Source organism: Pseudomonas sp. W22_MBD1_FP4, assembly GCF_052113765.1.
GTDB lineage: Bacteria > Pseudomonadota > Gammaproteobacteria > Pseudomonadales > Pseudomonadaceae > Aquipseudomonas > Aquipseudomonas sivasensis.
Genome location: NZ_JBGQOI010000006.1, coordinates 113,867 through 170,925, shown reverse-complemented (window position 1 = coordinate 170,925; position 57,059 = coordinate 113,867). Strand labels below are relative to the sequence as shown.

Annotated in this window: 52 protein-coding genes, 1 tRNA gene and 2 pseudogenes (2 of these 55 running past the window's edge); 32 read left to right on the top strand and 23 right to left on the bottom strand. The window is 56.1% G+C overall.

The window, feature by feature from the left end; all coding sequences use genetic code 11:
• Both ACEN2T_RS10580 and ACEN2T_RS10575 read right to left on the bottom strand, forming a co-directional pair.
• Positions 1–324, bottom strand: the 5' portion of a protein-coding gene (locus tag ACEN2T_RS10580; RefSeq protein WP_105162213.1) for a DMT family transporter. 150 nt of this gene lie to the left of the window's left edge; 324 of the gene's 474 nt are visible here — the first part of the coding sequence; its start codon is at positions 322–324; its stop codon lies beyond the left edge, outside the window.
• An 11-nt stretch (positions 325–335) separates the two neighbouring features.
• Positions 336–1,733 (bottom strand): amidohydrolase family protein, encoded by a 1,398-nt coding sequence (locus ACEN2T_RS10575; RefSeq protein ID WP_183702257.1) that lies wholly within the window; start codon positions 1,731–1,733, stop codon positions 336–338.
• Positions 1,734–1,878: 145 nt separating this feature from the next.
• Here ACEN2T_RS10575 and ACEN2T_RS10570 point away from each other — a divergent pair, with 145 nt between their 5' ends.
• On the top strand, positions 1,879–2,790 hold the full coding sequence (locus ACEN2T_RS10570) for a LysR family transcriptional regulator (RefSeq protein ID WP_183702259.1): 912 nt from the start codon (positions 1,879–1,881) through the stop codon (positions 2,788–2,790).
• On the opposite strand, the gene ACEN2T_RS10565 is transcribed toward ACEN2T_RS10570, so the two are convergent.
• Positions 2,703–3,950, bottom strand: coding sequence for an MFS transporter (locus ACEN2T_RS10565; protein WP_442116686.1), 1,248 nt, complete (start codon positions 3,948–3,950; stop codon positions 2,703–2,705). The two genes, ACEN2T_RS10570 and ACEN2T_RS10565, sit on opposite strands and share 88 nt — an antisense overlap.
• Positions 3,951–4,038: 88 nt before the next feature.
• On the opposite strand from ACEN2T_RS10565, the gene ACEN2T_RS10560 reads away from it, so the two are divergent.
• Complete coding sequence (locus ACEN2T_RS10560; protein WP_442116685.1) at positions 4,039–4,833, top strand: AraC family transcriptional regulator; 795 nt, start codon at positions 4,039–4,041, stop codon at positions 4,831–4,833.
• Positions 4,834–5,588: 755 nt separating this feature from the next.
• Here the strand turns inward: ACEN2T_RS10560 and ACEN2T_RS10555 are convergent.
• Complete coding sequence (locus tag ACEN2T_RS10555) at positions 5,589–6,518, bottom strand: LysR family transcriptional regulator (protein ID WP_183702265.1); 930 nt, start codon at positions 6,516–6,518, stop codon at positions 5,589–5,591.
• A 228-nt stretch (positions 6,519–6,746) separates the two neighbouring features.
• On the opposite strand from ACEN2T_RS10555, the gene ACEN2T_RS10550 reads away from it, so the two are divergent.
• From ACEN2T_RS10550 to ACEN2T_RS10525, 6 genes and pseudogenes are all read left to right on the top strand, one after another.
• Positions 6,747–8,033 carry a dicarboxylate/amino acid:cation symporter gene (locus ACEN2T_RS10550; protein ID WP_183702340.1) on the top strand — a complete coding sequence of 429 codons (1,287 nt, stop codon included), beginning with the start codon at positions 6,747–6,749 and terminating at the stop codon, positions 8,031–8,033.
• A gap of 10 nt (positions 8,034–8,043) precedes the next feature.
• On the top strand, positions 8,044–9,546 hold the full coding sequence (locus tag ACEN2T_RS10545; RefSeq protein WP_442116684.1) for an amino acid racemase: 1,503 nt from the start codon (positions 8,044–8,046) through the stop codon (positions 9,544–9,546).
• A gap of 434 nt (positions 9,547–9,980) precedes the next feature.
• Positions 9,981–10,177, top strand: a pseudogene (locus ACEN2T_RS10540) (helix-turn-helix domain-containing protein); the annotation flags it as partial.
• A 767-nt stretch (positions 10,178–10,944) separates the two neighbouring features.
• Positions 10,945–12,342 (top strand): amidohydrolase family protein, encoded by a 1,398-nt coding sequence (locus tag ACEN2T_RS10535; RefSeq protein ID WP_442116683.1) that lies wholly within the window; start codon positions 10,945–10,947, stop codon positions 12,340–12,342.
• A 545-nt stretch (positions 12,343–12,887) separates the two neighbouring features.
• Entirely contained in the window at positions 12,888–13,538 is a 651-nt protein-coding gene (locus ACEN2T_RS10530) for a helix-turn-helix transcriptional regulator (RefSeq protein WP_442116682.1), read from the top strand.
• Between the two features lie 289 nt (positions 13,539–13,827).
• Positions 13,828–15,087, top strand: a complete 1,260-nt coding sequence (locus ACEN2T_RS10525) for an MFS transporter (protein WP_442116681.1) — start codon at positions 13,828–13,830, stop codon at positions 15,085–15,087.
• 657 nt (positions 15,088–15,744) lie between these two features.
• Here the strand turns inward: ACEN2T_RS10525 and ACEN2T_RS10520 are convergent.
• On the bottom strand, positions 15,745–16,677 hold the full coding sequence (locus ACEN2T_RS10520) for an MBL fold metallo-hydrolase (protein ID WP_442116680.1): 933 nt from the start codon (positions 16,675–16,677) through the stop codon (positions 15,745–15,747).
• A 424-nt stretch (positions 16,678–17,101) separates the two neighbouring features.
• Between ACEN2T_RS10520 and ACEN2T_RS10515 the strand changes: the two are divergent.
• The 9 genes and pseudogenes from ACEN2T_RS10515 (at position 17,102) to ACEN2T_RS10475 (ending at position 24,562) form a co-directional block, all read left to right on the top strand.
• Positions 17,102–17,436, top strand: a pseudogene (locus ACEN2T_RS10515) (integrative conjugative element protein, RAQPRD family).
• Positions 17,433–17,672: a TIGR03758 family integrating conjugative element protein gene (locus ACEN2T_RS10510; RefSeq protein WP_442116679.1), complete on the top strand. Its 240-nt coding sequence runs from the start codon at positions 17,433–17,435 to the stop codon at positions 17,670–17,672. The pseudogene ACEN2T_RS10515 and the gene ACEN2T_RS10510 overlap by 4 nt, the downstream one beginning before the upstream one ends.
• 17 nt (positions 17,673–17,689) lie before the next feature.
• Complete coding sequence (locus ACEN2T_RS10505; RefSeq protein ID WP_046035960.1) at positions 17,690–18,061, top strand: TIGR03745 family integrating conjugative element membrane protein; 372 nt, start codon at positions 17,690–17,692, stop codon at positions 18,059–18,061.
• 7 nt (positions 18,062–18,068) lie between these two features.
• Positions 18,069–18,482 (top strand): TIGR03750 family conjugal transfer protein, encoded by a 414-nt coding sequence (locus tag ACEN2T_RS10500; protein ID WP_183702289.1) that lies wholly within the window; start codon positions 18,069–18,071, stop codon positions 18,480–18,482.
• Complete coding sequence (locus tag ACEN2T_RS10495; protein WP_442116678.1) at positions 18,479–19,120, top strand: PFL_4703 family integrating conjugative element protein; 642 nt, start codon at positions 18,479–18,481, stop codon at positions 19,118–19,120. The genes ACEN2T_RS10500 and ACEN2T_RS10495 overlap by 4 nt, the downstream gene beginning before the upstream one ends.
• Entirely contained in the window at positions 19,117–19,929 is an 813-nt protein-coding gene (locus ACEN2T_RS10490) for a TIGR03749 family integrating conjugative element protein (protein ID WP_442116677.1), read from the top strand. The genes ACEN2T_RS10495 and ACEN2T_RS10490 overlap by 4 nt, the downstream gene beginning before the upstream one ends.
• Complete coding sequence (locus ACEN2T_RS10485; RefSeq protein WP_442116676.1) at positions 19,919–21,436, top strand: TIGR03752 family integrating conjugative element protein; 1,518 nt, start codon at positions 19,919–19,921, stop codon at positions 21,434–21,436. Before ACEN2T_RS10490 ends, ACEN2T_RS10485 begins: the two co-directional genes overlap by 11 nt.
• On the top strand, positions 21,399–21,815 hold the full coding sequence (locus tag ACEN2T_RS10480; protein WP_093122976.1) for a TIGR03751 family conjugal transfer lipoprotein: 417 nt from the start codon (positions 21,399–21,401) through the stop codon (positions 21,813–21,815). The genes ACEN2T_RS10485 and ACEN2T_RS10480 overlap by 38 nt, the downstream gene beginning before the upstream one ends.
• Positions 21,815–24,562 carry a conjugative transfer ATPase gene (locus ACEN2T_RS10475; protein WP_442116675.1) on the top strand — a complete coding sequence of 916 codons (2,748 nt, stop codon included), beginning with the start codon at positions 21,815–21,817 and terminating at the stop codon, positions 24,560–24,562. The genes ACEN2T_RS10480 and ACEN2T_RS10475 overlap by 1 nt, the downstream gene beginning before the upstream one ends.
• Before the next feature lie 24 nt (positions 24,563–24,586).
• Here ACEN2T_RS10475 and ACEN2T_RS10470 read toward each other — a convergent pair whose 3' ends face one another.
• From ACEN2T_RS10470 to ACEN2T_RS10460, 3 genes are all read right to left on the bottom strand, one after another.
• On the bottom strand, positions 24,587–25,333 hold the full coding sequence (locus ACEN2T_RS10470) for a zeta toxin family protein (protein ID WP_442116674.1): 747 nt from the start codon (positions 25,331–25,333) through the stop codon (positions 24,587–24,589).
• Entirely contained in the window at positions 25,330–25,578 is a 249-nt protein-coding gene (locus ACEN2T_RS10465; RefSeq protein ID WP_058545077.1) for a hypothetical protein, read from the bottom strand. The genes ACEN2T_RS10470 and ACEN2T_RS10465 overlap by 4 nt, the downstream gene beginning before the upstream one ends.
• Before the next feature lie 187 nt (positions 25,579–25,765).
• Positions 25,766–26,023 (bottom strand): LasR-specific antiactivator QslA, encoded by a 258-nt coding sequence (locus ACEN2T_RS10460; RefSeq protein WP_183703973.1) that lies wholly within the window; start codon positions 26,021–26,023, stop codon positions 25,766–25,768.
• Between the two features lie 159 nt (positions 26,024–26,182).
• On the opposite strand from ACEN2T_RS10460, the gene ACEN2T_RS10455 reads away from it, so the two are divergent.
• The 5 genes from ACEN2T_RS10455 to ACEN2T_RS10435 all read left to right on the top strand — a co-directional run bounded on the left by ACEN2T_RS10455 (position 26,183) and on the right by ACEN2T_RS10435 (position 30,752).
• Positions 26,183–26,437: a helix-turn-helix domain-containing protein gene (locus ACEN2T_RS10455; RefSeq protein WP_025214492.1), complete on the top strand. Its 255-nt coding sequence runs from the start codon at positions 26,183–26,185 to the stop codon at positions 26,435–26,437.
• A 115-nt stretch (positions 26,438–26,552) separates the two neighbouring features.
• Positions 26,553–27,509, top strand: a complete 957-nt coding sequence (locus tag ACEN2T_RS10450; RefSeq protein ID WP_442116673.1) for a TIGR03756 family integrating conjugative element protein — start codon at positions 26,553–26,555, stop codon at positions 27,507–27,509.
• Positions 27,506–28,888 (top strand): integrating conjugative element protein, encoded by a 1,383-nt coding sequence (locus ACEN2T_RS10445; protein WP_442116672.1) that lies wholly within the window; start codon positions 27,506–27,508, stop codon positions 28,886–28,888. The genes ACEN2T_RS10450 and ACEN2T_RS10445 overlap by 4 nt, the downstream gene beginning before the upstream one ends.
• 3 nt (positions 28,889–28,891) lie before the next feature.
• A complete protein-coding gene (locus ACEN2T_RS10440) occupies positions 28,892–29,200 on the top strand; it encodes a hypothetical protein (RefSeq protein ID WP_442116671.1) in 309 nt (102 codons plus the stop codon).
• A gap of 10 nt (positions 29,201–29,210) precedes the next feature.
• Entirely contained in the window at positions 29,211–30,752 is a 1,542-nt protein-coding gene (locus tag ACEN2T_RS10435; RefSeq protein ID WP_442116670.1) for a conjugal transfer protein TraG N-terminal domain-containing protein, read from the top strand.
• On the opposite strand, the gene ACEN2T_RS10430 is transcribed toward ACEN2T_RS10435, so the two are convergent.
• Entirely contained in the window at positions 30,741–31,139 is a 399-nt protein-coding gene (locus ACEN2T_RS10430) for a DUF3742 family protein (protein ID WP_442116669.1), read from the bottom strand. The genes ACEN2T_RS10435 and ACEN2T_RS10430 overlap by 12 nt on opposite strands.
• Positions 31,140–31,591: 452 nt before the next feature.
• On the opposite strand from ACEN2T_RS10430, the gene ACEN2T_RS10425 reads away from it, so the two are divergent.
• Together ACEN2T_RS10425 and ACEN2T_RS10420 are read left to right on the top strand one after the other, a co-directional pair.
• On the top strand, positions 31,592–31,921 hold the full coding sequence (locus tag ACEN2T_RS10425; protein ID WP_442116668.1) for a hypothetical protein: 330 nt from the start codon (positions 31,592–31,594) through the stop codon (positions 31,919–31,921).
• 130 nt (positions 31,922–32,051) lie between these two features.
• Positions 32,052–33,014 (top strand): ArdC family protein, encoded by a 963-nt coding sequence (locus ACEN2T_RS10420; protein ID WP_442116667.1) that lies wholly within the window; start codon positions 32,052–32,054, stop codon positions 33,012–33,014.
• A gap of 134 nt (positions 33,015–33,148) precedes the next feature.
• Here ACEN2T_RS10420 and ACEN2T_RS10415 read toward each other — a convergent pair whose 3' ends face one another.
• On the bottom strand, positions 33,149–33,343 hold the full coding sequence (locus ACEN2T_RS10415) for a DUF7740 domain-containing protein (RefSeq protein ID WP_025214500.1): 195 nt from the start codon (positions 33,341–33,343) through the stop codon (positions 33,149–33,151).
• 231 nt (positions 33,344–33,574) lie between these two features.
• On the opposite strand from ACEN2T_RS10415, the gene mobH reads away from it, so the two are divergent.
• From mobH to ACEN2T_RS10395, 4 genes are all read left to right on the top strand, one after another.
• Entirely contained in the window at positions 33,575–35,299 is a 1,725-nt protein-coding gene (gene mobH, locus ACEN2T_RS10410; RefSeq protein ID WP_442116737.1) for a MobH family relaxase, read from the top strand.
• Positions 35,300–35,501: 202 nt separating this feature from the next.
• Positions 35,502–36,464, top strand: a complete 963-nt coding sequence (locus ACEN2T_RS10405) for a patatin-like phospholipase family protein (RefSeq protein ID WP_340053156.1) — start codon at positions 35,502–35,504, stop codon at positions 36,462–36,464.
• Between the two features lie 13 nt (positions 36,465–36,477).
• Positions 36,478–37,371, top strand: a complete 894-nt coding sequence (locus ACEN2T_RS10400) for a nucleotidyltransferase domain-containing protein (protein ID WP_442116666.1) — start codon at positions 36,478–36,480, stop codon at positions 37,369–37,371.
• A gap of 62 nt (positions 37,372–37,433) precedes the next feature.
• The gene (locus tag ACEN2T_RS10395; RefSeq protein WP_442116665.1) at positions 37,434–39,179 is read left to right on the top strand and encodes a hypothetical protein; all 1,746 of its coding nucleotides are present in this window, start codon (positions 37,434–37,436) and stop codon (positions 39,177–39,179) included.
• Positions 39,180–39,246: 67 nt separating this feature from the next.
• Here ACEN2T_RS10395 and ACEN2T_RS10390 read toward each other — a convergent pair whose 3' ends face one another.
• From ACEN2T_RS10390 to ACEN2T_RS10365, 6 genes are all read right to left on the bottom strand, one after another.
• On the bottom strand, positions 39,247–41,088 hold the full coding sequence (locus ACEN2T_RS10390) for a tyrosine-type recombinase/integrase (protein WP_442116664.1): 1,842 nt from the start codon (positions 41,086–41,088) through the stop codon (positions 39,247–39,249).
• Positions 41,089–41,323: 235 nt separating this feature from the next.
• Positions 41,324–41,399: transfer RNA gene (locus ACEN2T_RS10385), tRNA-Gly, on the bottom strand.
• Positions 41,400–41,459: 60 nt separating this feature from the next.
• Positions 41,460–42,020, bottom strand: a complete 561-nt coding sequence (pgsA, locus tag ACEN2T_RS10380) for a CDP-diacylglycerol--glycerol-3-phosphate 3-phosphatidyltransferase (protein ID WP_442116663.1) — start codon at positions 42,018–42,020, stop codon at positions 41,460–41,462.
• A 32-nt stretch (positions 42,021–42,052) separates the two neighbouring features.
• The gene (gene uvrC / locus ACEN2T_RS10375) at positions 42,053–43,876 is read right to left on the bottom strand and encodes an excinuclease ABC subunit UvrC (RefSeq protein WP_442116662.1); all 1,824 of its coding nucleotides are present in this window, start codon (positions 43,874–43,876) and stop codon (positions 42,053–42,055) included.
• A gap of 1 nt (position 43,877) precedes the next feature.
• Positions 43,878–44,519 carry a response regulator transcription factor GacA gene (gacA, locus tag ACEN2T_RS10370; protein ID WP_442116661.1) on the bottom strand — a complete coding sequence of 214 codons (642 nt, stop codon included), beginning with the start codon at positions 44,517–44,519 and terminating at the stop codon, positions 43,878–43,880.
• A gap of 151 nt (positions 44,520–44,670) precedes the next feature.
• Positions 44,671–45,036, bottom strand: coding sequence for a helix-turn-helix domain-containing protein (locus ACEN2T_RS10365; protein ID WP_032886614.1), 366 nt, complete (start codon positions 45,034–45,036; stop codon positions 44,671–44,673).
• An 82-nt stretch (positions 45,037–45,118) separates the two neighbouring features.
• Here ACEN2T_RS10365 and ACEN2T_RS10360 point away from each other — a divergent pair, with 82 nt between their 5' ends.
• Positions 45,119–45,358 carry a DNA-binding protein gene (locus ACEN2T_RS10360; protein WP_032886615.1) on the top strand — a complete coding sequence of 80 codons (240 nt, stop codon included), beginning with the start codon at positions 45,119–45,121 and terminating at the stop codon, positions 45,356–45,358.
• A 35-nt stretch (positions 45,359–45,393) separates the two neighbouring features.
• Here the strand turns inward: ACEN2T_RS10360 and ACEN2T_RS10355 are convergent, their stop codons facing one another.
• Together ACEN2T_RS10355 and ACEN2T_RS10350 are read right to left on the bottom strand one after the other, a co-directional pair.
• Positions 45,394–45,819 carry a GNAT family N-acetyltransferase gene (locus ACEN2T_RS10355; protein ID WP_095186524.1) on the bottom strand — a complete coding sequence of 142 codons (426 nt, stop codon included), beginning with the start codon at positions 45,817–45,819 and terminating at the stop codon, positions 45,394–45,396.
• Positions 45,820–46,569, bottom strand: a complete 750-nt coding sequence (locus ACEN2T_RS10350; protein WP_442116660.1) for a carbon-nitrogen hydrolase family protein — start codon at positions 46,567–46,569, stop codon at positions 45,820–45,822.
• A gap of 146 nt (positions 46,570–46,715) precedes the next feature.
• On the opposite strand from ACEN2T_RS10350, the gene ACEN2T_RS10345 reads away from it, so the two are divergent.
• The 3 genes from ACEN2T_RS10345 (at position 46,716) to dkgB (ending at position 49,246) form a co-directional block, all read left to right on the top strand.
• The gene (locus tag ACEN2T_RS10345; protein ID WP_256585361.1) at positions 46,716–46,850 is read left to right on the top strand and encodes a hypothetical protein; all 135 of its coding nucleotides are present in this window, start codon (positions 46,716–46,718) and stop codon (positions 46,848–46,850) included.
• Positions 46,851–47,191: 341 nt separating this feature from the next.
• The gene (locus ACEN2T_RS10340; protein ID WP_442116659.1) at positions 47,192–48,256 is read left to right on the top strand and encodes a 3-deoxy-7-phosphoheptulonate synthase; all 1,065 of its coding nucleotides are present in this window, start codon (positions 47,192–47,194) and stop codon (positions 48,254–48,256) included.
• Between the two features lie 171 nt (positions 48,257–48,427).
• Positions 48,428–49,246, top strand: coding sequence for a 2,5-didehydrogluconate reductase DkgB (gene dkgB / locus ACEN2T_RS10335; RefSeq protein ID WP_122753692.1), 819 nt, complete (start codon positions 48,428–48,430; stop codon positions 49,244–49,246).
• On the opposite strand, the gene ACEN2T_RS10330 is transcribed toward dkgB, so the two are convergent.
• From ACEN2T_RS10330 to mgtA, 5 genes are all read right to left on the bottom strand, one after another.
• Positions 49,243–49,665, bottom strand: a complete 423-nt coding sequence (locus ACEN2T_RS10330; protein ID WP_032886621.1) for a hypothetical protein — start codon at positions 49,663–49,665, stop codon at positions 49,243–49,245. The two genes, dkgB and ACEN2T_RS10330, sit on opposite strands and share 4 nt — an antisense overlap.
• 134 nt (positions 49,666–49,799) lie before the next feature.
• Positions 49,800–53,417: a transporter substrate-binding domain-containing protein gene (locus tag ACEN2T_RS10325; RefSeq protein WP_442116658.1), complete on the bottom strand. Its 3,618-nt coding sequence runs from the start codon at positions 53,415–53,417 to the stop codon at positions 49,800–49,802.
• A gap of 1 nt (position 53,418) precedes the next feature.
• Positions 53,419–54,048, bottom strand: coding sequence for a response regulator (locus tag ACEN2T_RS10320; protein ID WP_442116657.1), 630 nt, complete (start codon positions 54,046–54,048; stop codon positions 53,419–53,421).
• A 281-nt stretch (positions 54,049–54,329) separates the two neighbouring features.
• Positions 54,330–55,046 (bottom strand): MgtC/SapB family protein, encoded by a 717-nt coding sequence (locus ACEN2T_RS10315; RefSeq protein WP_032886625.1) that lies wholly within the window; start codon positions 55,044–55,046, stop codon positions 54,330–54,332.
• Positions 55,047–55,062: 16 nt separating this feature from the next.
• Positions 55,063–57,059, bottom strand: partial view of a magnesium-translocating P-type ATPase gene (gene mgtA, locus ACEN2T_RS10310; protein ID WP_442116656.1) — the 3' portion only. It continues 709 nt past the right edge of the window; only the last 1,997 of its 2,706 coding nucleotides appear in the window; its start codon lies beyond the right edge, outside the window; it ends in the stop codon at positions 55,063–55,065.

Genomic DNA, 57,059 nt, shown 5'->3' with positions numbered 1-57,059 from the left:
AATCTGCCCTGCGATAGCGAGGCCCAGCAGGGCTGACAGACCGATTTTTGGCGCAAGCACCACATAACTAAGCAAGGCACCGGCACCCAGCAGACCGCCCAACAGGCTCCACCAGGGCTGGGCAGGTATAGCCGCCAGTGAAGCCACTATCCCGCCGCGCATCAATGAAAAGAAGCCCAGGCATACCGCACCGGCAGTAAATGAGAACAGCGCCGCCGCTACGGAATCTCCACCCACACCTTTAGCGAGTTGACCATTCAGCGTGGTCTGCAGGGTTATGCCAAGCCCTGCGGAGATAGCCAGCAGGTAGTAGGCTGCGTTCATCTCGCGTCTCCTTACTTGGCTGACTCAAGCGGCATGAATGTCTCGGCAAAAATGTCCGACTGGTAGCCTGCGGCAGCAAACAGATGCTCACGGGATTCGTCGATTGCTGCGCGCAGCCTTTCGCTGTCCACGCCCAGCACCTTGCCGCCGCGCTTGACGATGCGACCGCCAATGATGACCGTGTCGACATTGCTGCGTTCGGCTGCATGTACAACGGTGCCGAATGCGTTACCCGACGGGTAAAGGTTGATGTCCTGCGCATTGATAAGGATTAGGTCGGCCTGTTTGCCGGGGGCCAGGCTGCCGACTTTGTCCTGCAATCCGGCACAGGTAGCGCCGTCGAGAGTGGCGGCTTTGAGCAGGCCATGAGCAGGCAGGGTCACCGGATGATGTTCTGCGCCGCAGCAGCGCTGCTGGTGCATGCCCATGACGCGCTGCAGGTAGAACGCCACCCGCATCTCCATGAACATGTCACCGCTGTAGGAGGTTTCGTTATCGACACTCAGTCCCGGACTGATACCGTGACGCAGGGCCGACTGCATGGCGAACATTCCATCTTCAATGCCGTAGTGGGCATCTGAACGCGGGCATACGTTGACCCGCACGCTAGCCTCGCGAAGGATTTTCCAGCCGGCGTCCGGCAGCGCTGTGCAGTGGTTGAAGATGTTATCGGGGCGCAGCAGACCCTCGCGATGCAAACCCTCCAACTCAGCTGCCATGTCCCCGCCGAAAAATTCGGTAATGATCGGCAGCCCCAAGCGCCGGGCTTCAGCCCAGAGCTCAGGCTCCAGCTGCGCCATCACCGCCAGCGAGAGCAGTGGGTTGTCGCCGTTCTTGACGTATTTTTCCTGCAGACGCTCCAGGTTGCCGGGCCAGTGGGCTTTGTCCCATTCACCGGAAACTGGCGCACCGGAGGCGTGAACGGAGCGGATACCCGCATCGAGCAATGCCTCGACCGCAGCATCGGAGTGCGCGCCGGTGCGGCTGTTGTGCGAGTTATCGACCACGGTGGTGATGCCGGCATCGATGCAGCCCAATGCAGTCAGCAGATTGCCGATATACATGTCAGCCGGGCGATAGTATTTGGCGAACGAGAAGTGCGTTGCGTTGCAGTAGTCTTCCAGGGTTTCGGCATTCGGATTTATTCGACGCAGTTGGCCCTCCCAGGAGTGACGATGCGTATCGACCATCCCGGGCATGGCAATCATGCCGGATGCCTCGATAACCATAGCTTCGCCGGCCTCAAGGTTTTCACCTATGGCCGTGATGGTGCTGCCTTCGATAAGGATATCGCCGCGCGCCAGATTGCCGATATCGCCATCCATGCTCAGCACAGTGGCGCCGCGGATAAGTGTGCGGGCGGCCGGAGCGGCCGGAGCCTGCACGATGCTGCGGTTATATTCAGCCATTTTCTGTACACCTCCTCAAATTTCGTTGGAGGCAATGTACGCAATGCGGTACTGCGGGAAAAAGATGGTTAAACTGTTTTTATTATTCAATATTTACGAATAATAACGACTTCCCCCGATCACTGCTTTGAGGCTGCTAACAGTCATGGACCGTATTCAAGCGATGCAGGTTTTCGTACGTGTGGCTGAAGCAGGAAGCTTTATCCAGGCGGCGCAGACGCTCTCTCTGCCGGCCTCGACAGTTACCAGCAGCGTTAAAAATCTTGAGAAGTACTTGCAGGTGCGCCTGCTGAACAGAACCACGCGGCGAGTCAGCCTGACGCCTGAGGGCGCTCAATATCTGACGCAGTGCAGGGAAATATTGGAGCTGATCGAACACACAGAGACCAGCCTGACGGATTCCGTAAAACGGCCACAGGGGCGTTTGCGTGTCGATATGCCGGGTGGCATTGCACACTTCATCGTCATGCCAAACCTGCAAGACTTCTACAGGCGCTACCCGGATATCTACCTGATGATAGGCGTCAACGATCGGCAGGTTGATCTGGTTCAAGAGGGTGTCGATTGCGTTATTCGTACAGGCGAGCTCGATGACTCAACGCTCGTTGCGCGCCCACTCGGCCGGTTTCGCTGGGTGACCTGTGCTTCTGTCGCCTATCTCGAAGAAAACGGTACTCCGCAAACTCCGCAAGATTTGTCTCACCACCGGGCCATCCATTACTTCTCGGGCCGCGCAAGGCAAGCAGGCGAAATGCGCTTCGCCCGTGGCACCGAGAAAATCTCAGTCCCGGTGAACGGCACTGCGGCAGTCAACGAGACCGGGCTTTACATCAAAATGTGCCTGGAAGGCTTCGGGCTGGTGCAGCTCGCTGAAAACGTGGTCAGCGAGCATCTGCGAGAAGGGCGGCTGGTCGAAGTGCTTGCTGACTGGCAGCCCGCATCGGTTCCTGTACACCTGCTATACCCGCATCAGCGCTTTCTATCGCCAGCTGTGAGCGCATTCGCTGACTGGATTGCTGGGCTTGTTCGCGACGATGATTCAGCAGGTTCAAGTTGAACGTTGCGCCCGGCCAGCATTCCGGTGAATGCACCGGCTACGGAGATTGCGGCTGTGATCAGCAGCGGTGCTGTCCAGCCACCGGTCCAGTCGTGCAGTTGGCCTAGCAGCAAGGGGCCTGCGGCTGCCATCAGGTAGCCGACGCACTGCGCCATTCCTGAAAGTGCCGCCGTGTCACCGGCATTTTTTGTGCGCAAGCCGATGAAGGTCAGGCCGAGCATCATGCTGGCACCAGAGCCGAAGCCCAGGAACGCGGCCCACAACATGGCGTAGTCTGGCGCGTAAATGAGCCCGATCAGGGATGAGGCGGTTAACAGGCTGACGGTAGCGGCTGCCAGTTTCTGGTCTTTGAGACGGCGAAGCGTGGCCGCCAGAATCAAGCCGGGAATGGCCGTTGTCAGTTGAAGCGTGCCGTGTACCGTGCCTGCTTGCTCCGGGGATATGCCATGGTCCATCAGAATGGTCGGCAGCCAGCCGACGGCGACATAAAAAGGCATCGCGTTCAGCCCCATGAACAGTGTGACCTGCCATGCCAGCGGCGAACGCCAGACGGCCACGGTTGGCGCTTGTTTCGGACCGGACAGATTTACGTGTTCGTGTTTTTTCAACTGCGGCAGCCACACCACCAGCGCCAACAACGGGGCTGCGACCAACAAACTCAGGGCAATCGGCCATCCCCATGATTGGGTCAGCGGAATTATTACGGCTGAACCGACAGCGCCCGCTGCACCCATCGTGATGGAATAAGCGCCGGTCATGGACGCCATTTTTGTCGAGAAGTCGCGTTTGATCAGGCCGGGCAGCATCACGTTGCCCAGGGCGATCCCAGTGCCTATCAATATCGTACCGGCGTACAACGCCCACGCGCTGCCTGCGGAGCGGAGCAGGATGCCCGCTGAAATAACCAACAGTGCACCGAAAAGCGTGCGCTCGATGCCGAACCTGCGGGCGACCGATGCGCTGAGCGGGGAGAAGGCTGCAAAGGCAAGTAATGGCAGTGAAGTAAGCAGGCCTAGAGCTGAGGCGCTCAAACCAAAATCATTCTGGATCAGCGGCAAAACGGGCGCGATGCTGGTAAAGGGAACGCGCAGGTTCACGGCGATAAGCAGAATGCCTGCGACGAGCGCGATGGCATGCCACTTGTTTTTTGTATCTGACATATTCTTTATCTGTCCTCTTAATAGAAGACAACTGTAGAGAACTTCAGAACTGTATAATATAGATATCAAGACATCTGATACCTAAATTATGCCAAGCCCAAAAAATGTCGTTTCCTCGCCGGAAGATTTCGATTCAGACCTTTTCGCCCAAGCAGCGATTGCCCTCAAGGTTGCGCCTGACCTCAGTGATTCGGGTGCCCGCCCGCATGACCATCGCAAAGGCCAGCTGATCCTGTCTTTGCATGGCGCAGTGAGCTGTGAGGTGCAAAATGCACTCTGGCTTGTCCCTCCCCAGCACGCTGTATGGATCCCGGGCGGTACGACGCACAGTTGCCGAGTGACCGAAAACGCCCGGACCTGCTTTTTGTTCGTTGAGCCCGGTGCGGCAGCCATGTCTGAAGAATGCTGCACGGTTGCCATTACGCCCCTTGTTCGGGAGATGATCCTGCATCTCGCTGAACAGGAACCTGCTTACCATTCCGAGGGCAAGACAGCGCGGCTGGTTGCAGTGCTGCTTGAGCAGCTTTCCGATGCTCCGCTGAAAGAGCTGCATTTGCCGATATCAGCCCACCCCAAGATCAAACAAATCGCGGATACGCTCTTTGCAGACCCTGGAGACAGAACCACGTTGCGCGAGTGGGCCACTCGGCTTGCAACCAGTGAACGAACGCTGGCCAGGCTTGTAGAAAGCACGACCGGGCTGAGCTTCGGACGCTGGCGTCAACAATTGCATTTGATGATCGCGCTGAGCCATTTGGCAGAGGGGGTATCCGTGCAGCGTGTGGCGGGCATTCTAGGATATGACTCTGTTAATGCCTTCATCACGATGTTCAAGAAAGCCCTGGGTAAACCGCCTACTCAGTATTTTTCCTCTCTGCGTTGATGCTCTGTTGGTTTATACAAAGCACCGACGCTGTAGAACGTTCAGCGGCTATCTGCTATTGGCCGATTCCGTTGTAGAAGTCGTCTTTTGTCTAAATGGCAGAAAAGTTCGCGCTCGATATTGAAATCTGTGTTTTGGGCGGAGGACTCACGACTCGGATTTCACGTAGCAGCACGCAAAACAGGTGTTTACCTATCAGTACCCGAGCGTTTTGGACAAACCGACTGTTTCAACAGACGCGGCCGGAATCTGCCCCTCAGGAGCGACCCCCTTCAACGCAGAGCATGTAATAACGCCAAGGGGTTTCACTTTTAGGTTCTTCATCTGTCGGAAATCTATAAGCCTCGTGTCCCCGCACTCATACCGTCTTGACGTTAATAGCTGCGCCGATAGTGCCTCCGGAAACAGATACGATGTAGCCGGCCGCTCTTGGCGGTTAGCTTTTTCCGGACATCGAGCAGAAACATGGTTCTGCTGAATTGACAGGCTACAGACCTTGGTGAGTGCATGCTGTGAAGAACGGCCGAGGAACGGCTTGCCAAACCCTGCAGACATTTGGCAGATAATATACTTCTTGACCTGTTGGGTAACCCACTCGGATTTCAAGCTGTCGAAGACTCTCTCGAACGGGTCGAACTGGGGATCTATCAATAACGTATTGGTTTGATCTAGATGCCTGAGCGCTACCAAAGAGGTCGCAAACTATTGAGCGTCCTCCGTCTCCTGAAGGAGGATTTCGAGCTTTGGAACTTCGATCATTTGGCTGTTTTACCATGAATATCTCGGGACGCTCCTTCGAGCGTACTCCACAAGCTGCGCATCGTAGGATTCTCATTAGTTATCGAGCAGTATGAGCGTATCTCTAGCCGCGTACTCCATTCATCACCACCAGCTTTCACCAACTGACCTAGTTTGAGTTCGTCGATGACAGCGCTGTGGGGCAACCATGCCACCCCGTAACCCTCTATAGCCATTCGCATCAAAAGCATCGCCATGTCCGCTTCATAGCAGCGCTCCAGTACGCTCACACATGGGCCATTTCTGATGACGATGTTCGCAACACGCCCCAAAAAAGTGGTAGCCGTATAAGCGAGGTGTGGAACGGGTTTACTGGAAGTGCCAGGTAAGCGATAAAGCGGCTGCCCCTTTTTGTCAGGTGCGCACAATGGAATGAAGGCATCATGTCCCAACGTCAGACTGCCGAACTTTGCCGGGTCTAGAAGTATGGGCGCCAAAGGATGGTGATAGACGATCATCAGATCGCACCCCCCCTCCTCCAAGGCGATGACCGCGTCATGTATGTTCGCGGCGACGACTCGAGCATTGAACTGTTCATTATGCTGCTGAAACTGAGTTAGCCACTTTGGTAAAAATGTCATCGACAAGCTATGGCCAGCGGTCACCTGAATGGAACGGCCTGGCATCCGCTCTACCTCCCGCAGGCTAGAGCGCAACTTCATTAGTCCCGCCAATGCTTCGCGGCTTTCCTCACAAAATGTGCGACCAGCCGGCGTCAGTTGGACAGGATAGGTTCCACGATCCACCAACTCTGCGCCTACCCATTCTTCAAGCGACTTGATACGCCTCGACAAAGCCGACTGGGTCACACAGCGAAGCTCCGCAGCTCGAGAGAAATTCTTCCACTCCGCGACCGCCAGAAGATCATCCAGCCATTTGATTTGCATACCGATACCCCATTCCAGAATGAGCAGCTTACTGCCCCGCAGCCTCAATAAATCAGCAATTTGGAAAACTATTCCAAAAGCGCATGAGCCTATCGGGATTACTCATCATGCCACTGCATACCCGACCATAGAATCGAAATCGTAGAAGCGAGGCCAAAGAGCTTTGACCGAATGCCACTTGTCTCCTGCCAAGTAAAAAAAGCTAAAAAACCACTTGAGGATAGCTCCGTGAGGAAAAATAAACTTCCGCGTCGAATCGCAATTGGCATCGTCTTAGGCGTGCTTGTCGGTTGGGCGTGCCATCACTTCGCAGAGGGTGAACAAAGCGCCAAAGAGATAGCGTCTTACTTCTCAATGGTCACTGACATATTTTTACGCATGATTAAGATGATCATTGCGCCGCTGGTGTTCGCCACCTTGGTGGGCGGAATTGCCAGCATGGGAAACTCCCGCTCCGTTGGGCGCATAGGCCTGCGAGCCATGACCTGGTTCATCACCGCTTCGATAATATCACTGACAATCGGCATGGGACTGGTGAACCTATTTCAACCCGGTGCAGGACTGAACATGGAGGTCGTACAACATGCGGCGAGCCCCGTTGTAAACACCGGGGATTTCAGCCTCAAGGTTTTCATCAGTCACGTGTTTCCACGAAGCATTGCTGAAGCGATGGCCAACAACGAAATCCTGCAAATCGTGGTCTTCTCGTTGTTCTTCGGATTTGCCTTGGCGAGTTTGAAACGAGCGGGTTACCCAGCGATTTTCGATAGCATCGAAGAGCTGTCCAAGGTGATGTTCAAGGTCACGGACTTCGTCATGGCCTTCGCACCAATTGGCGTTTTCGCAGCCATCGCATCGGCGATCACCACTCAAGGCCTTGGCTTGATAGTCGATTACGGAAAGCTGATTGCAGAGTTCTACTTGGGAATCGTGATTCTGTGGTGTGTGTTGTTCGGTGCTGGCTACCTGTTCCTGGGCCGCTCAGTATTTACCCTGGGTAAGCTGATTCGCGAACCTGTTCTGTTGGCGTTTTCTACTGCCAGTAGCGAGTCTGCATATCCCAAAACCATGGAGGCACTTGAGAAATTTGGTGCGCCGAAACGCGTTTCCAGCTTCGTTCTACCGCTAGGCTACTCATTCAACCTTGATGGTTCAATGATGTATCAAGCGTTCGCCATCATGTTCATCGCCCAAGCCTACAACGTCGACCTGAGTTTCACACAGCAACTGCTAATCCTGCTAACGCTGATGATCACCAGCAAGGGAATGGCAGGTGTAGCGCGAGCATCGGTGGTTGTCGTGGCGGCGACATTACCCATGTTCAACCTTCCCGAAGCAGGTATTTTGCTGATCCTTGGCATTGACCAATTCCTCGACATGGCCAGGACTGCCACCAACGTGGTTGGCAATAGTATTGCGACTGCAGTGGTTGCCAAATCAGAACCACATGAAGAGGCTGAGGGTGAGTTCCAAAACGCATCTGTACTCCCTACCCAAATTGTAGCCCGCGCTTGAGAGCATAGAGATGAAAGGTAAATCGAAGCCGTCCAGCAAGTCATCGTTTGCTCGCAAATTAGGTATCGTCGGCGGACTTGGATCACTGGCCGGCGGCGACCTTTTCTACAAGATGGTGAAGTCCCGAGCTTTTTTGGAAGATCAAGGCCGCTATCACTTCCTTTTTGAGCAACACCCCTTCAAGGACGTTCTGATGCCACTGGATCAGGAAGCCAGCATGACCTCTAGAAAGTTCTACGTGTTTCAGGTTTGCCAGACGTTCGAGGCAAGCGAAGTCAATGCAGTCTTACTGCCTTGCTTCGCCAGCCATACCTTTCTAAAGGAGATCCAGGAAGAGATAGGAATACCTGTCTTGGACATGATGACGGCATTGCGGAAGCACATCCATCATGTCGCGGAGCCTGGTACCACGTTGGGTATAGTCGCTTCTGACTATGTCCGGCACTCCGGGTTATTCGAGCGCTATTTTGGCACCGACTTCAATCTGGTCTATCCCCACGAGAACGAGCAATCTGGGTTGATGGAGGCCATGTATGGGGTTAACGGTATCAAAGACGGACACCTGGACGGGGTACCACTGGAATGCGTGTATCAGGCCTGCCTCTCGCTTCAAAATCAGGGAGCCACAATTATCGTGCCGGGTATGACTGAGCTCTCCTTGGTCTGTGGTGATCTTCAAAGACGTGGCCTGACTGTCCTGGATATCAACGAGATTTATGCGACTTTTGCAACCGTAGAAAAAGGCCGGTCAACCCGGCCACCATTCAAGCTTGGTATCGTAGGCGGAGTTGGACCGGCGGCAACGGTCGACTTCATGGGTAAGGTTGTGGCGCATACATCAGCTGGTCGCGATCAAGAGCACATCAAAATGGTGGTGGAACAAAACCCCCAAATTCCTGATCGGACAGCCAATTTGCTGAATGATGAAACTGATCCTACGATGGCGATGTACGCAACCTGCAAACGACTGGAAAGCGCTGGGGCCAATGCCATAGCGATTCCGTGCAATACCGCTCATGCATTTGTTGAGCGCATACAGGCACACCTTCGCGTACCTATTGTGAACATGCTCACTGAAACGGTAGAGGCAATAGTACAGCGGTATGGTGCAGGCAAAACCGTTGGACTGCTTGCAACCTCGGGGACGATAAAAAGTCAGGTGTATTACGAGGCAGCCCGGCGTGCCGGACTTCAAATCATCATCCCAGGCACGGATTACCAAGCGTTGGTAATGGAAGCGATTTACGGAAACCATGGAATCAAGGCAGGTTTCAGGGAGGGGATCTGCAAGGACCAGCTACTGACCGCCGCAGAGCACCTATGTGAACTGGGTGCAGATGTCCTCATCCTAGGGTGCACAGAGTTACCCTTGGTGCTCAAGCACAACGAATCCTACATGATCAAAAATCATGAAGTCGCATTAGTCGATCCGACAACTATTTTGGCACTAAAATGCATTGAGCTCGCCGGCAAAAAAAATATGGTCAAACCTCTAGTAACTTATAAAAATTAATAATTTCAAACTTGATCGAACAGCTACCAGACTTACAGTCGTGACTGTCAGGCCAAACTCAGTTAATCAGATTGGTCTGCCACGTTTTCTTAGCATCCTCAAGTGTCGCTTCCGGCGTGCAACCACAGCAAATTCTTCCTTCATAAGTTCATTAATTAATATAGTAGGCGGCCCAACGATCAAGATAAACCTGCGACTGCTCAGGGCTTTGCAGATCTGAATCACCCCGAATTTTGCAGTCTCATCTTTGCCTTAAATTATTATTTAGAGCTGACGCTCTCTTTATGTTTTTTGAGCAGCCTGAACGCTGCAACTTTTCAGCGTGAGCGGAAAAAGTTTTCAGATGAGGAAGCTTTGTCACAGTCTGTAGCTTTTTTGCAGCAATGGGTTTTCTTTAACAATTGTCGGTAGCGAAATTAGATCCGAGATGATTGATGTCCCTGACGTCTCAAGACGAAAGACTCATCAAGGTTCTGGCTCTGGCCATTACGCTCGCCCCCGCACAACGTTTAAGGAACTTGCTGAGGCCGCTGGTTTGAGCAGAGCAACTCTGCATCGCTTTCGCGGTACTCGAGATAAATGCGTGCAGATCATAGAAAGCCACGATGACACGATACTAAACCAGGTCATTACCACCATGGCCCGGCGTGGTTGCATTCGAGCATAATGTCAGCGGTGAGTGGGTCTGAGATGACCGCGAAAGGCTGATCCAGATCCACGCTCCGGCACAGGTCATCGATGCTGCCAAAGCTGAAATAGGCAATCCACGAGTACTGATAAAGTTCGGGTGGTCAGCGAGATAGATCGCAGTTGGCCGACGCAAGAGGATCCCGTGTCGATCAACCTGCAACCCCTAGAAGTGGTCGATCACATACAGTTTTCAGAACCCTCGTTGCCCGCCAAACTCACCCGCTGGGGGGGGGGCAAAGCTGGCGCGTCGGCTGGCAAACAGATAGGAGCATCGCAACAAATCCCGCGAGCACGTGGGCCGTCGTCGCGTCGGTGCCGGCACGCATGCCATAAGGGCTATCGCGGCCACTTAAAAATAGTAACCGTCCGGGCATTCCACCTTGCGATAGAGGCCAGTTGATAGTCTAAAAGTCGTATTAAGCAGGCGCACCTGCAAATATTCTTATAGTTTTTTACGCTGCAGGTCACCGTGGAGGCCGGTAAGGAAAGCTTTTGCGCCATGTGAATGAAGCTCACCGACTCTGTCACACGAACAAAAATCTGCATTGCCTGAATACGATCCATACTTTTATCCACAAGCCAAAACGGCGCCAACCGTTCGGCAATCATTGTTCGTGATTAATGAATAATTAAAATAGCTTACCGCTCTTTTTCTGGAGCATCTTTTTCTGTACCTTTTTCTGACGGTATTTAATAGGTGAGTTGAAAATGGCTGTATATAACCGGAATCTTGTACAGGCCCCGGCCTCACAGACTGCTCGCACGATTATCCGCGGAGCTACTGTTCTGAGCATGGACAGTGATATAGGCAACCTGGTGCGCGGCGATATCCTTATCGAAGGCAGCAGCATCAAGGCCGTTCAGGAAAATATTGAGACCGGCGACGCCGTTGTTATCGAGGCATCCGGCATGATTGCTATGCCCGGCATGGTCGATACGCATCGTCACTCTTGGGAGGGGCAGCTGCGCCGGCTCAATCCGAATGCCGAAACGTTTGAAGACTACTGCAACGCAACACACTACTCGTTTGCCAAATACTATCGCCCGGCTGACATGTATATTGGCAACCTGCTGACCGCATTGGGCTGCATCGACGCCGGCATCACTACCGTGATTGACAACTCGCACAATAGCCGCACCGGCGCTCATTCCGATGCAGCGGTCGAGGCACTGCTTGACACAGGTATCAGATCGCTACACGCCCCCGGTGCGCCAATGACTGGAGAATGGGACAGAGCCCACTGGCCCGGTAATCTAGAGCGGCTGCAGGACAAATACTTCAAAAACGGTGATAACTCGCTGGTCTCGCTGGCTGTGATGGCACAGCTGGAACCTGAGTTGTGGGCTGAAGCCCGGCGCCTGGGCTTGCCTATAATTACCGAATTTTCTGAAAGAGAACTAGCCGCTGAACTCGAAGGGCTCCATCGACAAGGGCTGTTGGGCCCCGATAATATCTTCAACCACTGCACCGCGGTGCCGGACGCTGGCTGGGAAATCCTTCGCGAAGCTGGCGTGCGGGTCAACGTGTGCCCACGCTCGGATGCTCACTACGGCTTGGAGGACGGAATGTTCGCCATGCAGTCGGCCCTGCGTCACGGTATCAGTCCGGGACTGAGTGTCGATAACGAAACCTCCTACAGCGGTGACATGTTCATGGAGATGCGGGTGGCGTTCTACCTGCAGCGCGTCATGGGCATGCACCAGCAGCGCTGCTGCGGCGCAGAACATCATCCGATAACATTGCCGGCTCATAGCCTGCTCAAAGCCGCCACTCTCGACGGCGCCACCTGTGCCGGATTGCAGGACAAAGTCGGCACCCTGGCCCCCGGCAAACAGGCCGACCTGATCCTTATAAACGCGCAGGACATCAACCTTTACCCATCAGGCAACGCATTCGGCACCGTGGTACACGCGGCCGAACGCAGCAATGTCGACACGGTTATGATTGGCGGGCGCATCGTCAAGCGAGGCGGCAAGGTGCTGGGCGTGGACAGCGAAAGACTGCGCGCAGCAATCGACGAATCCCGTGAGCATCTGTTTGCTGCCGCAGGCTACCAGCCCGATATTTTTGCCGAGACCTTTGTGCAGCTTGAATCCGCTCGATAAGTAGGCAGGACATGAGCACGGCCGATTGCCTGGAGGCATCGGGGCCGGGCCAGACAAACCCTGCATATCACACTGAACGGTCAGCTTGTTAAGGCGTGGGGAGTTCCGTGGCGGCGGCTATATCCTTTAAGGACTTGCCGTTGCACTCAGGACAATCAGGCAGCGCTTAATGGGCACCTGCGAGATCACAGCTTTCCATCCCGGCAGATTACCAGCAAGGCCCTGTCGGAGCCGAACTGGCTCATTGCGTCCCGTTAAGCACTTCATTGAAAGTCTCGACGCGGCCAAAATCCACAGCGATCTTCAGCTCTATTCCACCGGAAAACCTGCATCTTTTGGCGAAAACGACTGCCAGGCGGTATAGGTCTAAGCAAAGGGGGGGCAATCGAACAACACGGGAGGCGCCTTTCAGGTTATTTGATGAAGGATTTTCAGCACGTTGCTTGTACTCGTATCTTAAATCGCGTATTTAACAAGCTAAATCTTGTTTAATTGGCGCGTAAAATATGTCGAGGCACTCGTTTTCAAATTCGAACGACTGGTTAATGAGCTCCCCAGCCCAACGCATTTTGATGGTGCTGAAAATGCAGGGGCCGCAAACCGGTCCCGGTCTCGGAAAGCGCCTCTCCATTTCGGGCGAGGCCGTACGACAGCAACTTGTACGAATGTCCAAGGAGGGCCTCGTTGTTGGTCGTTCGGAAGCCAGGGGTGTCGGTCGGCCATCACAGGTCTGGGAGCTAACGTCAGCCGGCAATGCGCAGTTCCCTGACAAGCACGCCGATCTGACGGTGCAATTGTTGCACGCCATACGCACTACCCTTGGGGAGCCTGCGCTTGACGCCATCATCATGGTTAGGGAGCAGGAAACCCAGGCGAGCTATCAGTCCCAACTCGAAAGCTTGCCGATGCTACGTGACCGGGTCGAGCATCTGGCGCGTATGAGATCGGCGGAAGGTTATATGGCGGAGTGGCATGAAGCGCCCGATGGCTCGCTTCTACTGATCGAAAACCATTGCCCAATCTGCGCCGCCGCGACCGCATGCCAAGGCTTTTGTCGCTCGGAGCTTGCCTTGTTCAAAAGCGTGCTCGGACCAGACGCCCATGTCGAGCGAATCGAGCACATTCTGACCAGTGCGCGGCGGTGCGCCTACAGAATCATGAGCGAAAGGGTTAGCGCCGGCGCTAGCCAGTCATGACGACGGATACATTGCAGATCAATACAGCCTTGTAGCGGCATCAGCATAAACGCCACCAGCGGGAGCCGTCCGCTCAGTATCTTTTTACTCTCTTTCGTCACAGCAGATCCATTGCCAGCAACGCTCATACGCGCAAAAGGCAACCTGTATTCATCCAACGACACATACTCGAACAGGTGTCGATCATTGCCAAATCGAAGGGAGTAGCAAAGTTAAAATTCGGCGCATGGCCCTAGCAGCCGGAGTCACAACGGGTGGTGTACTCCACCATTTAATCAAGGAGTCGAAAGTGTCCGACGTTTGCAATGAAATTCCAACACAGGTCAGCCCTGATCCGGGTCAACACTGGCAGTTGCGCTATTGGTCGGTATTTCTTGGTCAGGCATCGTCGCTTATAGGCTCGGCCCTGACCCAATTTGTTTTGTTGTGGTGGATCGCCGATACAACTGGCAGCGTTGCGGCGCTTTCGCTTGCCGGGCTGTTCGCTCTCTTGCCTCAGGCTTTACTGGGTCCTATCGGCGGCGCGCTGGCCGATCGCTGGAGTCGGCGCTTGCTGATGATCGTCGCTGACTTGGTGAGCGCTGCCTGTATGCTGGTGCTGATCGTTTTGTTCCTGACAGAACGCGTAGAGCTTTGGCATATCTATACGATGATGTTCATCCGCAGTGCCATGCAGGCCTTTCAAGCTCCTGCCGCTGCTGCCAGTACCGCGATGCTGGTGCCGCAAAGCTTTATCGGCCGTGCTGCGGGCCTGAACCAAACTCTACAGGGCATGATGTTGGTCGCTGCAGCCCCGCTCGGTGCCCTCGCGATTTCCATCATGCCGATGGGCTTTGCGCTGGCCATCGATGTGGCGACTGCCCTGCTGGGCATCGTGCCCTTGTTGATCTTCCGCATTCCCCAGCAGCGTATTGCCCGCGAAGATCGGCTAGGCTTCTGGAGCGAATTGCGCGAAGGCTTCGTCACAGTATGGAATAATCCCGGCTTTCGCTGGCTCTACCTGCTAGTGGCCTTGGTTCTCATGACCATGATGCCGTTTTATACACTCTTGCCATTGTTCATTAAGGAGCACTTCGGTGGCGGCGCCCCGGAGGTTGCATTGATGGAAGGCCTGGCCGGTGTGGGTATGTTACTGGGCGGTCTCCTGGCCACCCTGTTCGCGCCTAAACGCAGAATTCTCTGGATTTTGTGGAGTTTCTCACTGACAGGATTCCTGATGGGCTTCATTGGTTTTGCTCCCGGCAACATGCTGTGGCTAGCCATTATCTTCTGGGTGCTCAGCAGTGTGATCTATGTCTTGGGCAATGCGCCCATGATGGCACTCGTGCAAACAACCGTGCCTAACCATTTGCAAGGCCGCGTCCTGTCCTTGTTGACAACAGTCATGGCCCTCGCCGCCCCGGTCGGTCTGGCACTAGCGACTCCGATTGGTGACCTCATTGGCATTCGATGGCTGTTTGTAGTGATGGGTTTTGCCTCGGGAGCCATCGCTCTGCTTGGTTTACTATCCAAGTCAATGATGACCATTGAGGACCATCCGCTGAGGTGATTTGCAGCGCAGAAGCGTGCAGCATTACGGTGAAAACCTTCGATGACGGACCACCGCTTCAAAGCGATTTGCTAGCCGCCCATATAGGCTTCAACCGCAAGTGTTTCAAGGGATTAAAGCGGATCCGTCGGAAATCGAGATGGCTGGTCACCCGTACGGTCAACCTTGCCCTCATGCTGACCATGCTGCGCTGCTAGTCGCCAGCCCCCATCTCGGCCTGCAGTGCACGGTGGCTAGAGCTGTAGTCTGCGGACTGTTTGGACTAAAGGTTGCGCGCGGGCCTTTCGTTTGGCGTGACCAAGGCGTCCGATAGCGTCGCGCCCTCGTGAAGGACTGGAATAAATATCTAAAAATTCTCAGCGCCCATTGCTGACCATATTGACGGTCTGACCGCCGCAATTGTGGGGTGTGAGGCTGACCGAACCCCACTTAAACTACGGGCCTAAGCCCCTTTAACGATGGGAGCTTAAGCCCGCAAACAGCTCGTTTGCCTCGGTGCACCTTAAGTGGGCCTTCAACTCACCGCCCACGGCCTCCAACTTCGGGATGTTGACGACAGCATAGCGCCTTACGGAGCAATGTTAATCTCCCGCTGGTTACTAGAGTCGTTGTGAAGGACGGTCGCTTTACTAACAAACGTCTCCCGACTTTTCGCATTTACCAGCCTACGTAAAGACTCTGGAAAGTTCCCTCTACATTTCCATCACGCCACTCTTTGTAGTTTCCCCATTTGTCATAGCGCGTTAAGTCGACCTCCTTAAGTGCGATGGACAAGGTCTCCTCGGGGCCTTTACTTTCAAGGTTTGCGTCGATAACAGCTTTAACTTGGTCGATAAGATCCGTCAGGAAACCAATGAACTCTGTCACCTCCGCGCGTCCAAAGGTCGGGCCGTGGGTCGGTACTACGATTTCGTATTCGGTGGCATTGATCGCTCGCAGCGTCGCAAGTATACCGCGCGGCGAATAGTCGTTGAGGCCGTACCACAGCAACCGCTGTGGATAGACAATGTCTGGTATCACCACTGCCTTGGCTTCAGGGATGCGCATCACAGTGACGCCAGTCCCGTGATTGAAGCCATAATCCTCCAGCATCACGGTGACCCCTCCCACCTCTAGCGTGAGCGACTTGTCGAAGAACCGCGTGGGCCGGTGGATGGACGGCTCGAAAGGAATAAGGAAGTTCAGCCTGTCCAGCTGTCGCTGCTGGGCGACGTACTCTACCTTGTCTCCAAAGACAGCGCTCCCGCGCAGATGGTCGGCATGTGCGTGACTGTAGACGACGTAACGAACAGGGACGTCGAACCGCTTTCTTATCTGCTCCTTGAGGACCTTTGCCTGCGCCTCGGTGTAGGTATCCATTACCAGTGCTTCGCCGCGTCCGACGACCACGACGGTATTGCTGCCGTCCATAGTGAAAAGGTGAGCGTTCGGCGAAAGCTCTTGCCATCCGGATGCCAACCCCTCCGAGGCGCGAACCGGAGTGCTTGTCATCGCCGCGATGGTCACAAAGGCCATTATGCCGGCGAGGGTCAGAGGCACACGAGCAAGCCCCCCCAAGTAGCTCATGTATTCAGTAATCTTCGCCTTCATACACCCCATATTCTCACCCCTTTATCATCAATTTGTGCTTGTGATGCCGTGCTAAAGCATTCTAATCGCCTTAATAAATCGAACGTTCCCAAAAAATCATTTCAAAATGAGTTTTTCAGTATTACAGCTTGGTGTTTACGATGGGTGTATGTGGAAGTATGTGGTATCAGTGGGAAGGCTATACACACAACTCCTGATACTGCGTCTTGGAGCCATTAAGGCACTTCGCTTATCGGCGCAGTCCGGCTAACGACCGCGTCACCCTCTTCGTCTCGTGATTAAACACAACACTCACAGATCGTTACAGAAAAGGATCTTGAGAGTCATAATCGAAAAAAAATGATCCAGCCTGTTCCGTATTTTTTACTGCTGAGCCCTAGTCGTCAGTTGGATGCTAGCCCCAATAACCAAATGGGCTATCCACATGCCGACTGTACTTTGCCGAATCTGCTGTCTGCTCGTACTGCTCACGCTCAATAGTGAAAGCTACGCCGCATCTGCTCATGAACAGGACCAGTTGAGTCTGATTTTGCAGCAGATCGACACTATCGAATATCTTGCGATAAGAGCCCAGACAGCTAGCTCGGCTGAGTCAACCGAGCGTTTTCGCTTCGACTATCCCCACCTAACTCAAGACATCCAACGCATTCGTCAAGGTGTCCAGGGCTATTTGTCCCCCTCTCGCGCTCAACCTCGCGATCCTCGTGAAATGGTCGGTGATTACCGACTTGAGACCCCTTTGCGGAGCCTTCGCCATGAGCATGACTGACGCTCAGATCGCGGCCTTCCAAAACGCCTCCGGCTTTTCGGCAAAGAGCAGCTCGACACTGTGGCTGTCTCTGGTTCTCGTCCTTGCTTTGCTGTGGTGTGCCTGGGTGATGTGGACGGCTTACCGGGGCTGGGCGACAGGAAGCGTGCGCTTTGGTGCCTTTGGCGGCAGCGCTGCACGCGTGCTGCTCGCCTTGCTGATTTTGATGTTCTTCACCCTGTCCTAACATCGGAGATCGCCATCATGCTCAAGTGCCTTGTCCCCCTTAAAAACAACCTGCGTGATCGCACAAGCCAACGCTTGATCGGTCTGCTGCTTGTGCTTGGTCCAGGCCTAGCTTTTGCCGAGCTACCGACCATGGAAGCTCCTTCACGTGGTGAAGGGTCCGGATTGATCGAGACGATCAAAAACTACGCCTACGACGGCGGCATTCTGCTCGGCCTACTGATTGCACTGCTCGCGTTTCTCGGCGTGGCCTGGCATTCCCTGACTGTATTCGCCGATGTCCAAAACCAGCGCAAGACCTGGAAAGATCTCGGCGCGGTAGTTGGTATCGGCGCCCTGTTGGTGGTGATCATCATCTGGTTCCTCACCAAGGCTGCCGCGATTCTGTGAGGTTGGTATGAACGACACTATCGAACGTCTTGCCGACGGCACTCTGGTCTTTCTGCCAGAGCGACTCAATCGTGATCCCAACGTATTGCGTGGTTTGACCAATGATGAGATGTGGGTGGCCCTAGGCACCGGCGCCGTCATTGGCCTGCTGGTGGGCATTCCTCTGGCGATCGTCACCGCCTCGATTGCGGTGGCGCCGACCAGCATGATCGCAGGCATGACAGTGGTCTTATTGATCGGGGGCACACTCCTGCGTCGAGCCAAACGGGCTCGTCCGGAGACCTGGTTGTACCGCAAGCTCGAATGGATACTCGCCAGCCGTTGGCGCCTCGGGCGTGGAAGTTTGATTATCCACTCCGGTGCCTGGACGGTTCGCCGTTCGCGTCGACTGCGCCCTGCCCTGTCCCGGTGGCAGCCATGAGTCGATTTCGAAACAAGGTCGATGCTCAACAGGCCCATATCTTCAGCCTGCGTCTGGCGGTAGTGATGCTAGCCCTGCTCAGCGCCGGACTATGGTATGGCTGGCGCTCAGCACCGACCGATCTGACCGTGCATGTCCCTCCTGATCTGCGCTCGGGAAGCACGCGCAAGTGGTGGGATGTTCCTTCAGAGAATGTATATGCCTTTGCCCTTTACATCTTTGGCCAACTCAACCGCTGGCCCTCGGATGGCGAGCAGGATTATCGCCGCGCCATCTACGGCTTGCAGTCCTACCTGACACCTGCCTGCAAGGCCTTCCTCGACGGCGACTACGAGTATCGCAAGGCCGCCGGCGAACTGCGTCAACGGGTGCGTGGCGTCTACGAAATTCTTGGCCGAGGCTACAGTGAAGATCCGGAACTGCGGGTCAAGCAACTTGATCGCGACAGCTGGTTGGTCACACTCGACCTCAACGCTGATGAGTATTACGCCGCCGAACCGGTGAAACGGGTGGTCGTGCGTTATCCGTTACGGGTGGTACGTTTCGATCTGGACCCCGAACGCAATAAGTGGGGCCTTGCACTGGATTGCTATCAGGGTACGCCGCAAAAAATCTCCCTGCCTGGAGGTGAGCCATGAAGCGGATTTCGACCCTGGGACTTACCCTCACACTGATGCTATCGGGCGCTGCAGCGCAGGCCGTCGAACTGATGCACTGGGAACGCCTACCACTCGCGGTTCCACTGGTGATCAATCAGGAACGAGTGGTCTTTGTCGATGAAGCTATTCGTGTGGGCGTGCCTTCCACTCTGAAGGATAAACTACGCGTGCAATCAACCGGAGGCACGCTGTACCTGCGCGCGTCGGAAGCCATTGCGCCGACACGACTGCAACTGCAATCGGTCAAGACGGGCGAGATCATCCTCATGGATATAGCGGCCACGCCTGGCGATCAACCGCTGGAGCCCGTGCGTATTCTCAAGAATACTCCGGTGCAAGCTATCGAGTCTGAATCGAGCACCGTCGCTGTTCCAGAACGTACGCCGATCCCGGCCGCGTTGACGCGCTACGCCGCGCAAAGCCTGTACGGTCCGCTGCGCACCGTGGAGTCCCTGCCCGGCGTACGCCGCGTCCCGCTCAAGCTGCGTACCGAACTGCCGACCCTGCTGCCGAGCGAAAACGTTTCCAGCAAACCCATCGCCTCCTGGCGGCTCGGTGACTATTGGGTGACTGCCGTGAAGTTGCGCAATCGAGGTACAGCGACGGTGCAACTAGATCCGCGTCAGCTTCAGGCAAAACTATTCGCCGCGACCTTCCAGCATGCTTTCCTCGGGCCGGTCGGCAGTGCGGAAGACACCACGATTGCCTACCTCATCACGCGCGGTGCCGGCCTCGAACACGCAGTGATGCTTCCGCCCGTTGCGCGAGGTACTGACGATGAAGGCTAACGCCTTGCTCAAATGGCTGGTACCGGCTGCGCTGCTGGGCGTGGTGCTGATCATCATGAAAAGCTGGGTCGCGGGAGGCAGTACGCCCTCTCCAGAGCACCCAGTTGATCAGGGCGATATTCAATTATCTGCCGAGCAAGCCAAGTCGCTCGGCATTGCGGGCGATACCCCACGCGACACGGTCGCCACCTTGGTAGGCCAAGTGAAGGCCATGCGCAGCGACATGCTCGGTTTGAAGAAACACAATGATTCACTGCAGACGGAGAACAACCGCCTGCGCGAGCGGGAAAACAGTGTTGATTCGCGTATTCAGACGGCGCTTGGCAGCGTGACCCAGCAGGTCGACGAAGGCCGTCGACAAGCCAACGAGGCCCGACTCAAAGCAGAACAAGACACTCGTCAGGCTCGCGGTCTACTAACGCAATTGCAGGAGCAGTTGTCGGGGCTGGCCGGCAAAGGCAAGGATATGCCGATCGGACTGGGGCTTGAACCGGGCGATGGGGACCAGTTCGAAGGGCGGCATTCTGCCAACGATGCGCTGCAGTGGATTGAACCCTCGGATGCTCCCTCCACCGAAACCCGAGGCAAAACCAAGCCCTCTTCCGCACTGAGTCTGCCTAATGCCTTCAATTCGATCGAGGGTTTGAAGGACAATGCCATCGACCGCAGCCAAAAGCAGTTACGCGAGGTCACCAAGGGTGAGCGTGACCTGACGCGATCCGGTGATCGTACCGAAGGTGCAAAGCCGGTCTACACCATTCCCGAAAATGCGACATTGATGGGCTCGGTCGCCATGACCGCGCTGATTGGCCGAGTCCCCGTGGATGGCACGGTGAATGATCCCTATCCCTTCAAGGTGCTGGTCGGTCCGGAAAACCTGACGGCCAACGGCATCGACCTGCCGGACGTCGCTGGGGCCGTGATGAGCGGCACGGCGTCCGGTGACTGGACCTTGTCCTGCGTACGCGGACAGGTCGAGTCAATCACCTTTGTGTTTACTGACGGCACCATCCGTACGGTGCCTCAGCCAAAAACGGTCGCCAACCGCAATGCCTCGGCCACCCAAAGCTCAAACACTGACAAGATCCGCGGTGGACTCGGTTACCTCTCCGATCCGTATGGCATTCCTTGCATTGCCGGCGAGCGTCGCTCGAATGCCCAGCAGTACCTCGGCAGCCAGACTCTGATCACTGCCGCCGGTGCTGGAGTTGCCGCCTTGCTCGGGAATGAACGGAACAACAGCAGCGTCATCAGTTCGGGCGGCAGTGCCTTCGGGCTCACTAACAACAGTGGTAATAGCGCACTGACCTCCATTCTCATTGGTGGGGCCAGCGACATTCGAGAGTGGGTCAACAAACTGTATGGCGAAGCCTTTGCTGCCGTGTACGTACCACCGGCGGCAGAAGTCGCCCTTCACCTCGACCATGAGATCACCATCGACTACGAGCCTAAGGGCCGGAGCGTTCGCCATGAAAAAGATCCTACGTCTCTATCTGATCTGGATTAGCTTGCTCTGCTGGGTCCTGACGGGGTGTTCCACCGACAAGGACACACTTTTGCCGCATGGCGAGCAAACCATGCTGGACATCTGGAACGGCACCGGCTCACAGGGTACTCAACAGCAACTGTTGGACGCTCGGCAACAGTTGCGTCGCCCGTTGGCTCAAACAGATCTCTCCGCTGCGCTCCAGGAACCCTATACGCGTACAGCAGCGAATGAAATTCGCAACCTGTTCCCTCGCCTGCCCAATCCTGATTTGGTGATGTACGTGTATCCGCATCTAAGTGGTACCGAGCAGGCACCAGTGCCGGGGTACTCGACCGTCTTTCCATTCTACCAACGGGTGCAGTACGCACTGCCGGGTGAACGTCAGGAAGATCTGTAATGTGTAGCGACGATACGGGCAACTGCACGTCTGCATGGAAAGCCTGGCGCAACCCATTGCGCCCACGCGCCACATTGGCTGACGAAGCTGCACTCTATGCGCACAACCCCAGCTTCACCGATCATCTGCCGTGGGTCGAATACCTCGACACCGAGCAGTGTTTTCTACTAGATGACAATCGCTCTGTGGGTGCGATATTCGAGTTACTGCCCATAGGCACCGAAGGGCGCGAACCCGATTGGCTAACGGCAGCCCGCGATGCCATAGAAGATGCCCTGCAGGATAGCTTTGACGAGCTGGATCAAGCGCCTTGGGTGGCGCAATTTTTCTGCCAGGACGACAACGACTTCACCCCCTACCTGACCCGGCTCACCGATTATATCCAGGACAGCGTGCGAGGCACGGTCTTCACCGAGGCGTATTTGGAGCTTAGCCGCCGTCATCTGAAGGCCATCGCCAAGCCCGGTGGTCTGTTTGAGGATAAAGTGGTGACGCGCCTGCCCTGGCGTGGCATTAACCGTCGGGTGCGCCTGGTGGTCTATCGCTGGATCGAGTCTGCCGATGATGAGACGGGATTCAGCCCAGTGCAATCCCTGCATCAGACTTGCGAACGTATCGTTGCTTCACTGCAGGCGTGCGGTGTGCAATCGGCACGAGTCGATGGCCGAGGTTTGTATGCCTGGTTGTTGCCCTGGTTCAATCCGGCACCCAGGCTCACCGATGAAGCGCCCGAGGAGTTCTACTGCCGCGTGACCTATCCGAAGTCGGGCGACGGCGAGTCGCTGGAACTGCCCTTCGATCATGACTTCGCCGAGCGGCTGTTCTTCAACGAACCGCGTTCGGATGTCCAGCACGGGCTCTGGTTTTTCGATGATCAACCACATCGGGTCATGGTGGTGGACAAGCTGCGCCGAGCGCCCTTGATTGGTCAACTCACCGGAGAAACCCGCAAAGGTGACGCGGTGAATGCCCTGTTCGACCAGTTACCCGAAGGTACAGTCATGAGTCTAACCTTGGTGGTCAAACCGCAGGATGTACTTGAGGAGCAGTTGAACCGTCTGGCGCGCAAAGCTATCGGTGAAAACCTCGCCTCGACCCAGACCCGTCAAGATGTTGAAGAGGCTCGTGCAATCATCGGTCGCCAGCACAAGCTGTACCGCGGCACCCTGGCGTTCTACCTGCGCGGTCATGATGAACAGCAATTGCACCAGCGATCGGTCAGCCTGGCCAACGCGCTGTTGGGCGCGGGGCTGCAACCGGTACGTGAGGGTGATGAAGTCGCCGCGTGCAACAGTTACCTGCGTTGGCTGCCGATGGCTTACAACCCGGCCCGCGACACACGCAACTGGTACACACGCCTGATGTTCGCTCAACACTTGGCAAATCTCGTTCCGATCTGGGGTCGCAGCACCGGCACCGGCCACCCGGGCATCACACTGTTCAATCGTGGAGGCTCGCCGTTGAGCTTTGATCCGTTGTCACGCCTAGACCGAGCCATGAACGGCCATCTGCTATTATTCGGCCCGACCGGCGCCGGTAAATCGGCCACCCTGGTCACCCTGCTGATGCAGGTCATGGCGGTGTACCGCCCTCGCTTGTTCATCGTTGAGGCCGGTAACTCATTCGGTTTACAGGGCGACTACTTCGCAACGCAAGGCCTGTCGGTCAACAAGGTCCAATTGAAACCTGGTACCGCGATCAGCCTCGCCCCGTTCGCCGATGCCTGGCGCCTGGTCGAGCAGCCGGATCAGGTGGCGAGTCTATCGATCGATGAGTGGGACGATGAGGTGGTAACCAGTCGCGAAGACGAGCGCGATGTTCTCGGCGAACTGGAAATCACCGCCCGCCTGATGATCACCGGCGGCGAAGCCAAGGAAGAAGCGCGCCTGAGTCGAGCCGATCGCAGCTTGATCCGCGAGTGCATCCTAGATGCGGCACAGACCTGTATCGCAGCGGAGCGCCAGGTACTGACCCGCGACGTGCGCGACGCGTTGCTGCGCGTCGCCGCCGACCCGCACTTGCTAGAGAAACGTCGCGAGCGTGCCCAGGAAATGGGCGAGTCCATGGACCTGTTTTGCCAGGGTTTCGAGGGTGAACTGTTCGATCGTGAAGGCACGCCTTGGCCCGAGAGCGATGTGACCATTGTCGACCTGGCCACTTACGCTCGCGAAGGTTACGAGGCGCAGATGTCCATTGGCTACATCAGCCTGATGAACAGCGTGAACAACCTTGCCGAGCGCGACCAGTACCTGGGCCGACCGACCATCATGGTCACCGACGAAGGCCATATCATCACCAAGAACCCGCTGCTGGCACCGTTTGTGGTCAAAGGTACGAAGATGTGGCGCAAACTCGGCGCCTGGTTCTGGCTAGCGACCCAAAACCTGGCCGACTTCCCCTCTGCTGCGCAGACCATGCTCAACATGATCGAATGGTGGATTTGTTTGAACATGCCGCCCGCGGAAATCGAAGAGATCGCACGGTTCAAGAAACTCACGCCGGCGCAGAAAGCCTTGCTGCTGTCCGCCAGTAAGGAGCATGGGAAATACACTGAAGGGGTCGTGTTATCGAAGAAGCTCGAAACGCTGTTTAGGGCCGTGCCGCCCAGCCTTTATCTCGCCCTGGCCATGACAGAGCCCGAGGAAAAAGCCGAGCGCTGGACACTGATGCAAAACACCGGCTGCTCGGAACTGGAGGCAGCTTACCGGGTAGCTGAGCGGATCGATAGGATGCGAGGAATTAAGTGAAACGGAGCTGATCCTAGGTTTCGATCAACCCGGCAGCAAATCCTTGAAAACCTTCTCCACGTAGGCTTGCATGAACCAGTCAGGGATCTCATCAGCCCTGAATTCAAGGTCAGTCCCATCTGTTACTTCAGCGAGCAGCACCAGATCAGCGCCGGAGTTATCAAAGATATAAGCCCGGTTCGAGGCTGCGATGGCTGCTGGCAATAGGTTCAGGCAACGACCGTAGCGCTGCACAATTTTTTCCGTGGGGACTGGGTGTCCACCTGCCGCGACACGGTTCTTGACCCTGTTGATATTGATGTCAGGATCTTCAGTGGCGACAAAGTAGAGGTAGGTTCGATATCCCGACGCTTTTGCCTTAAGCATAAAAGCGACTTTGTCCTCGCTAGACATCACCGTTTCGAAGGTGAAAGACAACTGGGCTTCAAGGAGCTTGTGCCGCATGAAATCAGAGAGCACGGAAGCAAAATAGGAATTCATCGCGACGGACTGGAAATTCAGGCCGTTATTACTGAAGTCTATATTGGATGCCTCTTCAACGAGCTGGGTCGACCGAATCAGTCGGTGCGACTTGATAAAGCCGAGAACCTCGTCGCCTTCGACTTCCAGTTGAAAATCGCTGAATTCCAGGCGTCCGCCCTCTTTGGCAGCCTTTTCGATTTCATCCGCGTTAATGTAGATCCCGATCAGGTGGGAAGGGACGGCACTTTTCATTGTGCTTTTACCGGAACCATTAGGGCCGGCAAACACCCTCAGCCGAGGGACGGTCATGAGCAGCGGTGCACCTTGATAATCCCGCCCAAAGTCACTTTATGCTTGGGCTTGGCCACTCGAATAACCTTGTGCTTACCGTCGGCAGTCGTCTCAACGAGCTGGCCGTCCATGACTTCCATCACGCTGCGTCCGGCCGCCAGCGCGTTGATATAGGCCGTATTGATCGCACCTTCAGCCATAGCTGGGATTTTACCCTCCAGCCGGCTCACCAGATCATCACTCAACACTTGATCGGCTTTCATATCGCGCTCCACGTTCTCAGAGCGTGCAGAATCTGCACTTATCAGAATCCTAGCTACGTAAATCTGTTATCACAGACCAACGCCACTTCTGTCAGATCTCCATTCTAGAGGAATGGAGCCTGGAACCATACCTTCCAACAGATTTTCGTGCCGTAAGCCAATATCACCAGGACTGGGAGTCGTATGGTTACGATGACACGCCCCGAAGCCGTTGCTGAATTCTCAATAAAAAACCGGCTTCGAAGGCATCTTGGCTGTCTCCTGCAAGACAGGTCTTACGTGCCTGCGCCAGCTCCCACCACAGAGGTATATCACCCGGTGTTTCGAGCCAAGTTTGGGCGCATTGCACGCCACGTTCGATCATAGGCGCAAATTCGCGGCCCCACGGCGTCAAAAGACTCGGGCAGCCGTCCGCCGCCGGAATTGAAACGTAATTTTCGTCCATAGACACCTTAGCTTTCGATTTAATTATTAATGCTGGGTCTGTCCCAAGCAGCATAGAAACAAAACTGGCACTTCGCTTAAGCATCAAAAAAGAGCCCAATCAGGCCAATGTAGACTATATCCCGTGGATTGAGAGTCCCTCAAGGCGCAGTTTGCGCGCATGACTCAAGACTTCGAACAGCTCCGTCTGCAACTCGCGGAAAATATCCGCTCGATGCGACGCATGAAGAACCTTACCCAGGAGCAATTGGCGCTCATGGCCGAGGTGGATCGTACCTACGTGAGTCAAATCGAACGAGGGGTAGGCAACCCGTCGTTATTGGTCCTCTGCAAACTCGCCAACATTTTCGAGATCAAAACGGATCAGTTGCTCATCGAGTCTGACGCGCTTGCTCGTACGCTGAGCGCTGAATGACCCTCTGCTGATCTAGAAGATCGTTATAAACCGACAATCCTGCGTTCGGCTTTCTCACTGACACCCATCTCTCGATTATTGAACCTGTCCAGGTCATACACCCAGAGCCTGGATCATGTCTGCTGCCTGCCCGCACATTTCGCCCCAGAAATTACATCCGTTGGTGCTGAGCATTCTGCTGGCATCCGGGTCAAGCGTAGCGCTGGATACCGGCAACGTTACCGCCTCCGTACTGTCTCCAGACTGCCTCGAGTACAGAGTCGTCGGCATCTGCTTTTGGTTGCTCTGCACCCCCTTCGGCTGCACGGTTAAAACCTCAACCAAGGTTCGTCATTTCATTCCTGAGCTAGTGGTCTCGAGCTATGCCACCACCGGTGCCAATCCTTGGACCGAGATGGCCGCCCTATCCTCTCCTATCAGTGGTGCGGAAGGAGGCGGTAACATGATCACGCCGAACACCAAGCGCGATAACCTGCCTCGTTTCAAAAACGTTGATGCCATCGGTCATCCAGGTGGCTGGGCCGCCACGCAACTGGCCTCGCAATCCGGCTACGCCTGCGCCAGCGGCGCCACAGCGTTCATGCCCTATTACCTGAGTACTTGGGACTCACTGGCCTGGCGTCATGGCATCCCGGAAAGCCTTTACCCCGAGTCGCTCGTGCCCGAGATCCGTGAAATCGGTCGGCAGCTTTCGGGCAACATGTGGGGCAACGTCTATCCCCGGCAAGGATTTTTGGTGCAACCCGACGATTTCAAAGCCGCTGCGGTGATGGCGCAGCGGGCGGGTGATGTCATTACCCGCAACTGGCAACCGCACGTGTATGTCCCGCTCACACCCGTACCACGCGATGGTTATTGGCCACCTGGCCCAATCGTTGAAAACGACGCTTCGACCCACAAATGGCAATTGCTCTCCCCTTTGGTTCAACCCACATGTGCCATCTTCCCCAGCAACCCGGTGCAGAGCGCGGATGGCGGCTACGCCTGGTCGCTGTGGCGTCCCTATAGCTGCTGTAAGCGTGAGGGACAGACCTTCCTGTTCAGCATCGACTTCGAAGGCGGTGCTTCATGAGTCGGCCTCTTGCAGGACCATGGTTGAGCCCGAGGAGTTTGTTGCTCTGCGGACTGCTCGCCGTGGCCACGTATGCCCACGCCGCCGAGGACGATTACCGTCTAGGCACTCAAGGCGAAGTGCTCGACGACCGGGTGATGTACACCATCGGTGGCGGCTCGGCAGCGGGCTCGCCGAGCTCGCTCTATCGCCCCAACGGGCTCGGCGTCGGCGCGTCCTGGCGAGCAAACATGATGTGCGGAAACATGAGCCTGACCAATACCCTGCAAAACCAACTGAACGGCGTCACCGAAGGCTTCCAGCAGATCATGGGCAGCATTGTGCAGAACGCGACCCAAGCGGTGATGTCGCTGCCTGCGTTGATCATCCAGCGCGCCAACCCTGGGCTTTATGAGTTGTTGAGTAATGGGGTGATGCAAGGGCGCATCGATTTCGACCGTTCCAAGCTGACCTGCCAGGCCATGGCCGAGAAGATGGCGGACAAGGTCGGTCAAGCCGGCTGGGGCGCATTGGCCAAGAACCAGGAGATGCAGGGTAACCTAGAACAAACCGGCGGTGATGCGGTGGCCGCAGTGAAAAACACCGAGGCCCGTAACGGCAACAACGGGGTGTCTTGGGTCGGCGGGCAAAAGGCTGGAGGTAACGGACAAACACCCATCCGGGCAACCTCCGATGTGGTGCGCGCGGGTTACAACCTTCTGCATAACCGGTCGGTGGATGACAGCGCCTCGATCAGTAGCAGTGATTGCCTGGGCGGCGCTATTTGCCAGGCATGGACCTCACCCCAAGAGGAATCCGAATGGGCTGTTCGAGTGTTGGGCGAGACCGAAGTCGCGACCTGCGACACCTGCGAGACTCTGCGGGCTACCGCAGGCAGCGGACTGACTCCGCTGATTCAGGAGGCCTACGGTGAACATCTCAAGACCCTGCAGGGATTGCTGTTCGGTTCTCTGCCGCCTACCCCTGACAATCTGAGCAAAGCCTCCAGCCCGATGCTGCCAGTGACCCGTGGTGTGATCGAAGCCCTGCGCGACGATCCTGATCAGGAACTCCTAGCGCGGCGCCTGGCTAGTGAGACGGCCCTGTCCAGCGTGCTCGACAAAGCGCTCCTGCTATTGCGCACGCTGCTGGCAGGCAGCCACGAACCTAACATCGCTTCCGCCGAACCGGCTCAAACGGCCTTGACGAAAAACATCGACACACTGGAGCGCGAGATACGCTTGCTACAAACCGAGTTGCAGGTCAGGCAGATGCTCACAACTAATACCGCCAGCCTCGTGCTCGATCGACATGCCGGAGGTGCCGATGCGTCACGCATCGTCGAGCAAGGCGACCCCGAACCTGGCCGACTCAACGACGCTGATGCCAGGCGCAAGTGAGCCATGAAACGCTCACTGCTATTCACTATGCTTGCAAGTCTAGGGATCGCAGCGGGGATGATCCTGACCGCCGCACTTATCGCCTGGATCGGCTGCACTGTGCTGGGCAGTTTCGGGGCCTGGCAGCAAGCCTTGGAATCGATACGGCCTTATCTGCGGTGGTGGCGTGTCCTGCTCTACGGCGTCCTCTTTACACTCTGGTGGGACCTGCTGAGGCGCTACCGACATCGACCACAGGACCGACTGCGCGTGAAACGCGCCGGGACATTAGGGCTCTTGCTCTTTACCTGCGTCGAGCTCACTCGATTGTGAGGTAACCACCATGCTCATGAGCACCAACAGCTACCTGGAGTTTTACCTCTCCCTGCTGGCATGGATCGTCAACAACGGTATCTGGAACGTCATGTCCGATACTGGATTGTTCGCCGCGCCCTTCGGCGCGATTATCTTGCAAGAGTGGTTGTCGGCCCGTCAGCAAGGCGCGGATGAAGGCAACAAGGGATTGCTCTCGGTGCCGCGGATTGAGAACCGATTATGGCTGGCCTATATCGTCGTACTGTTCGCCTGTGCGCCCGTCTTTCCGTTGAACCTTGCCTCAATGGCGTTTGATGATGCAGCGAGCCAACGCTGCGGTGTCAGCGTGGCCAAGCCAGCGGAAACCGCCTGGGGTACCACTTTCAACACCATCGGAGAACGCTCTGCCAACGTGCCAATCTGGTGGTTTCTGGTGCACGCCTTAAGTAAAGGAGTGACCGCAGCGGCCACCGCCTCCATTCCCTGCGCACCGGACATCAGGCAGATGCGCATGGAGATCGACAGTTCTCGCATTGATAACCAAGTGTTGCTACAGGAAGTCGCCGATTTTACTCGCGACTGCTACGGCTATTCCCGCTCTCGGCTGTTCACCAATCGTCCGCAGCTGGAGAAGGCGCAAAGTCATGATGCGTCCTGGATCGGCTCACGCTATTTTCTCGACACTCCGGGCTACTACGACACCGATCGCTCACGGACACCGCGAGTCAGCTGGCCCTATGATGAAACCCGCGATGTTTCATTGCCACGGCTGGAGAATGGCGCAGGCTACCCCACTTGCAAACAGTGGTGGAGTGATAGCGGTATCGGGTTGCGAGCACGCTTGATCGAGCAAGTCGATCCTTCGCTGCTGACCCAGCTGAAAGGCTGGTTGACTGGTCGCTCAAGCAACGAGATCGAGGATGCCACGCTTCGCGAACTGGTCAGCCCGCGCCAACAATCGATGTCCATGTCGCCCGGACAGGTGTACCAAGACTATGGCTCCAGTGCTCGCGGCGGATCGATCAATCAGGGGCTTAATAACCTGGCCACCAACACTGGGCTGGCTCTCGGCTCCTTCAGCAATTTCCCGGCGATGAACGCGCTACGCGCCGCTCTGCCGATGGTGCAGGCTTTCCTGATCATGGGCGTCATAATCAGCTTGCCGCTGATCCTGCTGGTCAGTACCTACCAGCTAAAGACCGTCATGACGGTGACGTTCGCGCTGTTCACGCTGCACATGCTGACCTTCTGGTGGGAGCTGGCCCGTTGGGTCGACTTCAGCATGCTCGATACCTTGTACAACCAGGTGTCGGCGTCCAATCAGGTGCTGTTGTCCCTACCCACATCCGGCTTTATGGACGGAACCGTCACGGCGCAGGTGATTGAGTATGTGATGGGGGCGATGTTCATCGTACTGCCGATGTTGTTCCTTGGAGCCATGAGCTGGACGGGATATGCAGTAGGAAATGGGATTCAAGCCATGTTGGCCAATGGCAGCAAAGCCGCAAGTGATTCAGCAAGCAAAGGTACGGATCAAATAATCGGGGCTGCTAAGCGCTCAGTTAGATGACTTGCTATCGCCGATGTAGTGCCCGTTGTCATCGAAGTCACCGATGTAGAGGTCGGCACCGAGATAATCTGGTCCTGTTTCCGCCTCTTTAAGATCCCCATTAATGGCAGCCTTGGACACCAGAAGTCCAATCACAGCAATCATCGTTACCAAAGAAGCGACCAACCAGAAACCGATAAAGAGCAACCCAAGGATGAGTGCCAGCTTCGTAACCAGAAAGCTTCCACGAACCAATAGCCCCCCCGCGGGCATACCTGTCGCCACCGCACGTTTAGCCACACGAGATTCAAATCCTTTCAACCTGCGATAAACACGTTTTACCGACATACCGCATGCATATGCCCAGCGGTGTGCACGGGAGATTTGAGGTGACTGCTGAGCCGGCATGATTGCGCCCTCTTCTGAGCGTATTCCTGTGAAAATCGAGATTACAGCCTACTACTGAAAACCGCCCATGCTTAACCGTTTATCAGCTTGTTCGGTCGAAAACTCTTCACTGGAAGACAGAAGACGCACCTCGTACAACAGTGCCTCTAAGGCCGTTGACCCATCCATATCATCCAGCTACATAGAGGGTACGGATCGCTGTTATCGACAGCACCTTCCCAGGTAGCCAGAGCCTTCAATGCTACGTCACTCCGGTGATGGTTCCCCCCCAAGTGCGATTAGCGTTCGGTGGCTCGCACAGTCACGTTTCACGGGTGATGAACGCCTACCGCTCTCCCGAGCTTCTTTCGAGCTCGGCTCGTCCCAAATCCTCTTGCTTTTCTTCAACCCACTGTGGGGAAATTCTTTCCCCTATGGGACAGGTTTCTTCGCGCTATCAACGGAGGCACACCATGTCCGACTCACTCACAAGCGAAGCACTGAACACTCTGCGCTTGCCCATTGTGTTCACTCAAGACGCGTGGCAACACGCAGTATTGCTCGATGGCTCAAGTCATCCTGAAAAGCTGCAGCTCGATAGGCTGAGCAACGTCGTACGCGCAGCCTTCAAAGCTCACCTGGCCGATCCAAACACACCCTACGTGGTGTTCGAGGTAGCCGAGTTCGGCTCAGCGAGTGATGCAGATCATGAGTCATTACTGCGACTGAGCCTAAGCCTGCTTCAGGCATCAGACCAACCTAACGCCTTGCTGATAGCGCTTGCGGAAGAGCAACAACGCTGAACGCAAATGGCCATACCCGGCCACTGATCCAACTCAGGCTATACGCAGTCCTGCATCAATCCAATCAACACCCACCGGGGAACCCTCCCCGACGGGCAAGGCGTTCCTCCGGTTTTTCGAGGAACATGCCATGCGCAATATCTACCAAGACGTGACTGACAAGATCGTTACCGCGTTAGACCAAGGCGTAGCGCCCTGGATCAAACCCTGGTCCTCAAGTGGCTCAGCTGACGTCGATCATCACCAACCCTACCCCATCAACGCCATCACCCAGCGTCCCTATTCGGGCATCAATTTACCGCTGCTCTGGGCCGAGGCCAGGTTGCAGGGGTTCACTCAAGATCGCTGGCTGACCTTCATTCAAGCCAAAAAAGCCGGTGGACACATCCGTAAGGGTGAGCACAGCACTCTGGCAGTACTCTACAAGCCGATGGAGCGCGAGGAACAGACCGAATCAGGCCAACCCGTACTTGATGAGAACGGTCAGCCCAAGATCGCTCACTTTGGCATTCTCAGGACGCATTTTCTGTTCAACATCGAGCAAACGGAGGGGCTCGAAACGCTCAACGAAACTTTGCTCGAGACGGAACCGAGCGATCCCGTCTTCCCCAACGCTGCTGCAGAAAGTTTGTTGCTAAGTTCGGGCGCACATATCATCCATCGATTTGCCGACGAAGCCTTTTACCACCCGATCAGGGATCTCATCCAACTGCCGACAAAATCGCAATTCCACGATCAAGGTGGATACTACGCCACTGCACTTCACGAGCTGACGCACTGGACCGGACACCACTCTCGATTGCAGCGCGAAGGCGTGACCTCTCCGTGTCCATTTGGCTCGCCAGGCTATGCATTTGAAGAGTTGATCGCCGAAATGGGCGCCGCTTTTTTATGTGCCTACGCCGGTATACGGGGAGAGCTTCGGCACGAGGGCTATATCGACTCCTGGCTCGGCCTGCTCAATTCTGACAACCGCGCGATTTTCCGCGCCAGTGGCCAGGCCCGATGCGCCTCGGAGTATGTGCTCGACCTGGAGCAGCAACAGAAGCAGACGGTAATGGATAATTCGCGATGCATGAACGATGGAGCTTGATCGTTACCTCACTGCTGCAATCGCTTCACAGGGTACAACACGAGTTGGACCCTTTTTCTATGCCCAGAAAAATCCCCACACCGCGGAGCTCTGACGCAAAGAACATGAGGTAATCCCGTAACCGCAGTACACCGTTACGTATCCAGATTCTCAGCCAGGTAATCCACCAGCTCGAGTGGACTTCGGCTGTCGATCACCTTGTAGATCAGATCGCGTTTGCTGCGCGGCAGCTTCTTGACCACGCTCTTCGCCGAGGCCCTGACAGCTTCGTCTGTCCCATGGATACGTGCCGCGAGCAGCAGCACGAGCGTGGCGTCAGTGAGATTCATGACAAGACCCAATAAAATTCGCACCGCAGTGTACCGACACTTTCCTTTTTCGTACCAGCATGCGCATACAATAAAACGGCACCAGGACAAATCGAGATTCCGATTGCCGCACAAAGGGAACCGCGTCAAAAGGACCGGTAAGGGTTGGAAGGGAATGGGGAGTCAAGAGTAAGAGCCCTATCCGAAAAGGCTAAAAGGCCACTGACTCTGCCAGTTCCCGGGAGGACCATGATGCTCAGTCTGTTTCGGCACAAAAGGCAAAAGCCTCCTGCGCCACCAACCGTAAACGTCGCCGATGGGTATCTGCCCATCGAATCGTCCCAGAGCTTGTTAGCAGCCGAGCATCGCCGCCAGTTGCTCGATCGCATCTGGCAGTACACCGCCCTCTCCCATCCACAGTTCAGCCAGCTCTATTTAAATCCGATCCATCGCTACGCCGAGCTGGTCCAGCAGCTTCCAGCCAGCGAGACGCACCACCATGCTTATCTTGGCGGCATGCTCGACCATGGGTTGGAGCTGGTCGCTTGTAGTTTGAAACTGCGTCAGTCGTATCTGCTTCCCACCGGTGCCGCCCCCGAAGACCAAGCCGCCCAGACCGACGCCTGGTCCGCCGGCATCGCCTATGGCGCCCTGCTGCATGACATCGGCAAGATCGCCGTGGACCTGCTGGTCGAACGCCAGGATGGTCGTGTTTGGCATCCTTGGCAGGGTTCCCTGGATCAGCCCTACCGTTTTCGCTACCTCAAAGGACGCGACTACCACCTGCACGGCGCCGCCGCAGGTTTGCTCTACACCCAAATTCTGGACCGACCTATCTTGGACTGGCTCAGTGGATTTCCGTCGCTGTGGGCCTGCCTGCTGTATGTCCTGGCGGGCCAATACGAACGTGCCGGCGTGCTCGGTGAGCTGGTGATGCAGGCCGACCGCGTTTCCACCGCACAGAACATCGGTGGTAATCCGAGCAAGGCGCTGCAAGCGCCGATCCATTCGCTGCAACATCACTTGATCAGCGGACTGCGTCATCTGGTTCAACATGAACTGAAACTCAACCAGCCAGGTGCCGCTGGTTGGTTGACTGAGGATGCCCTGTGGCTGGTCAGCAAGACGGTCACGGACAAGCTGCGAGCCTATTTGCTGTCGCAATCAATTGAGGGAATTCCCTCGTCCAACCTCGCGGTATTCGACGAGTTGCAATCGCATGGATTGGTTGAGCCTACGCCGGAAGGCAAAGCCATCTGGACCGCGCTCGTGGCACAGGGAAACTGGCAGCAAACCTTTACCTTTCTGCGCCTTCAACCGGCACTGATTTGGGGGAACGAAGACCGGCCCGAGACTTTCAGCGGAACGGTGAGCATTGCGGCCCATGACCACTCAACTGACACCCCGGCACCAACACCAGCGCCCGAGACAGCCAGTACTAGATCAGCTCAAAGCCAACCGCAGCCGGATCCCATGGCGCTAGAGGATGCCGATTACCTCGGCACGCTGCTGGACATGTTCGAATTGGAAGAGCCCGAGGCCAAAGACGCACTGTCAGAAAGTGCTGTCGAAATTCCAACGCTTCAATCGGATAACCCAGGCCAGGCATTCCTGAATTGGGTCAAGAAAGGCATTCTGAGCCACAAACTGATCATCAACGACAGCAAGGCGAAAATCCACACGGTGGGTGGCAGCGTATTTCTGGTCACGCCTGGTCTCTTCCAACGCTACGCGCAGGAATTTCCAGGCGTTTCTCAAGGTTCAGATCAGGAGATTGACGAATGGCGTTGGGTGCAAAAGCAGTTCGAAAAACTGAAGGTCCACAGGAAGCGTGGTGACGGATTGAACATCTGGACCTGCCAAGTTGAAGGCCCACGGAAGAAGGCCAAACTCAAAGGCTATTTACTCGAAGATCCCGGGCTAATCTTCGAATCACTGCCTCCGGGCAACCCCTACCTCATGCTCGAGGTAAGGTAGCGGCACAAAGAAAATCACTCCCTCGTTTCCGTTACTCTGGAATGACCTCTAGGTGCCCGACATTGAAAAACTGGCCGGACAGTACGAAGTACTGAAATTCCAATGCTAACGATGGTACATACTGGAGAGGACGAATGGCTAATTGATCCGGTCTTGAATCATCTCCCATAGGAGCCGCATGCCATCATGAGGGACAAATAGGATGCCTGATTCCAACCGCACTTCTTCGCTCACCACCGAATATGAAAGTGACGGTGTGTGCCGCATTCTTGCTCTTGACGGAGGTGGTGCGAAGGGCTTTTACACGCTTGGAGTCCTCAAGGAAATTGAGGCCATGCTTGGTTGCCCGTTGTACAAGAGATTTGACCTTGTATTTGGAACGAGCACCGGCGCCATCATCGCTGCACTCATCGCACTCGGATACGAAGTAGATCAGATACATGCTCTCTACAAGGCACACGTACCGAGAGTCATGGCTAGCAAGTCGGCCGCAGCCAAGACTGCGGCGCTTCAATGTCTGGCAAAGGAGGTCTTCGAGGACAAAACCTTTGAAGACTTCAAGACTGGCATTGGCATCGTCGCCACCCGCTGGATGACTGAGCGGCCAATGATTTTCAAGAGCGACATTGCACAGGCCCATGGCCGTAAGGGAACCTTCAAGCCGGGCTTCGGTGTATGCATTGCAGATGCCGTACAAGCTTCTTGCTCGGCCTACCCATTTTTTGAGAGAAAGGTCGTCATCACCGATGCAGGAGACAAAATCGAGCTAATTGACGGCGGTTACTGCGCGAACAATCCAACCCTTTTTGCAGTTGCCGATGCGACTGTCGCACTCAAAAAAGAGCGTCAAGACATCCGAGTAGTGAATATCGGCGTTGGTATATACCCGGAGCCTAAGCCAGGATTTCTGATGGGGATCGCGAAGAAATGGGTAGCGATCCAATTACTTCAGAAGACCCTGGAAATCAATACCCAATCGATGGATCAACTGCGTGACATCTTGTTCAAAGACATAGCAACAATCAGGATCAGTGACACCTTCGAGCGTCCAGAAATGGCAACGGATTTGATGGAGCACAACTTGGAGAAACTGAACATCCTTCGTCAGCGCGGCAGTGAGTCATTTGCTTCTCGCGAAGTGCAGTTGAGGGCGTTTTTAACGTGAGGGGGCAAGGATTATGGGAATACCTGAATCACAACTTGAAGTCTGGTCCCACCAGGGGTCTATCACTCAATCTGCTGCGACTTACAACACGATTAAGAATGTCTCAGAGGCTACGACCGCTACGTATCACGGGAAAAACTACAAGGTATTCCTTCAGGGCTCATATGGGAATGACACCAATATATACGCAGAAAGCGATGTAGATGTAGTTATACGACTTGATGATGTCTACTACAGCGATCTGGAGCAATTGTCGTCAGAAGACAAAGACGCGTATGACCAAGCATTTATCCCGGCCACATATTCGTATGCTGAGTACAAGCGGGAGGTTTTGAGGGTTCTTACGGACCGATTCGGTACCGACGTGGTGGCGGGCGATAAGGCCATTGCTGTGGCAGCGAATGGCAGCCGGCGCAAGTCGGACGTAATTGTTGCAATGCAGTTCCGACGCTACTGGAAGTTTAAAAGTACCTATGATGCAACTTTTGATGAAGGGATCTGCTTCTTCGACGGCGCAGGCACGCGCATCGCAAACTATCCAAAGCAGCATTCGGAAAATCTCACAGCGAAACATCAAGAAAGCAAAAAGTGGCTGAAGCCAATGGTTCGCATCCTGAAGAATATTCGAAGTAAGCTCGTTGCTGACGGAAGATTGGAGCCCGGAATCGCGCCATTTTATTATATCGAAGGGCTACTCTATAACGTACCCAACAACAAGTTCGGATCTAGCTATGCTGATTGCTTCGTGAATGCTATGAATTGGATTCAAACGGAAGCAAATAAGAGAGAGCTGGTATGTGCCAACGAGCAGTACTATCTGCTTTGGGAGGGGACGCCAACTTCATGGGAGAGGGCCGACGGAGAGGCATTTATCGAGGCTGCCATCAAGTTGTGGAATGAGTGGTGAAGTGAGCCATAAAAAATTATCTGCCGTGGTGATACGGTAGTCAGCAAACTTGGGGAATTCTCATGGCAGGCGGTCTCATTTACCTTTTTATGTGGAGTTATCAGGTCAGCTACAGAATTCATATTCAAATTCTAGCTCGAGATGTCCTACAGAAATTGGGGGCGGAGGCAAATGCAGAGGTGCTTCTGGTTGGAGCGCGCAGCCCCGATAGCGACAACCGTAACCATGTATGCATAGAGCCGGAAGACGGAAAGTGGTCTCCATCTTTGTTTGAAGGTTTGCTTGAGTCCGTCGAGTCGACTTATCGCAATCACGATTTACAGAACATGTGTTACGGCGATGAGCAAAGCATGCGTGACAAACCAGAATGGATGCGTCGCGACTCTGTACGCACCGCGGTTGCCAAGGCGCTAGAAACCTTCGACACCGAGCACGCAGTTATCTCATTCTGCGGCGAGGCCCGGCGCCTAGGCGAATACTACGTAACTCCGGTCGTGCAAATTCCTAATGCAACCTTCGTTCAATTTCCTCCTTTACCTTCCATACATATGGGTGAGAAACAACGGGGACGCGGATTTCGCAGTCTAATACACGCTGCGATGCACGCCGTTCTTCATGAAGCTACCGAAGAGTTGCATAATCCTGATCCAGGACGCTTTACTCATCGCAGTATGAGGAACGCAGAGGAGATCGTCCATATTGCTGCGAAAGACTTCCTACATACACCCGGACTGTCTATCGATCAGCGATATCTTCATACCGATCTTTTCGACACCTTGAACCTTGTCTCGTCTCTAATGTATGAGGGCGCGAAAGGTATTGGCCATCTCATTCTCGTCGACCCGGAGAACGAGGCGATCGAGTTTCTGGTAAGATTTACCGAACCTGTGTCTTTTCGTCAGCCGCGATGGGTACGGAAAATTTTGCAGATGGCGACGACTGGTGTCGGAATCATTGCTAACAGTCAATACATATTTGGGCTTGGGCAGTTAAAGAAGTCGCATAGCCCAAGTGAGCAAGATGCATTCACAGTGGCTTTTCTTGATCATTATCACTGGGAATTACGTTGCGGCAATCAGATACTGATTCGCAGTCAGTATGCAGTGGCTAAGCTCCCACAGGAGCCCTTCAATAAAGCTGCATTTTTAGCAAACTACGCGCGGCTGTTCTCTCAGTCGGTGCCGAAAGACGGGCTGCACCTGTGGAGCTTACTGCTGGCTCAGATTGACCAGAAACACGGCAGTATGATCGTCGTCGCCGAAGATGCGGCCAGCGAAGCGCATAGACTCAGCAAACAAGGTACCAATGTCTTACCCGTTCGGCTTTCCGAGGAGTTACTTCGGAGCGTAAGCGGTATTGACGGAACCATATTGCTCGACCCCTCTGGCTTATGCCATGCAATCGGGATTATCTTAGATGGTGAAGCGAACGAAAATTGTACGCCCTCAAGAGGGTCGCGATTCAACTCTGGCATGCGCTATGTACAAACTGAAAGCCATCGAAGGCTTGCTATTGTTGTCTCAGACGATCACACCGTCGATATTATCCCCGCGCTTAGACGACTAGCTAGCCGTAACCTTATTGAACGGCATGTTGAACAGTTTGAAACGGCAACCCTCGATAACTATCATGACTCTCGTAACTGGTTGAATGACCATCGCTTCTATATCAATGCTCAGCAATGTAAGCGGATTAACTCCGCAATCGAAAGACTGAATGATCTCCCGAAAGAAGTAGGCGCGATTCATCTTGATACAGCGAGATTCGAGGTTCATCCCGAGATGGAGGAAAGTTACCTTACCGATTAAGTCCGTGTAGCTGACATCGTGGCCAAGGAAGCGGTAACATCCGCTGTCATCGCTCGAAGACAGTTCCTCAGCTTGAGACCAGGGCACTGCACACGATTCGTGTGATCTCGTCGAAATTATCCGGAATGAGGACATCGATTGGCGAACGAGCTTTTAGTTGCTCATGAGGCTTACAAAGCACTCCATAAAGCCCCCATGCATCCACATCCGGAGACTGCGTTAACACCGTGAGAACCAACTTGTGCCGCAGTGGATCAAGCTGCCAATCGGGAATGCGCTGACCGCGATTCCCCAGACTCAGGGATAGTAGGCGCCGAGCCTTGATATCGCGGTTGATCTGATCGCGGGATTTGCCTGCCAGTTTGGCGAAGACAAGCAACGGCAAATTATTCGAAGCTTCATAGGTGGCGAGCATCTCGGCGCGCTGACGTTGTATGTCAGATACTTGGGGTTCGCGCAGCTGTTCAGTCTGCGTTGGAGCAGGTAGGACAGGTGAATACTGAGCCGCGTTAAGGACCGGTTCGTTGCTGACGGACATTTTGGAGGCTGGGACCGTCGTCGCTGGGAAGCCACTGCCGTATGGAACGGCGTTTGCATTCTCGTTTTCCAACGGCGGCAGCGAAGCGGCTCCCTCCAATAGAATGGTTAACGGAGAGCTTGCCGCTTTCTGTTGGCCCTGCCCCCACAGATCCAAACGGTTCGCCCAATCTTGCATCATGGTCCGGCGCTGCTCGACGTACTCCGCATGATTGTAGGCTGCGCTCACCTTGTCCGGATCAGCATGAGAAAGCTGAGCGTCCACCCACACCTTCGGGTATCCAATCTCGTTCAGCGCCGTCGAGATCGTTGCCCTCATGCCATGACCGGTGAGTTGATCGGCGTACCCCATCCGGCGTAGCGCGCCATTCAGCGTGTTCTCACTGATACGCTTGCTCAGGTCGCTTCGATGCGCAAACAAGTAGCGTTGCGCGGGGACAACCTGATCCAGCAAGTGACGCACGATCTCCAGCGCTTGAACCGACAGCGGGACAATGTAGGGCGGTACATTTTGAATCTGCTTACCTGGCTTCCGCATCGCTAGCTGGAGTTGTTTCACCACTTCCGCCGGTATGACCCACAAGCGCTTCTCCAGATCGAACTGGTCGGGTGTCGCCAAGCGTAGCTCGCCCGTGCGAACACCGGTCAGCAATAACAACCGAAGGCCAAGCCGAGTTTGGTTGGCGCCACCGTAATTTCGAAGCGCAGCCATCAATGCCGGGAGCTCGTCCATACGAAGAAATGGATTGTGCGTAACCGGAGGTTTGGGGAGTGCAACCACATCAAGATCTGAAGCTGGGTTGTGTTCCAGCCCCTCGATTTTCACCAGCGCATAGCGGAACAATTGGTTGAACCAGGTCCGGCATTTTTCGGCTGTCGTTAAGGCCTTGCGCTGTTCGATCCTGCTCAGTAAATCCAGCAGATCGTGACGATTGATATCGTAGATGGACCGCCCGCCCAGGGTGGGCAGGACGTCTTTATTGAAGATTCTCAAGATCTGCGAGAGCGTGCTCTGGCGTCCTTCCTTCAGGCTCAGCCTGCGGAACTCTACCCACTGATTGAACACAGCCTCGAAGGTGTGCTCTGCCGCAAAACGAACAGCACGACGCTGCTGTTTACGGTGCTCATAGGGATTGATACCTTGGGCGACCAAGGCGCGCGCCTCATCGCGTCGGGCACGGGCTTCTTTAAGGCTGATTTGCGGATAACTACCGAGAGACATGCGCTTCTGCACGCCCGCCCAGTAGTATCTGAAACGCCAGATTTTCCCGCCGCGTGCGGTCACGTTGAGCGCGAGCCCATCCGTGTCGCCTATTGTGTAGTCATTGCCGGTGATCCGGGCTTGCCGAACGGTCGTATCCGAGAGTGCCATAGCGAGCTCCTGAACAGAGTCAGGGCCAGATGCTCGTCTCGCTATCCAAGCTGCTCCAGCAAAAAACCGATTCAGTGCACATCCAAATCCAAGATCCTCGTTCGGGACTTAAATCGGGACTTAAAAGCACTGGATGGAGCTGGATTTCAGTGGTTCCCGCTGGAACGAAAAAAGGGCCTTAAGGCCCTTATTTCAATCACTTACAGAATTCAGTGGAACTCTGTAGCGCAATATTTGGAGCGGGAAACGAGACTCGAACTCGCGACCCCGACCTTGGCAAGGTCGTGCTCTACCAACTGAGCTATTCCCGCTTGGTGATGCGCATTCTATAGAATCCTGAGCACCCGTCAACCTCTTGATTCAAAAAAGTTTTATTTCTTTTCAACAGTAGTGCGCAGATGTGGCCAGGCAGCGCGCAGATACTGGAGCATCGACCACAGGGTCAGACCGGCGGCGATAAGCAGCAAGGCGTAGCCCAGCAATACCCAAAAGGAGAAATCGGACGGGTTCGCCAGCAGGATGACCAGCGAGAGCATTTGCGCGGCAGTTTTCCATTTCCCCATGTTGGACACGGCTACGTGGGCGCGGGCGCCAATTTCGGCCATCCATTCGCGCAGAGCCGAAACGACGATCTCACGACCGATGATCACCGCGGCCGGCAGGGTCAGCCACAGATTACCGTGCTCTTGCACCAGCAGGACCAGAGCGACAGCCACCATCAGCTTGTCGGCCACGGGGTCCAGGAACGCGCCAAAAGGCGTGCTCTGCTCCAAGCGGCGGGCCAGGTAGCCGTCAAGCCAGTCGGTGGCAGCCGCAAAGGCGAACACCGAACTGGAGGCCAAGTAGCTCCATTCGTACGGCAGATAGAACAACAAAATGAAAATCGGGATAAGCAAGACGCGTAGAACGGTGATCAGATTAGGGATATTCATCGGCACAACTGGCTACGAGGTGGAAAGGCATTCTATTCGCTGTGCAGATTCGCATAAATCAGCTCAGCGAGCTTTTTACTGATACCGGGTGCTTTGGCTATCTCGTCAATGCTGGCACGGGACAGCTCCTGCAAGCCACCAAAATGTTTAAGCAAGTCGCGACGTCGCGTCGGGCCGACCCCGGCCACCCCTTCCAGAGTTGAGGTTCGCCGGGTTTTGCCACGGCGGGCGCGGTGGCCGGTAATGGCGAAACGGTGAGCTTCGTCGCGAATCTGTTGAATCAAATGCAGCGCGGGCGAATCGCCCTTCAAAGTGAACTCATGGGCGGCATCATTCAAGTACAACGTCTCGAAACCCGCTTTGCGTGTGGTCCCCTTGGCCACGCCGAGCAGGATCAGATCAGGTACCGCCAGCTCGTTGAGCACGTCGCGGGCCATGGACAGTTGCCCCTTGCCGCCGTCGACCAGGAGGATATCCGGCAACTTGCCCTCCCCGTCCTTCAACTTACTGAAGCGGCGCGTGAGAGCCTGGTGCATGGCGGCGTAGTCATCGCCGGCGGTCACACCTTCGATGTTGTAGCGCCGGTAGTCGGACTTGATCGGCCCTTCCGGACCAAACACCACACAGGAGGCTACGGTGGCCTCGCCGCTGGAGTGGCTGATGTCGTAGCACTCCAGACGCTGTGGTGGCTCGTCCAGATTGAGGACTTCGGCCAGGGCGTCGAAACGTGCGGCCACATGCTGTCGGTTGGCCAGGCGCGCACTCAGGGCCTGCTCGGCATTGGTCACCGCCAATTGCTGCCAACGCGCGCGGGTGCCGCGTACGCGGTGGCTGATGTCCAGCTCGCGGCCACGCAGTTCGTGGATCGCCTCGATCAAGGTGGGGAAGTCTTCGTGCACTACGTTGACGATCAGCTCCGACGGCAGGTCGCGCTCAGGGCTGCTCACGTAGTACTGGCCCAGGAAGGCGGCCATGACTTCGGCCACTTCCTCGTCGATACCGGTCTGCGGGAAGAAGTTCTTGCTGCCGAGCACTCGCCCGCCGCGCACACTGATCAGGTGCACACAAGCGCCGCCCGGGTTGACGAAGGCCGCGATCACGTCAACGTCGCCGGTGCCACCTTCCATGCTTTGTTGGTCCTGGACACGGCGCAGCAAGGAGATCTGGTCGCGTAGCTCCGCAGCCCGCTCAAAATCCAGGGTACTCGCCGCCTGCTCCATGGCTGCCGATAGCTCATCGGTGAGCGCATTGCTGCGTCCTTCTAGGAACATCACCGAATGGCGCACATCCTCGGCGTACTCCGACGGTTCCACCAAGCCCACACAGGGCGCCTTGCAGCGTTTGATCTGATATTGCAGGCAAGGCCGCGTGCGATTCTTGTAGAAACTGTCTTCACACTGGCGCACAAAAAAGGTTTTCTGCAGCAGGCTCAAGCTTTCACGAATTGCCCCAGCGCTGGGATAAGGCCCGAAGTACTTGCCCTTCGCCTTCTTCGCCCCGCGGTGAATGCTCAGGCGCGGGAAATTACCGTCCGATAAAAACACATAGGGGTAGGATTTATCGTCACGCAGCAAAATGTTGTAGGGCGGCCGCCATTCCTTGATCAGCGTCTGCTCAAGCAACAGCGCTTCGGTCTCATTGGCGGTGATGGTGGTTTCGACCTGGGCGATGCGCGCTACCAGGGCGGCAGTTTTCGGCGCGAGACCGCTCTTGCGAAAATAGCTCGCCAGACGATTTTTCAGGTTCTTGGCTTTGCCGACGTAAAGCAGGCGGGCCTCGCTGTCGAACATGCGGTACACGCCAGGGCGGCCACTGCAGGTTGAGAGAAAGGCACTCGAATCAAACGGTGTGGTCATGTCAGGCGCTGGCGTCCACCATGCCGTGGCGCACCGCGAGCAGGGTCAATTCAACATCACTGCTGATGGCGAGCTTCTCGAAAATGCGATAGCGGTAGGTATTAACGGTCTTGGGTGAGAGGCACAGTTTGTCGGAGATCGTCTGGACCTTCTGGCAACCGACGATCATCAAGGCGATCTGGATTTCCCGCTCCGACAGTGCATCAAACGGCGAGTCGCTGACAGGCTGGAAGGACTTGATGGCCAACTGCTGAGCAATCTGCGGGCAGATGTAGCGCTGGCCGGCAAACACCAGGCGAATGGCTTGGACCATTTCCGCCAAGCCTGCCCCTTTAGTGAGGTAACCCGCAGCACCAGCCTGCAGCAGACGTGTCGGGAACGGGTCTTCCTCGCACACAGTCACCACCACGACTTTGATGTCCGGATGGCTGCGCAGCAATTTGGTCGTTGCACCAAGACCGCCGATCCCAGGCATCTTGACGTCCATCAACACCACATCGGGTTTCAACTCCCGGGCCTTAATCAGGGATTCCTCCCCCGACTCGGCCTGGCCGACTACTTGCAGGCCATCGATGTCAGCCAGCATTCGTGTAATGCCTGTACGAACGAGATCATGGTCATCGACTACTAGCACCCTAATCAAGCAGACACCTCGCGAAATGGTCTTATAGGTTGCCGAACACCTTAGCAAAAAACCAAGGCGCAGACCTAGTTGCACGCGTCATATATATGGAGTTTGGTTAAGCGACGACCACCCGCCGGGAGGCGGATGGCTCAATTTGCTGGGCGAAGCGTCAGGAATCCTGGGGGTTTGGCTTGGCTTTTCCATTCATCGAAGATGAATGCTCGGCCAAAGTAGAGGTCAGGCGACGGATCGCAGCCTGGTCTTCCTTGAACATTGCGCGGTAATCCCCGAGTACCTTCTCTTCGATGTGGCTCAGGTTTTCCAATTGAATCGGCGTGGCTGCGCCAGTCAAAACGTACAGCACATCCACACCTCTCGCGGCGACGCGAGACAAGTAGTCCGCTTTAGGTGCACGTCCTCCACTTTCGTATTTACCTTGTGCGTTGGCTTCAACGCCTCCGATTTCACCAAATACTTTTTGCGACAGACCAAGTCGCTCCCTTTCTTGCCTCAAACGCAAACCGATTCCACTCATTTGGATGTATGATCCTGTTTGGCACACCCCAAGAGGTGACACTCTCATCCCTTATTTAAACAAACTTGAACGGTTTTGAACTATGCCCGGAATCCGTACCGCAGCACAAGCCAAGGCCTGGCTGGAACACCAAGGCAAGTCAGTTCAAGCGTTCGCTCGAGAACATGGCGTCGATCCGGCAACCACCTATCAAGTGCTCGCTGGGCGCAAAAAGGGACGGCGTGGGGAGGCCCACAAGGTAGCGGTCCTTTTGGGTATGAAAGAAGGGATTATCCTTTCTGAGGCTGATGGCCAAAACGCCGATCAGGAAGTCAACTCCTGAAGCCAGTATGCGCTTATTAGGATTGAACGCATGGTTTAGCTGCAGACACGCTCCATACGCAAGAAGTAGTCTTCTTCTCCCACGATATTGAATCCCATACGCAGATAGAGTTTTTTGGCCGGATTCGTCTTGAACACGGTCAGGCGCAACAGGCCCAGCACCTGCGCCTTGAGCGTCATCTGCGCCAATACCCAACTCCCGGCGCCGATCCCGCGACAGTCTTCGAGCAGATGCAACTCCCGAATGTAGAGCGCCCGGCTATCACGGCTCAGACTGATAAACCCCAAAACGGTGTCGTCCCGGCAAATCAGCCAGTTTTCCCGACCTGCCCACGCGGTGTCGAAGCCATCGTTGGACCACCACAACCCGTACTGAACGTAATAGCGGGCCATGGCTTGTTGGGTCAGCGTTCGTGCAAAGGACAGGTCCTGGTCGGTCGCAGCGCGCAGGTGAAAGGCCATTTACAGAGCTATCACTTGGCTGGCCCAACGCTCGGCGTGGCGACTCGCGATCAGCAGCGCATTCCCTACCCCGGGCACAACAGCAAGCAAACTGCCATCGGCGGCCCAGATCGCACTGCGACCCGCGCAGGCCCAGCTACCCGAAGGCCCACCATGATTCGCCATCAACACCAGCAAGCCATATTCAGCGGCGTAGCCTTGGAGCAGCGCACTGTCAGTTGTGTAGCCGCCTTCACTGATCAGCACACCGGCGGCATAGACAGTGGCGCCCGCTTGCGCCGCAGCACGCGGATGACTGGCGTGGGAAAAGTCTGCACACACCGCCAGTGAAATCCGGTCAGCCCCAAATTCAACAACAGCACCGCCCTGCCCTGGGACAAACGCGGCTTCTTCGCCGTCATGCAGATGTTGCTTGGTATAGACCGCCAGGGAGCCGTCCGCGCCCAGCACCAGAGCACCGATCAACACACCCGCCTCTGGCGCCAGTCGGATCGGCATACCCACCACCGCCGTCAGTCGCAGCTCCTGCGCCATTTCACGCAAGGGCGCCAGCACCCGATCCTCTGGCGCAATCGCCAGTTCAGCGGCGAGCGACGGCTCATAGCCCGTCAACGACAGCTCGGGGAACACCAGCAATTGCACCCCCTGCTCCGCTGCAGCACGCATAAATGCCAGATGGCGTTCGATGTTGGCCGGCACATCGCCCGCAATGGAAATGGATTGAGCAGCAGCAAGGCTGAAGGCAGTCATGGTCGCGTCCAAGCAATCGGTATGTGAGTGTGACCAGCATATCGGCACTCACCCCATAGCCGTAAGTACCCCCATACAATAGAAATTACTGATTGAATCTCCCTGCTTGCCTCTAGTAAGCTCCGACCATCATTTGGAGACACACCATGTTGCAACTCACCCACACTCAGGTTTGCCCTGCTGCCAGCGCCCAGCGCTCGGTGTCGGCTACCCGTGTGAACGGTTCGAGCGCACTGGTCAGCTTTTATTTTGGGTATTGGTTTAGCCACTGGCGCGCCTGATACCTGAAATCGGCGCCCACTACTCAAGGGGTCGCCTACCAGAGAAATCTAACCCCCGGTCGGCTCCCCGACCGGGGGTTTTGTTTTTCAGGCCTCCATACACTTTTCAACTTGGTCAAGAACACTTAAAGGAATCACGACATGAACTACGCCACCTATTACCGCTACGACACTTGCACTGCATGGCGATTTAGCAAGCTCCGCTCGGGACAGCCTGCCGCCTCCGATCGGTCACCTATTGGTGGCAAGCCAACACACGTAGCCGATACGGCCAATTGTCGAACACCCCAGTAGGCCAAGCGCGCGGGAATAGCCCGCCGCTTGACCAGGAAGCCTTGAATATGAACTCCTCCGTCGCCGCTCTACCCGTTGCCGCTCTGACTTGCGCCAATGAAACCCTGACCCAGCGTCTGCCCAGCTCCCTTGAGCTCAAGCACCAACTGCCCCTCAGCCCGTTCCTCACTGAACAGATCCACGCCCATCGCCAAGCCGTGCGCGCCATCCTCAATGGCGAAGATTCCCGCTTGCTGGTGATCGTCGGCCCATGCTCGATCCACGACCCGGAATCGGCCATGGAATACGCCCGCAACCTGAAGAAACTGGCCCTTGAGGTCAGTGACCAGATGTTGCTGGTGATCCGCGCCTACGTCGAAAAACCACGCACGACGATCGGCTGGAAAGGCCTGGCCTACGATCCTCGCCTGGATGGCAGTGATGACATGGCCGCCGGTTTAACCCTGTCACGCGAACTGATGCGCGAGATGCTGCGCCTGGGCCTGCCCGTCGCCACTGAACTGCTGCAACCCATGGCCGCCGGCTACTTCGATGACCTGCTCAGTTGGGTGGCGATTGGCGCGCGCACCACGGAATCGCAGATCCACCGCGAAATGGCCAGCGGCCTGGGCATGCCCGTGGGCTTCAAGAACGGCACCGACGGCGGCGTCGCGATTGCCTGTGACGCCATGCGTTCGGCGTCCCATCCGCACCGTCACTTCGGCGTCGATAGCCAGGGCCACCCGGCCATCATTCAGACCTCAGGTAACCCCGATACCCACCTGGTGCTGCGCGGTGGTCACCGTGGGCCGAACTACGATGCTCAGAGCGTGGCTGAGGTGAAGCACGGCCTGACCCAATCCAAGGTCATGCCACGGATCATGGTCGATTGCAGCCACGCTAACAGCGGCAAGGATCCACTGCGTCAGCCGGCCGTCTTCAATGACGTGCTGGAGCAACGCTTGCAGGGTGGCACCTCGCTGATCGGCATGATGCTCGAAAGCCATTTGTTCGAAGGCTGCCAGCCGTTGAGCCCTTCGATGAAATACGGTGTGTCAGTGACAGACGGCTGCCTGGGCTGGACCGCCACCGAGCAGTTGTTGCGAGCGGCTGCCGAGCGCCTGCGCGCTTAAGATTGATCGTTCAAGGCGCTGCTACAGTGGGTACAGCGCCTCATGCCCCAGCCCCACACACTTGCCATTCGTGACATTCAGTCAAGAGTCCTTTTCGGATTCGACTGTGTTTGCGAAGGAACGACGAGGGGATACTTGACTCCATTGCCTACAGCCCTAATGGAGTTACTGATGTCTATCCTCACGCAAAAAGTCCCCGCCTTCGGCCTCGGCACCTTTCGCCTGCAAGGCCAAGTGGTAATCGACTCCGTCAGCACCGGCCTTGAACTGGGCTACCGCGCCATCGACACCGCGCAAATCTACGAGAACGAAGCAGACGTCGGCCAAGCTATCGCCGACAGTGGCATCCCTAGGGATGAGCTGTTTATCACCAGCAAGATCTGGATCGCCAATTTCGCCGAAGGCCAACTGATCCCAAGCCTCAAGGAAAGCCTGCGCAAGCTCAAGACCGACTACCTGGACCTGACCCTGATCCACTGGCCATCGCCGGAAGACCAAGTGCCCGTCGCCGAGTTCATGGGGCAGCTGCTGGAAGCCAAACGAATGGGCCTGACGCGCCAGATTGGTATTTCCAACTTCACCATCGACCTGATGAAGCAGGCCATCGCAGCCGTGGGCGCCGAGCACATCGCTACCAACCAAATCGAACTGCACCCCTACCTGCAAAACCAGCACGTCGTGGATTTTGCCACCGCCAACGGTATCCAGATCACCTCGTACATGACTCTGGCTTACGGCGAAGTGCTCAAAGACCCCGTGATCCAGCAGATCGCGGAGCACCACCAAGCCACCCCGGCGCAAGTCGCCCTGGCCTGGGCCATGCAGTTGGGTTACGCGGTCATCCCTTCGTCAACCAAACACGCCAATCTGGAAAGCAACCTCAAGGCCATGCAGCTGACCTTGAGCCCTGCCGATATGGCGCAGATTGCCGGGCTGGAACGTGGCCACCGCTTGACCAGCCCCAAGGGCATCGCGCCGAAGTGGGACTAAACCCCGGCCACCGTTTTGCGCGATAATTCGCGCAGCCACGGCAACACCCGCAGGCCGACCGTGGCCTCGGGTGGGTCGATAATGTCCATGAAATGTTCGAGATTAACGTTGTCCGGCACACCGGGAAGCCGTACCACCACCGCCGATGTTGCGCCGCAGGGTGCCCCCAAATCCAGGTGATCGTAGACCAGTACATGGCGCACCTGGGGCTGGGGCCCGCAGCCATGGGTTATCAAACCCGCGCTGATAATCAGCACGTCAAAGGGTTCGGCTGGGATAGCCGTGAGTATCTGGACTTCTTCGAAGGTTTGTACCGGCACGATCCGGTGGTACCCCAACTGATTGAGCATTTTTTCGATGTACAACCGTTGCAGGTGTTGTTCATCAGCAATCAGGATGGTCAGTGCTTTGTTCGGCATGGCAAACACCTGGGCAGGCAGCGCTCGTCAGTGAGCGCCGCCTATTTTCCAGACATATCCCGAAGACAAAATCAGGCATATTCCCGCTTCGCGTAGGAGTTCTCCCAAATCAACCGAATGGCCCTCCTCCTCAGTCAAGCCTGATTGCCATAACGACTCAGGCTGTGCTGCAACTGTTCGATGGCCGCGTCTACGGACTCAACTGCAGCGTCCAACGCTCCCCTATCACGCCGCTCACATGCGCCCTCCAAGGTCTCGCAGCAGGAGGTCAGCACCTCAGCCTTGACCAAGCGCGCGCCTCCTTTGACACGATGAGCCAGGTCGTGAAGCTTGGCGAAAGCGCCTTGCCCTTTCAGCGTCGACAGCAAAGCACGGTCCTCTTCGAGGCTGTCCAGTAAAGGCGTCAGCAGTTCGCTGAGAGCATCGTCATCGCCCTGCGTCAGCGTGAGCAGCGGGCTTAAATCAAACGCTGCTCCGGCGTTATCCGTGGCGACTCCGGCGGTCCGTGGTGCCAAGGCCAAGCGCAAGTCCTCAAGGCCGGTAGGTTTAAACAGGCAACCGTCCATGCCTGCTTGCCGGCAGCGTTCAGCCTCTTGCGGCAGTGCGTTGGCGGTGAACCCAAGTAACAGGCACGGCGTCAACCCAAGCTGGTGCTCTTGTGCACGAATGTCACGCGCCAACGCGTAACCGTCCTTGAAGGGCATATTGCAATCGGTGATCACGCCATCAAAATGTCCGGCCTGCCACAGTGCAAATCCTTGGGCACCGTCCTCTGCCGAAGTGATGCGATGCCCTAGAAAACTCAGTTGTCGAGCCAGTAACAAGCGGTTGGCTGGGTAATCATCCACCACCAGAATGTTTAACCCACGGGCAGGCGGTATATGCGGGACCGGTGCAGAGACCGGCAGGGCGGTGGTCATCGCAAGCGCCAATGTCACGTCCACTCGCGTGCCCTTGCCCAGCACGCTACTCAAATGCAGTTGACCGCCCATCATCTCGCACAGGTTACGGCTGATCACCAACCCCAGACCCGACCCACTTCGCCCTGGCTGCTCATTATTACTGCCTTGGATAAAGGGGTTGAACAAGCGCTGCTGGTCTTCGGCGCTGATGCCAATGCCCGAATCCTCCACCCACAACCGCACGTTCAGTTGGTCACTGTCCAACACAGGTACGCCCTGGGCGCCCAGCGACACTTGACCGGAGGCGGTGAACTTGATCGCATTGCCCAATAAATTGGACACCACCTGCTTGAAGCGCAGCGGGTCGACGATCACGGGTCGATCTATCAAAGGGTCAAGTTCCACTCGCAGCAACAGGCCCTTGTCCCTCGCCAACCCCTCAAACACCCGCGCCACGGAGGCCAACAGTTCGTGCAGATTGGCTGGCTCCAGGCTAAGGGAAAGGTGGCCGGATTCGATCCGTGCAATGTCGAGAATATCGCCGATCAACTCCAGCATGCCCCGGGACGCCACCGACGCGACCTCCAGCGCATCCCGGTCAGCCCTGCCCTGTTCGGCATTCTTCAGCGCCAGCTCGATCATGCCGATCACTGCGTTCATGGGAGTGCGGATTTCATGACTCATGGTCGCCAGGAACGTAGTCTTGGCACGATTGGCCGCGTCAGCCTCCTCCTTCGCTTCCTGCAACTGGCGCAACAAGCGCTGGCGCTCGCTGACATCCACCCAGCCCGCAATCATGCCCACGACACTGCCATTGCTATCGCGGTACGGGAGCATCCACTGGTAAATGGTCAGAACGCCACCACCCGGCACCTTGAGCACGCGGTCATGGATCTGCGGCTCACCCAACTCCATCAAACGCAAATAATCGGCATGAAACGAACGGGCCTGGGGCGGGTTACCTGTATCGGTTTCCACCACTGTCTTACCGATGACGTCTTCCAACTTGAACCCGAATACATCGAGATAGGCGTTATTGCAGGCCATCAAGCGACCCAGGCGATCACGCACATAAATGGGGTGCGGCGTGCCATCAATCAGCACACTCATAAAACGCATCTGGTCGCTCAAAGCACGTTCGGCCTGGGCGCGTTTGCGAATCAGATTACGCAGGTAGAACACCCAGCCCAGCGTCACCAGCAACAGCAGCGCGGCTAAGCCGAACCCTTGGATAATCATATTGCGGTGACGCATCCAGTAGTTGTCTTCGATGATGATCTCGCTGCGCCAATGGTTGGTCAGCTCATCCATTTCTTCGGGTGAAATGCTCAACAACGCCTTGTCGAGGATCGAGTACAACTCCAGTTCGCTGCGGTTGACTCCAAACGTAATCCGCGCAGGCTCCCTCCCGACCGTACTGGTGATACGCAAACGTTTAAGGTAATGGCGCGCGATCATGTAGCGCGCGCTGATCAGCGAAACCGCCGTCGCATCGACGCTGCCATTGGCCACCCATTCCATTGCCTGCTCAGGGTTCTGCGCGTCGACAAACCCGATATTGGGATAGTCCTTGGCGATTTGTGCGACCAGGCTGTCGCCGCTAACGATTGCCAGGCGCTTGCCGGGCATATCTTCCAGGGTCACCAGTTGCTCGTCGTCGGCACGCACCACCAACACATAGGGGTTGGACAGGTAAGGTCGGGTAAAACGGATCTTTTCGGAGCGCTCGGCACTCGGGGTGACGACCGCCAGCATGTCCACACGACCGGCGCTGGCCTGATCAATTTGCGCGGGCAGCGAACTGCCGCGCTCCACATCGAACTTCAAGCCTGTGCGCAAACTGATGCGCGACAGTACTTCGGCGCTCAACCCTTCGAATTGCCCCTGCCCGTTGAAAAAAGACAGCGGCACAAACTTGTCGAGCACCGCGATTTTCACCCGAGGGTTCTTCTCCAGCCAGCGTTGCTCGCTTTCACTCAAGCGCAGCTGATCCGCCTCCAGAAACCCGCTGCCACCGGCACTCCAACGACGTAGGATTTCCAGCTGCTGGCTGGCCGGAACGTCGGCCAAAGCAGCGTTGATGATGCCCAACAGGCGTGTATTGTCCTTGGCGAATGCGAACCCGAAAGGGTTGACCTCCAGTGCGGAAAAATCCGCCATGCGCACGTTGTTGAGGTGGTTCTTGTTGATCAAATAACGAGTGCTGATAGCGTCCCCCAGGTACACATCGGCCTGGCCGAACGCGACAGCACCTATGGCTTCGAAGGCCGAGGCAAATAAGAGCAACTGTGCATTGGGATAAAACGTCTGAACGGCGTCGGGCTGCATGTAGTGGTAGAGCATCGCCACGCGCTTACCCGAAAGGTCAGCTTTCAGCGCCTGGCTTTCCCCTGCGCGCGTTACCAGCGCAGGTTGGTCATTGGCGTAAGAACGGGACAGTACCAACTCCGAGTCAGCCGCCTCATAGCCATTGGCCGACCCGACAAAATCCACCTCGCCGGCCTTGAGGGCATCGATCACCTCATCGCGGGTGTCGTACCGCTTCACGTCGATCGAGACATTCAGTGCCTGGGCGACCAGTGCCGCATAATCGGCGGTGATGCCCTCCAATTCATCGTTGTTGCTGCTCAGGTCAAAGGGGGCGAAATCAGGGGCCGACACGCCCATCGACAGCGTGCGCCGCTCGCGCAGCCAGCGCCAGTCGGCCTCGTCCAACACTACAGAAGGGTTTGCAAAAGTGGAGTGACCCAGCAGTCTCAGGTCGCGGGGTGCTTCGATGGCCATCGCCGCCCAAGGCAACAGCCCCATCAGCAGGATGGCCGCGTGTTTCGCCAGCCGGGAGGTAATCATTTCAGATCAGATGATTGCGCTGGGCAAACTTGGACAGATGAACCACCGAGAACATGCGCAACTTCTCCTTGAGCCGCGTTTTGTAGGTACTGATGGTCTTATGGCTCAACAGCATGTCCTCGGCGATCTCCTTGTTACCCAGGCCCAGCGCCAGCTTTTGCAACACCGTCAATTCGCGGTCAGACAGCGCCGCCACCAACTCCTGCTCAGTGGACTGCAAATCGTCGCGACGCACCGAACTGGTGGGCAGGCTGGGGAAGCAACTGTAGCCAGACCTGATCGCCCTGATCGCCTTCTGCAGCTCATCAAGTTCACCTGTCTTGGCGACAAACCCCATCGCACCAGCGCGCATGCAACGAGTCGAAAAGAACACCGCCAGATAAGAGGTCAGCACCAGGATCCTGCAAGGCAGCTCCAGCGCCTTGATCCGGCTGATCACCTCCAACCCACCGAGCTTAGGCATCGCCAGGTCAAGAATGATTAGGTCAGGGCGGGTTTCGCGAGCAATCTGCATGGCGTCAGCGCCGTTACCCGCCTGGTAGATTTTGTCGAAGCCCTCCTGCTTCAGCAGATATTTGACGGTGGCGCGTATAAAAGGGTGGTCATCCACTATTAAAGCTTTGTTGCTCATAAGACTCCCCTGAGAAGATCAGTACGCTTACATATCACGCGAGACCCAACTACCTGTGAAAAGTAACAGTTCCGACAAACGGTGCTGATTACTCCCTACTACAACTCAGGCAGTAAAGGCCCCTCCTTTTGAAAAAAACAGTAAACACGTAAAGCCGCGCCTTGATTCCTGAGCAGGCGCAAGCGCGCAACCTTAACAACCGACTGTTTTTTCCAATGAAGGGATAATCTCGACTAAATGTAGGACTTTTCCTCGGCACAGCAAGGTTGAGTCATCGAACGTTACTCGGTGGTACTCGGGCTCCAGAAGGCCTGTACCACCAGCGTCGACCTGGAAATCCGCACCACCAGGGCGTCCAACTCGTCACCGTCGACCGACGTCACCGCCAGTGTGGCTTCGATTTCCACCTCCTCGGTGCCGAACGGACGCACGTCGACATCACTGGCAGGGTAGTTACAGCGCGCGAGTTCGGATTCCAGCAACGCCAATACCGCGGTTTGCTGGGTACGTCGGGCAATCACATACAGGATGTTGGTGACTTCCGCCGACACCACATCCAGCGGCTGGCGGTTGATGTTATTGACGATTGGCCGCAGCAAGGTATTGGCCGCCAGCACAAACAGCGTGCCCAGCAACGCTTCGAGCACCAGGTCGGCACCGGCACACGCCCCCACGGCCGCCGACGCCCACAGCGTGGCGGCGGTATTGAGGCCACGCACATTGCCTTCTTCGCGCATGATCACGCCGGCACCAAGAAAGCCGATGCCCGACACCACATACGCAACCACTCGCACCGCGCCTTCCGCCCCACCGAGTCGGTTGGCCATGTCGACAAAAATCGCTGCCCCCACCGCCACCAGCACATTGGTGCGCAGGCCCGCCGTGCGCTGCCGGTACTGGCGCTCGAAACCGATCAGGCCACCGAGGATAAACGCGGCGGTGAGGCTGACCAGGGTGTCAATCAGGGAGTTGAGGTTGATGTTGTTGATTGCTTGCATAGGAGAGCTTCCCTATTCATTGCCAGCCAAACTTACGGATGTAATAGCCCTTCACCGCTTGGGTCAGCGCCATGTACGCCAGCAGGATCACCGGCAAAAACACAAAGTACAGCGACGGCAGCGCCTGTAACTTGAAGTAGTGCGCCAGCGGGCCCATTGGCAGGAAAATCCCCACGGCCATGATCACGCCCGTCATCACCATCAACGGCATCGCCGCACGGCTTTGCAGGAACGGGATTTTCGGGGTGCGAATCATGTGCACGATCAGCGTCTGGGTCAGCAGCCCCACCACAAACCAGCCCGACTGGAACAGCGTCTGATGGTCTGGTGTGTTGGCATCGAACACGTACCACATGAGTGCGAACGTGGTGATGTCAAAGATCGAACTGATAGGCCCGAAAAACAGCATGAAGCGCCCCACATCCCCCGGCTGCCAGCGTTGCGGCTTGGCCAGCATCTCGTCATCGACGTGGTCGAACGGGATCGCAATCTGGGAAATGTCATACAGCAGGTTTTGCACGAGCAGGTGCATCGGCAGCATCGGCAGAAACGGGATAAACGCACTCGCCACCAGCACCGAGAACACGTTGCCGAAGTTGGAGCTGGCGGTCATTTTGATGTACTTGAGCATGTTGGCAAAAGTGCGGCGGCCCTCCAGCACGCCCTCCTCCAGGACCATCAGGCTCTTTTCCAACAGGATGATGTCGGCCGCTTCCTTGGCGATGTCCACCGCGCTGTCCACCGAAATACCGATGTCCGCCGTGCGCAGCGCCGGTGCATCGTTGATGCCGTCGCCCATGAAACCCACCACATGCCCGTTGGCCTTGAGCAGGCGCACGATGCGCTCCTTATGGCTGGGCGTCAGCTTGGCGAACACATTGGTGGTTTCCACGGCCCTGGCCAACTCAGCGTCAGTCATGTCTTCGATGTCGTTGCCCATCAACAGACCTTGTTGCTCCAATCCCACTTCGCGGCAGATTTTTGCAGTGACCAGTTCGTTATCACCGGTCAGTACTTTGACCGCAACACCGTGGGCTTTCAGGGCTTTCAGCGCAGGCGCGGTGCTTTCCTTGGGCGGGTCGAGGAAGGCCACATAGCCGATCAATGTCAGGTTGTTCTCATCTGCCAAGCTGTAGGTGTCGCGCCCAGGTTCCATCGGTTGCGCAGCCACGGCCACCACACGCAGGCCTTCTTCATTGAACGCTGCGGTCACATGGCGAATGCGCGCCAACAGCTCATCGGTGAGTGCTTCATTGGTATCGCCGTGGCGCACGCTGTTGCACACCGAGAGGATCTCCTCCACGGCGCCCTTGCAGATCAGCAGGTGCGGCAAGCCTTGCTCGGCGACGACCACCGACATACGGCGGCGGTTGAAGTCGAATGGGATCTCGTCGACCTTATGGAAGGCGGTGCCGACTTTAAGCTCGCGATGCACCTCCACATGTTCCAGCACCGCCACGTCCAGCAGGTTCTTCAGGCCAGTCTGGTAGTAGCTGTTGAGGTAGGCCATTTCCAATACGTCGTCGGATTCTTCACCCCACACATCCACATGGCGCGCCAGGAAAATCTTGTCCTGGGTCAGGGTGCCGGTCTTGTCGGTGCACAGCACGTCCATCGCGCCGAAGTTCTGGATCGCGTCCAGGCGCTTGACGATGACCTTCTTGCGCGACAAAAACACCGCGCCCTTGGCCAGGGTGGACGTGACGATCATCGGCAGCATTTCCGGGGTCAGACCCACGGCAATCGACAGCGCGAACAGCAGCGCCTCGGTCCAGTCGCCCTTGGTGAAGCCGTTGATAAACAGCACCAACGGCGCCATCACAAACATAAAGCGGATCAGCAACCAACTGACTTTGTTCACCCCATGCTGGAACGAGGTGGTAGCGCGATCAGTGGCGGTCACGCGCTGGGCCAGGGCACCGAAGTAGGTGTTGTTGCCGGTGGTCAGGATCACCGCCGTCGCCGCACCGGACACCACGTTGGTGCCCATGAACAGGATGTTGTCCAGATCCA

Bases quoted from the DNA above. Each gene is read 5' to 3' on its own strand.
- ACEN2T_RS10425 (WP_442116668.1), top strand. From the start codon at position 31,592: ATGTCCGACTCACTCACAAGCGAAGCACTGAACACTCTGCGCTTGCCC.
- ACEN2T_RS10400 (WP_442116666.1), top strand. From the start codon at position 36,478: ATGGGAATACCTGAATCACAACTTGAAGTCTGGTCCCACCAGGGGTCT.
- ACEN2T_RS10455 (WP_025214492.1), top strand. From the start codon at position 26,183: ATGACTCAAGACTTCGAACAGCTCCGTCTGCAACTCGCGGAAAATATC.
- ACEN2T_RS10390 (WP_442116664.1), bottom strand. From the start codon at position 41,088: ATGGCACTCTCGGATACGACCGTTCGGCAAGCCCGGATCACCGGCAAT.
- dkgB (WP_122753692.1), top strand. From the start codon at position 48,428: ATGTCTATCCTCACGCAAAAAGTCCCCGCCTTCGGCCTCGGCACCTTT.
- ACEN2T_RS10355 (WP_095186524.1), bottom strand. From the start codon at position 45,819: ATGGCCTTTCACCTGCGCGCTGCGACCGACCAGGACCTGTCCTTTGCA.
- ACEN2T_RS10440 (WP_442116671.1), top strand. From the start codon at position 28,892: ATGAAACGCTCACTGCTATTCACTATGCTTGCAAGTCTAGGGATCGCA.
- ACEN2T_RS10570 (WP_183702259.1), top strand. From the start codon at position 1,879: ATGGACCGTATTCAAGCGATGCAGGTTTTCGTACGTGTGGCTGAAGCA.
- ACEN2T_RS10350 (WP_442116660.1), bottom strand. From the start codon at position 46,569: ATGACTGCCTTCAGCCTTGCTGCTGCTCAATCCATTTCCATTGCGGGC.
- ACEN2T_RS10345 (WP_256585361.1), top strand. From the start codon at position 46,716: ATGTTGCAACTCACCCACACTCAGGTTTGCCCTGCTGCCAGCGCCCAG.
- ACEN2T_RS10575 (WP_183702257.1), bottom strand. From the start codon at position 1,733: ATGGCTGAATATAACCGCAGCATCGTGCAGGCTCCGGCCGCTCCGGCC.
- ACEN2T_RS10420 (WP_442116667.1), top strand. From the start codon at position 32,052: ATGCGCAATATCTACCAAGACGTGACTGACAAGATCGTTACCGCGTTA.
- ACEN2T_RS10505 (WP_046035960.1), top strand. From the start codon at position 17,690: ATGCTCAAGTGCCTTGTCCCCCTTAAAAACAACCTGCGTGATCGCACA.
- ACEN2T_RS10535 (WP_442116683.1), top strand. From the start codon at position 10,945: ATGGCTGTATATAACCGGAATCTTGTACAGGCCCCGGCCTCACAGACT.
- ACEN2T_RS10325 (WP_442116658.1), bottom strand. From the start codon at position 53,417: ATGATTACCTCCCGGCTGGCGAAACACGCGGCCATCCTGCTGATGGGG.
- ACEN2T_RS10320 (WP_442116657.1), bottom strand. From the start codon at position 54,048: ATGAGCAACAAAGCTTTAATAGTGGATGACCACCCTTTTATACGCGCC.
- ACEN2T_RS10360 (WP_032886615.1), top strand. From the start codon at position 45,119: ATGCCCGGAATCCGTACCGCAGCACAAGCCAAGGCCTGGCTGGAACAC.
- ACEN2T_RS10460 (WP_183703973.1), bottom strand. From the start codon at position 26,023: ATGGACGAAAATTACGTTTCAATTCCGGCGGCGGACGGCTGCCCGAGT.
- mobH (WP_442116737.1), top strand. From the start codon at position 33,575: ATGCTCAGTCTGTTTCGGCACAAAAGGCAAAAGCCTCCTGCGCCACCA.
- ACEN2T_RS10470 (WP_442116674.1), bottom strand. From the start codon at position 25,333: ATGACCGTCCCTCGGCTGAGGGTGTTTGCCGGCCCTAATGGTTCCGGT.
- ACEN2T_RS10415 (WP_025214500.1), bottom strand. From the start codon at position 33,343: ATGAATCTCACTGACGCCACGCTCGTGCTGCTGCTCGCGGCACGTATC.
- ACEN2T_RS10545 (WP_442116684.1), top strand. From the start codon at position 8,044: ATGAAAGGTAAATCGAAGCCGTCCAGCAAGTCATCGTTTGCTCGCAAA.
- uvrC (WP_442116662.1), bottom strand. From the start codon at position 43,876: ATGACCACACCGTTTGATTCGAGTGCCTTTCTCTCAACCTGCAGTGGC.
- ACEN2T_RS10430 (WP_442116669.1), bottom strand. From the start codon at position 31,139: ATGCCGGCTCAGCAGTCACCTCAAATCTCCCGTGCACACCGCTGGGCA.
- ACEN2T_RS10405 (WP_340053156.1), top strand. From the start codon at position 35,502: ATGCCTGATTCCAACCGCACTTCTTCGCTCACCACCGAATATGAAAGT.
- ACEN2T_RS10450 (WP_442116673.1), top strand. From the start codon at position 26,553: ATGTCTGCTGCCTGCCCGCACATTTCGCCCCAGAAATTACATCCGTTG.
- ACEN2T_RS10490 (WP_442116677.1), top strand. From the start codon at position 19,117: ATGAAGCGGATTTCGACCCTGGGACTTACCCTCACACTGATGCTATCG.
- ACEN2T_RS10520 (WP_442116680.1), bottom strand. From the start codon at position 16,677: ATGAAGGCGAAGATTACTGAATACATGAGCTACTTGGGGGGGCTTGCT.
- ACEN2T_RS10465 (WP_058545077.1), bottom strand. From the start codon at position 25,578: ATGAAAGCCGATCAAGTGTTGAGTGATGATCTGGTGAGCCGGCTGGAG.
- ACEN2T_RS10330 (WP_032886621.1), bottom strand. From the start codon at position 49,665: ATGCCGAACAAAGCACTGACCATCCTGATTGCTGATGAACAACACCTG.
- ACEN2T_RS10480 (WP_093122976.1), top strand. From the start codon at position 21,399: ATGAAAAAGATCCTACGTCTCTATCTGATCTGGATTAGCTTGCTCTGC.
- pgsA (WP_442116663.1), bottom strand. From the start codon at position 42,020: ATGAATATCCCTAATCTGATCACCGTTCTACGCGTCTTGCTTATCCCG.
- ACEN2T_RS10530 (WP_442116682.1), top strand. From the start codon at position 12,888: ATGAGCTCCCCAGCCCAACGCATTTTGATGGTGCTGAAAATGCAGGGG.
- ACEN2T_RS10395 (WP_442116665.1), top strand. From the start codon at position 37,434: ATGGCAGGCGGTCTCATTTACCTTTTTATGTGGAGTTATCAGGTCAGC.
- ACEN2T_RS10565 (WP_442116686.1), bottom strand. From the start codon at position 3,950: ATGTCAGATACAAAAAACAAGTGGCATGCCATCGCGCTCGTCGCAGGC.
- ACEN2T_RS10555 (WP_183702265.1), bottom strand. From the start codon at position 6,518: ATGCAAATCAAATGGCTGGATGATCTTCTGGCGGTCGCGGAGTGGAAG.
- ACEN2T_RS10445 (WP_442116672.1), top strand. From the start codon at position 27,506: ATGAGTCGGCCTCTTGCAGGACCATGGTTGAGCCCGAGGAGTTTGTTG.
- ACEN2T_RS10365 (WP_032886614.1), bottom strand. From the start codon at position 45,036: ATGAGTGGAATCGGTTTGCGTTTGAGGCAAGAAAGGGAGCGACTTGGT.
- ACEN2T_RS10495 (WP_442116678.1), top strand. From the start codon at position 18,479: ATGAGTCGATTTCGAAACAAGGTCGATGCTCAACAGGCCCATATCTTC.
- ACEN2T_RS10500 (WP_183702289.1), top strand. From the start codon at position 18,069: ATGAACGACACTATCGAACGTCTTGCCGACGGCACTCTGGTCTTTCTG.
- ACEN2T_RS10560 (WP_442116685.1), top strand. From the start codon at position 4,039: ATGCCAAGCCCAAAAAATGTCGTTTCCTCGCCGGAAGATTTCGATTCA.
- ACEN2T_RS10435 (WP_442116670.1), top strand. From the start codon at position 29,211: ATGCTCATGAGCACCAACAGCTACCTGGAGTTTTACCTCTCCCTGCTG.
- ACEN2T_RS10340 (WP_442116659.1), top strand. From the start codon at position 47,192: ATGAACTCCTCCGTCGCCGCTCTACCCGTTGCCGCTCTGACTTGCGCC.
- ACEN2T_RS10485 (WP_442116676.1), top strand. From the start codon at position 19,919: ATGAAGGCTAACGCCTTGCTCAAATGGCTGGTACCGGCTGCGCTGCTG.
- ACEN2T_RS10315 (WP_032886625.1), bottom strand. From the start codon at position 55,046: ATGCAAGCAATCAACAACATCAACCTCAACTCCCTGATTGACACCCTG.
- ACEN2T_RS10475 (WP_442116675.1), top strand. From the start codon at position 21,815: ATGTGTAGCGACGATACGGGCAACTGCACGTCTGCATGGAAAGCCTGG.
- ACEN2T_RS10510 (WP_442116679.1), top strand. From the start codon at position 17,433: ATGAGCATGACTGACGCTCAGATCGCGGCCTTCCAAAACGCCTCCGGC.